Source organism: Micromonospora sp. DT62 (assembly GCF_049847285.1).
Lineage (GTDB): Bacteria > Actinomycetota > Actinomycetes > Mycobacteriales > Micromonosporaceae > Micromonospora > Micromonospora reichwaldensis.
Genome location: NZ_JBNCOB010000018.1, coordinates 61,711 through 118,393, shown reverse-complemented (window position 1 = coordinate 118,393; position 56,683 = coordinate 61,711). Strand labels below are relative to the sequence as shown.

54 protein-coding genes and 1 pseudogene (1 of these 55 cut by a window edge) are annotated in these 56,683 nt (G+C 73.8%); 34 read left to right on the top strand and 21 right to left on the bottom strand.

What is annotated here, in order from left to right:
• Nucleotides 1-242: the end of a hypothetical protein gene (locus ACPXCB_RS22640; protein ID WP_132237455.1), read on the top strand. Its footprint begins 331 nt before the window's first position; the window shows 242 of its 573 coding nt (coding positions 332-573); its start codon lies off the left edge, out of view; its stop codon occupies nt 240-242.
• Between the two features lie 82 nt (nt 243-324).
• Here ACPXCB_RS22640 and ACPXCB_RS22635 read toward each other — a convergent pair whose 3' ends face one another.
• Nucleotides 325-621, bottom strand: a complete 297-nt coding sequence (locus tag ACPXCB_RS22635) for a ferredoxin (protein ID WP_132237457.1) — start codon at nt 619-621, stop codon at nt 325-327.
• Between the two features lie 178 nt (nt 622-799).
• Here ACPXCB_RS22635 and arc point away from each other — a divergent pair, with 178 nt between their 5' ends.
• The 9 genes from arc (at nt 800) to ACPXCB_RS22590 (ending at nt 9,712) form a co-directional block, all read left to right on the top strand.
• Nucleotides 800-2,581, top strand: a complete 1,782-nt coding sequence (arc, locus tag ACPXCB_RS22630; RefSeq protein ID WP_425877547.1) for a proteasome ATPase — start codon at nt 800-802, stop codon at nt 2,579-2,581.
• A 165-nt stretch (nt 2,582-2,746) separates the two neighbouring features.
• A complete protein-coding gene (gene dop, locus ACPXCB_RS22625; RefSeq protein WP_151455852.1) occupies nt 2,747-4,264 on the top strand; it encodes a depupylase/deamidase Dop in 1,518 nt (505 codons plus the stop codon).
• A gap of 104 nt (nt 4,265-4,368) precedes the next feature.
• Nucleotides 4,369-4,584, top strand: coding sequence for a ubiquitin-like protein Pup (locus ACPXCB_RS22620; RefSeq protein WP_088993750.1), 216 nt, complete (start codon nt 4,369-4,371; stop codon nt 4,582-4,584).
• Nucleotides 4,585-4,832: 248 nt separating this feature from the next.
• The gene (locus tag ACPXCB_RS22615; RefSeq protein WP_425877546.1) at nt 4,833-5,291 is read left to right on the top strand and encodes an endonuclease VII domain-containing protein; all 459 of its coding nucleotides are present in this window, start codon (nt 4,833-4,835) and stop codon (nt 5,289-5,291) included.
• A complete protein-coding gene (gene prcB, locus ACPXCB_RS22610; RefSeq protein WP_192581475.1) occupies nt 5,210-6,049 on the top strand; it encodes a proteasome subunit beta in 840 nt (279 codons plus the stop codon). Before ACPXCB_RS22615 ends, prcB begins: the two co-directional genes overlap by 82 nt.
• 61 nt (nt 6,050-6,110) lie before the next feature.
• Nucleotides 6,111-6,932 (top strand): proteasome subunit alpha, encoded by an 822-nt coding sequence (prcA, locus tag ACPXCB_RS22605; RefSeq protein ID WP_425877545.1) that lies wholly within the window; start codon nt 6,111-6,113, stop codon nt 6,930-6,932.
• Between the two features lie 438 nt (nt 6,933-7,370).
• Nucleotides 7,371-8,729: a Pup--protein ligase gene (gene pafA, locus ACPXCB_RS22600; RefSeq protein WP_151455849.1), complete on the top strand. Its 1,359-nt coding sequence runs from the start codon at nt 7,371-7,373 to the stop codon at nt 8,727-8,729.
• A 70-nt stretch (nt 8,730-8,799) separates the two neighbouring features.
• Nucleotides 8,800-8,985 (top strand): hypothetical protein, encoded by a 186-nt coding sequence (locus ACPXCB_RS22595; RefSeq protein WP_311412756.1) that lies wholly within the window; start codon nt 8,800-8,802, stop codon nt 8,983-8,985.
• Between the two features lie 178 nt (nt 8,986-9,163).
• Nucleotides 9,164-9,712 carry a carboxymuconolactone decarboxylase family protein gene (locus ACPXCB_RS22590; RefSeq protein ID WP_327028278.1) on the top strand — a complete coding sequence of 183 codons (549 nt, stop codon included), beginning with the start codon at nt 9,164-9,166 and terminating at the stop codon, nt 9,710-9,712.
• Nucleotides 9,713-9,799: 87 nt separating this feature from the next.
• Here ACPXCB_RS22590 and ACPXCB_RS22585 read toward each other — a convergent pair whose 3' ends face one another.
• Both ACPXCB_RS22585 and ACPXCB_RS22580 read right to left on the bottom strand, forming a co-directional pair.
• A complete protein-coding gene (locus tag ACPXCB_RS22585) occupies nt 9,800-10,885 on the bottom strand; it encodes a DUF3866 family protein (RefSeq protein ID WP_425877544.1) in 1,086 nt (361 codons plus the stop codon).
• A 64-nt stretch (nt 10,886-10,949) separates the two neighbouring features.
• Complete coding sequence (locus tag ACPXCB_RS22580) at nt 10,950-11,906, bottom strand: cation diffusion facilitator family transporter (RefSeq protein WP_425855203.1); 957 nt, start codon at nt 11,904-11,906, stop codon at nt 10,950-10,952.
• Nucleotides 11,907-12,032: 126 nt separating this feature from the next.
• Here ACPXCB_RS22580 and ACPXCB_RS22575 point away from each other — a divergent pair, with 126 nt between their 5' ends.
• The 7 genes from ACPXCB_RS22575 (at nt 12,033) to ACPXCB_RS22545 (ending at nt 17,879) form a co-directional block, all read left to right on the top strand.
• Nucleotides 12,033-13,031, top strand: a complete 999-nt coding sequence (locus ACPXCB_RS22575) for a helix-turn-helix transcriptional regulator (protein ID WP_151455844.1) — start codon at nt 12,033-12,035, stop codon at nt 13,029-13,031.
• Complete coding sequence (locus tag ACPXCB_RS22570) at nt 13,028-14,092, top strand: helix-turn-helix transcriptional regulator (protein ID WP_311412750.1); 1,065 nt, start codon at nt 13,028-13,030, stop codon at nt 14,090-14,092. Before ACPXCB_RS22575 ends, ACPXCB_RS22570 begins: the two co-directional genes overlap by 4 nt.
• A gap of 10 nt (nt 14,093-14,102) precedes the next feature.
• Nucleotides 14,103-14,351: a DUF5320 domain-containing protein gene (locus ACPXCB_RS22565; RefSeq protein WP_151455842.1), complete on the top strand. Its 249-nt coding sequence runs from the start codon at nt 14,103-14,105 to the stop codon at nt 14,349-14,351.
• A 208-nt stretch (nt 14,352-14,559) separates the two neighbouring features.
• Nucleotides 14,560-14,886 (top strand): Sec-independent protein translocase subunit TatA, encoded by a 327-nt coding sequence (tatA, locus tag ACPXCB_RS22560; RefSeq protein ID WP_121398247.1) that lies wholly within the window; start codon nt 14,560-14,562, stop codon nt 14,884-14,886.
• Nucleotides 14,887-14,904: 18 nt separating this feature from the next.
• Nucleotides 14,905-15,858, top strand: coding sequence for a twin-arginine translocase subunit TatC (gene tatC / locus ACPXCB_RS22555; protein WP_327028281.1), 954 nt, complete (start codon nt 14,905-14,907; stop codon nt 15,856-15,858).
• A gap of 678 nt (nt 15,859-16,536) precedes the next feature.
• Nucleotides 16,537-17,142 carry a response regulator transcription factor gene (locus tag ACPXCB_RS22550; RefSeq protein WP_225852331.1) on the top strand — a complete coding sequence of 202 codons (606 nt, stop codon included), beginning with the start codon at nt 16,537-16,539 and terminating at the stop codon, nt 17,140-17,142.
• 158 nt (nt 17,143-17,300) lie between these two features.
• Entirely contained in the window at nt 17,301-17,879 is a 579-nt protein-coding gene (locus ACPXCB_RS22545) for a response regulator transcription factor (protein WP_151455839.1), read from the top strand.
• A gap of 24 nt (nt 17,880-17,903) precedes the next feature.
• On the opposite strand, the gene ACPXCB_RS22540 is transcribed toward ACPXCB_RS22545, so the two are convergent.
• From ACPXCB_RS22540 to lanKC, 5 genes are all read right to left on the bottom strand, one after another.
• Nucleotides 17,904-19,742, bottom strand: a complete 1,839-nt coding sequence (locus tag ACPXCB_RS22540) for an ATP-binding cassette domain-containing protein (protein WP_425877543.1) — start codon at nt 19,740-19,742, stop codon at nt 17,904-17,906.
• A complete protein-coding gene (locus ACPXCB_RS22535) occupies nt 19,739-21,469 on the bottom strand; it encodes an ATP-binding cassette domain-containing protein (protein ID WP_425877542.1) in 1,731 nt (576 codons plus the stop codon). The genes ACPXCB_RS22540 and ACPXCB_RS22535 overlap by 4 nt, the downstream gene beginning before the upstream one ends.
• A 73-nt stretch (nt 21,470-21,542) precedes the next feature.
• Nucleotides 21,543-21,671 (bottom strand): SapB/AmfS family lanthipeptide, encoded by a 129-nt coding sequence (locus ACPXCB_RS22530; RefSeq protein ID WP_132237491.1) that lies wholly within the window; start codon nt 21,669-21,671, stop codon nt 21,543-21,545.
• Between the two features lie 62 nt (nt 21,672-21,733).
• Complete coding sequence (locus ACPXCB_RS22525) at nt 21,734-21,853, bottom strand: SapB/AmfS family lanthipeptide (RefSeq protein WP_013734295.1); 120 nt, start codon at nt 21,851-21,853, stop codon at nt 21,734-21,736.
• Between the two features lie 6 nt (nt 21,854-21,859).
• Nucleotides 21,860-24,460, bottom strand: a complete 2,601-nt coding sequence (lanKC, locus tag ACPXCB_RS22520) for a class III lanthionine synthetase LanKC (protein ID WP_425877541.1) — start codon at nt 24,458-24,460, stop codon at nt 21,860-21,862.
• 245 nt (nt 24,461-24,705) lie between these two features.
• On the opposite strand from lanKC, the gene ACPXCB_RS22515 reads away from it, so the two are divergent.
• Nucleotides 24,706-25,638 carry a diacylglycerol kinase gene (locus ACPXCB_RS22515; RefSeq protein ID WP_425877540.1) on the top strand — a complete coding sequence of 311 codons (933 nt, stop codon included), beginning with the start codon at nt 24,706-24,708 and terminating at the stop codon, nt 25,636-25,638.
• Nucleotides 25,639-25,766: 128 nt separating this feature from the next.
• Here ACPXCB_RS22515 and ACPXCB_RS22510 read toward each other — a convergent pair whose 3' ends face one another.
• Both ACPXCB_RS22510 and ACPXCB_RS22505 read right to left on the bottom strand, forming a co-directional pair.
• The gene (locus ACPXCB_RS22510; protein WP_425877539.1) at nt 25,767-26,477 is read right to left on the bottom strand and encodes a TetR/AcrR family transcriptional regulator; all 711 of its coding nucleotides are present in this window, start codon (nt 26,475-26,477) and stop codon (nt 25,767-25,769) included.
• Nucleotides 26,478-26,537: 60 nt separating this feature from the next.
• On the bottom strand, nt 26,538-27,311 hold the full coding sequence (locus tag ACPXCB_RS22505) for an HAD family hydrolase (protein ID WP_425877538.1): 774 nt from the start codon (nt 27,309-27,311) through the stop codon (nt 26,538-26,540).
• Nucleotides 27,312-27,397: 86 nt separating this feature from the next.
• On the opposite strand from ACPXCB_RS22505, the gene ACPXCB_RS22500 reads away from it, so the two are divergent.
• Together ACPXCB_RS22500 and ACPXCB_RS22495 are read left to right on the top strand one after the other, a co-directional pair.
• Nucleotides 27,398-30,190: a DEAD/DEAH box helicase gene (locus tag ACPXCB_RS22500; RefSeq protein ID WP_425877537.1), complete on the top strand. Its 2,793-nt coding sequence runs from the start codon at nt 27,398-27,400 to the stop codon at nt 30,188-30,190.
• Nucleotides 30,191-30,365: 175 nt separating this feature from the next.
• Entirely contained in the window at nt 30,366-32,015 is a 1,650-nt protein-coding gene (locus ACPXCB_RS22495; protein WP_425877536.1) for an esterase/lipase family protein, read from the top strand.
• Nucleotides 32,016-32,023: 8 nt separating this feature from the next.
• Here ACPXCB_RS22495 and ACPXCB_RS22490 read toward each other — a convergent pair whose 3' ends face one another.
• The 3 genes from ACPXCB_RS22490 to ACPXCB_RS22480 form a co-directional block, all read right to left on the bottom strand.
• On the bottom strand, nt 32,024-32,485 hold the full coding sequence (locus ACPXCB_RS22490; RefSeq protein WP_425877535.1) for a DUF7144 family membrane protein: 462 nt from the start codon (nt 32,483-32,485) through the stop codon (nt 32,024-32,026).
• A gap of 203 nt (nt 32,486-32,688) precedes the next feature.
• Nucleotides 32,689-33,609 (bottom strand): 5'-3' exonuclease, encoded by a 921-nt coding sequence (locus ACPXCB_RS22485; protein ID WP_425877534.1) that lies wholly within the window; start codon nt 33,607-33,609, stop codon nt 32,689-32,691.
• Between the two features lie 52 nt (nt 33,610-33,661).
• Nucleotides 33,662-33,889, bottom strand: a complete 228-nt coding sequence (locus ACPXCB_RS22480) for a hypothetical protein (protein ID WP_425877533.1) — start codon at nt 33,887-33,889, stop codon at nt 33,662-33,664.
• A gap of 113 nt (nt 33,890-34,002) precedes the next feature.
• Here ACPXCB_RS22480 and ACPXCB_RS22475 point away from each other — a divergent pair, with 113 nt between their 5' ends.
• Nucleotides 34,003-35,079: a DUF4037 domain-containing protein gene (locus ACPXCB_RS22475; protein WP_425877532.1), complete on the top strand. Its 1,077-nt coding sequence runs from the start codon at nt 34,003-34,005 to the stop codon at nt 35,077-35,079.
• 135 nt (nt 35,080-35,214) lie between these two features.
• Here the strand turns inward: ACPXCB_RS22475 and ACPXCB_RS22470 are convergent, their stop codons facing one another.
• The 3 genes from ACPXCB_RS22470 to ACPXCB_RS22460 form a co-directional block, all read right to left on the bottom strand.
• Nucleotides 35,215-36,162, bottom strand: coding sequence for an alpha/beta fold hydrolase (locus ACPXCB_RS22470; RefSeq protein WP_425877531.1), 948 nt, complete (start codon nt 36,160-36,162; stop codon nt 35,215-35,217).
• On the bottom strand, nt 36,105-36,674 hold the full coding sequence (locus tag ACPXCB_RS22465; protein WP_425877530.1) for a TetR/AcrR family transcriptional regulator: 570 nt from the start codon (nt 36,672-36,674) through the stop codon (nt 36,105-36,107). Before ACPXCB_RS22465 ends, ACPXCB_RS22470 begins: the two co-directional genes overlap by 58 nt.
• A gap of 129 nt (nt 36,675-36,803) precedes the next feature.
• Nucleotides 36,804-38,183 (bottom strand): glycosyl hydrolase family 18 protein, encoded by a 1,380-nt coding sequence (locus ACPXCB_RS22460; protein ID WP_425877529.1) that lies wholly within the window; start codon nt 38,181-38,183, stop codon nt 36,804-36,806.
• 223 nt (nt 38,184-38,406) lie between these two features.
• On the opposite strand from ACPXCB_RS22460, the gene ACPXCB_RS22455 reads away from it, so the two are divergent.
• The 3 genes from ACPXCB_RS22455 (at nt 38,407) to ACPXCB_RS22445 (ending at nt 41,250) form a co-directional block, all read left to right on the top strand.
• A complete protein-coding gene (locus ACPXCB_RS22455) occupies nt 38,407-39,522 on the top strand; it encodes a M24 family metallopeptidase (RefSeq protein ID WP_327028294.1) in 1,116 nt (371 codons plus the stop codon).
• Entirely contained in the window at nt 39,519-40,661 is a 1,143-nt protein-coding gene (locus tag ACPXCB_RS22450; protein WP_425877528.1) for an acyl-CoA dehydrogenase family protein, read from the top strand. The genes ACPXCB_RS22455 and ACPXCB_RS22450 overlap by 4 nt, the downstream gene beginning before the upstream one ends.
• Before the next feature lie 82 nt (nt 40,662-40,743).
• Nucleotides 40,744-41,250 (top strand): Lrp/AsnC family transcriptional regulator, encoded by a 507-nt coding sequence (locus tag ACPXCB_RS22445; protein WP_151456848.1) that lies wholly within the window; start codon nt 40,744-40,746, stop codon nt 41,248-41,250.
• On the opposite strand, the gene ACPXCB_RS22440 is transcribed toward ACPXCB_RS22445, so the two are convergent.
• On the bottom strand, nt 41,180-41,791 hold the full coding sequence (locus ACPXCB_RS22440) for a histidine phosphatase family protein (protein WP_357579546.1): 612 nt from the start codon (nt 41,789-41,791) through the stop codon (nt 41,180-41,182). The two genes, ACPXCB_RS22445 and ACPXCB_RS22440, sit on opposite strands and share 71 nt — an antisense overlap.
• A 167-nt stretch (nt 41,792-41,958) precedes the next feature.
• Here ACPXCB_RS22440 and ACPXCB_RS22435 point away from each other — a divergent pair, with 167 nt between their 5' ends.
• The gene (locus ACPXCB_RS22435; RefSeq protein WP_425877527.1) at nt 41,959-42,153 is read left to right on the top strand and encodes a CsbD family protein; all 195 of its coding nucleotides are present in this window, start codon (nt 41,959-41,961) and stop codon (nt 42,151-42,153) included.
• A 123-nt stretch (nt 42,154-42,276) separates the two neighbouring features.
• On the opposite strand, the gene ACPXCB_RS22430 is transcribed toward ACPXCB_RS22435, so the two are convergent.
• On the bottom strand, nt 42,277-43,683 hold the full coding sequence (locus ACPXCB_RS22430) for a KamA family radical SAM protein (protein WP_425877526.1): 1,407 nt from the start codon (nt 43,681-43,683) through the stop codon (nt 42,277-42,279).
• 154 nt (nt 43,684-43,837) lie between these two features.
• Between ACPXCB_RS22430 and ACPXCB_RS22425 the strand changes: the two genes are divergently transcribed.
• From ACPXCB_RS22425 to ACPXCB_RS22385, 9 genes and pseudogenes are all read left to right on the top strand, one after another.
• Nucleotides 43,838-44,887, top strand: a complete 1,050-nt coding sequence (locus ACPXCB_RS22425) for a zinc-binding alcohol dehydrogenase (RefSeq protein WP_425877557.1) — start codon at nt 43,838-43,840, stop codon at nt 44,885-44,887.
• 5 nt (nt 44,888-44,892) lie between these two features.
• Entirely contained in the window at nt 44,893-46,461 is a 1,569-nt protein-coding gene (locus tag ACPXCB_RS22420; RefSeq protein ID WP_425877525.1) for an amidohydrolase, read from the top strand.
• A 58-nt stretch (nt 46,462-46,519) separates the two neighbouring features.
• Entirely contained in the window at nt 46,520-48,103 is a 1,584-nt protein-coding gene (locus ACPXCB_RS22415; RefSeq protein ID WP_425877524.1) for a lysine 5,6-aminomutase subunit alpha, read from the top strand.
• Complete coding sequence (locus tag ACPXCB_RS22410; RefSeq protein ID WP_425877523.1) at nt 48,100-48,876, top strand: OAM dimerization domain-containing protein; 777 nt, start codon at nt 48,100-48,102, stop codon at nt 48,874-48,876. Before ACPXCB_RS22415 ends, ACPXCB_RS22410 begins: the two co-directional genes overlap by 4 nt.
• Nucleotides 48,873-49,265, top strand: a complete 393-nt coding sequence (locus ACPXCB_RS22405; RefSeq protein WP_425877522.1) for a hotdog domain-containing protein — start codon at nt 48,873-48,875, stop codon at nt 49,263-49,265. The genes ACPXCB_RS22410 and ACPXCB_RS22405 overlap by 4 nt, the downstream gene beginning before the upstream one ends.
• Complete coding sequence (locus ACPXCB_RS22400) at nt 49,262-50,599, top strand: glutamate mutase L (RefSeq protein WP_425877521.1); 1,338 nt, start codon at nt 49,262-49,264, stop codon at nt 50,597-50,599. Before ACPXCB_RS22405 ends, ACPXCB_RS22400 begins: the two co-directional genes overlap by 4 nt.
• Nucleotides 50,600-51,202: 603 nt before the next feature.
• Nucleotides 51,203-52,734 (top strand): annotated as a pseudogene (lnt, locus tag ACPXCB_RS22395) (apolipoprotein N-acyltransferase); the annotation flags it as partial.
• An 8-nt stretch (nt 52,735-52,742) separates the two neighbouring features.
• Nucleotides 52,743-53,549 carry a polyprenol monophosphomannose synthase gene (locus tag ACPXCB_RS22390; protein ID WP_425877520.1) on the top strand — a complete coding sequence of 269 codons (807 nt, stop codon included), beginning with the start codon at nt 52,743-52,745 and terminating at the stop codon, nt 53,547-53,549.
• An 85-nt stretch (nt 53,550-53,634) separates the two neighbouring features.
• A complete protein-coding gene (locus ACPXCB_RS22385) occupies nt 53,635-54,153 on the top strand; it encodes an FxsA family protein (protein ID WP_425877519.1) in 519 nt (172 codons plus the stop codon).
• 63 nt (nt 54,154-54,216) lie between these two features.
• Here ACPXCB_RS22385 and ACPXCB_RS22380 read toward each other — a convergent pair whose 3' ends face one another.
• From ACPXCB_RS22380 to ACPXCB_RS22370, 3 genes are all read right to left on the bottom strand, one after another.
• A complete protein-coding gene (locus ACPXCB_RS22380) occupies nt 54,217-54,558 on the bottom strand; it encodes an RNA polymerase-binding protein RbpA (RefSeq protein WP_091636146.1) in 342 nt (113 codons plus the stop codon).
• 235 nt (nt 54,559-54,793) lie between these two features.
• The gene (locus tag ACPXCB_RS22375) at nt 54,794-55,384 is read right to left on the bottom strand and encodes a pyridoxamine 5'-phosphate oxidase family protein (protein WP_425877518.1); all 591 of its coding nucleotides are present in this window, start codon (nt 55,382-55,384) and stop codon (nt 54,794-54,796) included.
• Nucleotides 55,385-55,447: 63 nt separating this feature from the next.
• Nucleotides 55,448-56,539, bottom strand: a complete 1,092-nt coding sequence (locus ACPXCB_RS22370; protein ID WP_425877517.1) for a winged helix DNA-binding domain-containing protein — start codon at nt 56,537-56,539, stop codon at nt 55,448-55,450.
• Nucleotides 56,540-56,683 lie beyond the last annotated feature (144 nt).

The window sequence follows — 56,683 nt, the reverse complement described above, 5'->3', positions numbered from 1 at the left end:
TCGGCTGCCGGCGCCGGCTCACCCGCGCCGAGGACGGCGGGATCCGGGTCGACAGCATCGACGTCTACCTGCTGCTCACCTCGCTGGACGAGGCGCCGCCCAGTGACGAGGCGGTGGGCGCGCCCCGGCACGACGCGCTGCGCTTCGGCAAGACCCTCGACGACGGCGGCGCCGGACAGATCGCCCGCCTGGAGGAGTTCGCCCGCCTGGTCGCCTCGGTGGTCGGCCGCCCGATGCTCTGAGCCGTACGCCCGGGTGGGCCGCGCAGGCGGGGTTCCCGGACGTCTCGATCCTCCCGCGCGCTCGCGCGGGAGGGCCGGGCCGTCAGTCCTCCTCGGCCTCCGGGCCGGCCACCTCGACGCCGTCGCTGCCGCGCACCACGTGGATGCACTCGCCCGGGCACTCCTTCGCCGAGTCGATCACCTCGAGGCGCAGGTGCTCCGGCACGTCGACCCGGCTGCCCGGCGCCATCCGCAGCTCGCCGTCGGGGCCCTTGACGTACGCCAGCCCGTCGACGTCGAACTCGAAGACCTCGGGCGCGTACTGCACGCAGAGCCCGTCGCCCGTGCAGAGATCCTGGTCAACCCAGACCTGCAACTCGTCCGTCACGACCTGCGCCACGGCGCACCCCCCATGTTCTCCCGTCCCACGCCCCGACGGTACCCGAACGCCCGTACCGGCCCCCCCGGGCCACCCTTCGCGATCAAGGTTCGGTGACGAGCGCGTTGCGTGGGACCGAATCGGCCTCATAGCGGCTAGTGTTAGGGCAGAACGTTCAAGCCCCCCGGGGAGGTGGGACGTGGCACGCAGCGACGACGCGGACTCGCGCGCCGCACGGTGGGAGAAGGAGGCCCACGATCTCTCCACGCAGGTCGCGTTCCTTCAAGAGGAACTCGCTCTGGTGCGGCGCAAGTTGACCGAAAGCCCCCGACACGTCCGGCAGCTCGAAGAGCGGCTGGCGGCCACCCAGGCACAGTTGGCGCGGCTGACCGAGAACAACGACCGGCTCGTGAGCACTCTCAAGGAGGCTCGCGCGCAGATCGTGACGCTCAAGGAGGAGATCGACCGCCTCGCGCAACCGCCGAGTGGTTACGGCGTCTTCCTTGCGCGGCACGACGACGGCACGGTGGACGTCTTCACCGGCGGACGCAAGCTCCGGGTCGCCGTCTCGCCCTCGCTGGACGTCGCCGAGCTGCGGCGCGGCCAGGAGGTCCTGCTCAACGACGCGCTCAACATCGTCGACGCGTTCGGTTTCGAGCGGGTCGGCGAGGTGGCGATGCTCAAGGAGATCCTCGCGGGTCCCGACGGCGGCCCGGGCGACCGGGCCCTGGTGGTCTCGCACTCCGACGAGGAGCGCATCGTGCACCTCGCCGACACCCTGATCGGTTCGCCGATCCGGGCCGGCGACTCGCTCATGATCGAGCCCCGCTCGGCGTACGCGTACGAGCGGATCCCGAAGAGCGAGGTCGAGGAACTGGTCCTGGAGGAGGTGCCCGACGTCGACTACACCGACATCGGTGGCCTTCACTCGCAGATCGAGCAGATCCGCGACGCGGTGGAACTGCCCTTCCTGCACGCCGACCTGTTCCGCGAGCACCAGCTCCGCCCGCCGAAGGGCATCCTGCTCTACGGCCCGCCCGGCTGCGGCAAGACGCTGATCGCCAAGGCGGTGGCCAACTCGCTCGCGAAGAAGATCGCCGAGCGGGAGGGCAAGGAGAAGCACACCAGCTTCTTCCTCAACATCAAGGGCCCGGAGCTGCTCAACAAGTACGTCGGCGAGACCGAGCGGCACATCCGGCTGATCTTCCAGCGGGCCCGGGAGAAGGCCGGCGAGGGCACACCGGTCATCGTGTTCTTCGACGAAATGGACTCGATCTTCCGGACCCGGGGCTCCGGTGTCTCCTCCGACGTGGAGAACACCATCGTCCCGCAGCTGCTCAGCGAGATCGACGGCGTGGAGGGGCTGGAGAACGTCATCGTCATCGGCGCCTCCAACCGGGAAGACATGATCGACCCGGCGATCCTGCGACCTGGCCGGCTCGACGTGAAGATCAAGATCGAGCGGCCGGACGCCGAGGCGGCCAAGGACATCTTCACCAAGTACATCCTCGCCGGGCTGCCGCTGCACCCGGACGACCTGACCGAGCACGGCGGCGACCCCCAGGCCACCGTCGCGGCGATGATCGACGCGGTCGTGCTGCGGATGTACTCGGAGACCGAGGAGAACCGCTTCCTCGAGGTCACCTACGCCAACGGCGACAAGGAAGTCCTCTACTTCAAGGACTTCAACTCCGGCGCGATGATCCAGAACATCGTCGACCGGGGCAAGAAGATGGCCATCAAGGAGTTCCTCACCTCCGGACGCAAGGGCCTGCGCCTGCAGCACCTCCTCGACGCCTGCGTCGACGAGTTCCGGGAGAACGAGGACCTGCCCAACACCACCAACCCCGACGACTGGGCCCGGATCTCCGGCAAGAAGGGCGAGCGGATCGTCTACATCCGCACGCTCGTCTCCGGCGGCAAGGGCGCGGAGGCCGGCCGGTCCATCGAGACCGCCAGCAACACCGGCCAGTACCTCTGACGGACACCCGCACGGGGCCCGTGGCGCGACGCGCCACGGGCCCCGTCCCGTCCGTGCCCGCCTCTCGCGCCCGCCGCCCCGGTCCGCCGCGCCCCCATCCGCCGCGCGGCCGACTACGCTCGACGTGACGGGGGACCGGGTCGGGCGAGCGAAGCGGGTAGGTCGATGAGCGTAAGACGGATCATGGGCACCGAGGTCGAGTACGGCATCTCCGTTCCCGGCCAGGCCGGGGCCAACCCCATGGTCACCTCCTCCCAGGTGGTCAACGCCTACGGGGCGCGCCCGGAACTCAACCGGGGCGGCCGCGCCCGCTGGGACTACGAGGAGGAGTCGCCGCTGCGGGACGCGCGCGGCTTCACCTACTCGGGTGCCGCGTACGACCCGGCCGAGGCACTCGCCGACGAGGACCTCGGGCTGGCCAACGTGATACTCACCAACGGCGCACGGCTCTACGTCGACCACGCCCACCCGGAATACTCCACACCAGAGGTGACCAACCCGCTGGACGTGGTGCGCTGGGACAAGGCGGGGGAGCGGGTGATGGCCGAGGCGGCCCGGCGCGCCGCCACGATCCCCGGCACCCAGCCGATCCACCTCTACAAGAACAACACCGACAACAAGGGCGCCAGCTACGGCTCGCACGAGAACTACCTGATGCGCCGGCAGACGCCGTTCGCCGACATCGTCGCGTACCTGACACCGTTCTTCGTGACCCGGCAGATCGTCTGCGGCGCCGGCCGGGTCGGCATCGGCCAGGACGGCGGGCAGAGCGGCTTCCAGATCTCCCAGCGTGCGGACTTCTTCGAGGTCGAGGTCGGCCTGGAGACCACCCTCAAGCGGCCGATCATCAACACCCGCGACGAGCCGCACGCCGACGCCGACAAGTACCGCCGGCTGCACGTCATCATCGGCGACGCCAACCTGTCGGAGATCTCCACGTACCTCAAGGTCGGCACCACGGCGCTGATCCTCACGATGATCGAGGAGAAGGCGCTCGGCCCCGACCTCGGCATCGCCGACCCGGTCAGCGAGCTGCGCGCCGTCAGCCACGACCCGTCCCTGACGCACCGGATGCGGCTGCGCGACGGGCGGCGGCTGACGGCCCTGGACCTCCAGTGGGCCTACTACGAGCGGGTCCGGTCCTTCGTGGACGACCGCTACGGCACCGACGCCGACGAGCAGACCCTCGACGTGCTCGCCCGCTGGGAGCGCGTGCTGGACAGGCTGGGCCGTGACGTCATGCTCTGCGCCGACGAGCTGGACTGGGTGGCCAAGCTGCGGCTGCTGGAGGGCTACCGGGAGCGCGAGCAGCTCGGCTGGGGCTCGCACAAGCTCCAACTGGTCGACCTCCAGTACTCCGACGTCCGCCCGGAGAAGGGCCTCTACCACCGGCTGGTCTCCCGGGGCGCGATGAAGACGCTGCTCGACGACGAGCAGACGCGTACGGCGATGACCGAACCGCCGGAGGACACCCGGGCCTACTTCCGCGGCCGCTGCCTGGCCCAGTACGCCTCCGAGGTCGTCGCGGCCAGCTGGGACTCGGTCATCTTCGACGTCGGCCGGGAGTCGCTGGTGCGGGTGCCGATGATGGAGCCGGAGCGCGGCACCCGCAAGCACGTGGGGGCGCTCTTCGACCGCTGTGCGAGCGCCAAGGACCTGCTGGAGACCCTCACCGGCGGCTGACCGGGTCGACGATTGCCCGTCGGGTGCCGAACGCGGCGCGCGGCGGGCTTTTCGTCGCCTCCGCGAGGTAAGTTGATCGCAGGGCGATCGTGGAGGAGGCAGCAATGGCCACTCGTGACAGCGGCGGGCAGTCGCAGTCGGGCAAGTCGCGTCAGGGCGAGGAGATCGAGGACGTCACCACGGAGGCGAACCCGGAGGTCGCCGAGCGGCACGCCGAGATCACCGAGGACGTCGACGACCTGCTCGACGAGATCGACTCGGTCCTCGAGGAGAACGCCGAGGAGTTCGTCAGGGGCTACGTACAGAAAGGGGGTGAATAGGTTAAACCCGGCATTTCGGACATGTCTCGACAGTGGGATGACCGAAACGGTGAGCGTCTCTGCCGCGACTGCGGCGTGTGGAAGCCCTTAGCGGACTTCTGCGCCAACAGCAGGAGACCAGACGGTCGAGGCAGCTACTGCAAATCGTGCTTCAATGCGCGTTCGAGGGCCAGCTACGCGAAGCGCGTCCGGGAACGGGATGGGCGTGAGGTGCGTCAGTTACCGGCGGTGCCGGAGGGGTACCGCCGGTGTCCGGCGTGCGATGCGTCAGGGTGCTGGCGGACTTTCCCCGTAACCGATCCGGGCGGGGCGGCCACGGCCGATACTGCAAGCCCTGCCACAACGAGAAGGGCAGGGAGTCGCGGACGCGGCTCCACGGCGGCAGTCGCGAATACCACCTGCGGCGGCGCTACGGCATCGGTGAGGTTGAGTTCCAGGAGCTCCTGGCCGAGCAGGGCGGGGTGTGCGCGATCTGTGGCACACCGGATCCTGAACATGTCGACCACGATCATCGCACCGGGTGGGTGCGCGGGATATTGTGCTTCAACTGCAACGGTGGCCTTGGCCAGTTCCGTGACGATCGGTCGCGGCTGGCCGGGGCGATCACATATCTGAGAGGAACCACGTGGCAGCGGGTTTTGATCCATCCGGGCGTCTACCAGATGTGTTCACCAACGCGGGGACGTCCTCCTTCACCTCGTTCCTGAGCAAGGTGGCCCCCGAGATGTTGCCCGGCCGCCGGCCGCTGCCGCCGGGTATGGCCGCCGACATGGCGCCGCACGCGACCACCATCGTGGCCATCTCGGCCGCCGGCGGTGTCGTGATGGCCGGCGACCGGCGGGCCACCATGGGCAACCTGATCGCCCAGCGCGACATCGAGAAGGTCCACCCGGCCGACGCGTACTCCCTGGTCGGCATCGCCGGCACGGCGGGGATCGGCATCGAGCTGATGCGACTGTTCCAGGTGGAGCTGGAGCACTACGAGAAGATCGAGGGCGCGATGCTCTCGCTCGACGGCAAGGCCAACCGGCTCGCCTCCATGATCCGTGGCAACCTGGGCGCCGCGATGCAGGGTCTCGCGGTGATCCCGCTCTTCGCCGGCTACGACCTGGCCGCGAAGGACCCGGCGCGGGCGGGCCGCATCTTCAGCTTCGACGTCACCGGCGGCCCCTACGAGGAGACCGGCTACGACGCGATCGGCTCCGGCTCGCTCTTCGCCCGGTCGGCGCTGAAGAAGCGCTTCCAGCCGGGACTCTCCATCGACGAGGCGGTCCGGCTCGCGGTCGAGGCGCTCTACGACGCGGCCGACGACGACACCGCGACCGGCGGCCCGGACCTGATCCGGCGGATCTACCCGGTGGTGATGACGGCGACGGCGGAGGGCACCCACCGGCTCACCGACGAGGAGATGTCGGCGATCGCCGAGAGCGTGGTCTCCGGCCGGATGGAGAACCCGGGCGGTTGATCCGCTCCCGCCCGTACCAGTCAGCAGCCGTCAGCACAGCGCCCTAAGGAGAACCGCCGCCGTGGCCATGCAGTTCTACGCCTCGCCCGAGCAGATCATGCGCGACCGCTCCGAGCTGGCCCGCAAGGGCATCGCCCGGGGCCGCAGCGCGGTGGTCCTGAGCTACGAGGGCGGGGTGCTCTTCGTCGCCGAGAACCTCTCCAGCGCCCTGCACAAGGTCAGTGAGATCTACGACCGGATCGGCTTTGCCGCCGTCGGCCGCTACAACGAGTTCGAGAACCTGCGCCGTGCCGGCGTGCGGATGGCCGACCTGAACGGCCTCAGCTACGACCGGCGTGACGTCACCGGTCGGGCCCTGGCGAACGCCTTCGCGCAGACCCTGGGTGCCATCTTCACCGAGCAGTCAAAGCCGTTCGAGGTGGAGATCTGCGTGGCCGAGGTGGGCACCACCGCCGAGGACGACGAGCTCTACCGGCTCACCTACGACGGATCCGTCAACGACGAGCCGGGCCGGATGGCGATGGGCGGGCAGGCCGAGGCCATCACCGGCGTGCTGAAGTCCCACCACCGTCCGGACATGTCGCTGGGCGAGGCGGTCAAGGTCGCGGTGCAGGCCCTGAGCAGTGTCGGGGGAGAGGGCGGCGCCGCCCGGACCATCGCCGCCAACCAGTTGGAGGTGGCGATCCTGGACCGCCGCCGGGTGGGGCGGACGTTCCGCCGGATCACCGGGGCCGCGTTGACCGCGCTGCTCGACGGCGACAAGGCCGAGGAGCCGGTGTCGGCCCGCCCGGAGACGCCGACCTCGCCGACCGAGGAGGCGAAGAAGCCCACCACGTCGGCCGGCTCGGCGGACCTGGAGGGCCGGGACACCCCCGAGGCGTAGCGGGCACGTCGAGGCTGGGCGGTCGGGCGTGGACACGCCCGACCGCCCAGCCCGAGCCCGACGACGGCGCGCGGGTCGAGTGCGACCCGCGCCGTCGTGCAACCCCACCGCGCCCGCCACCCGCCGCACGCCGTTCTCGGGTATGCCAAGGGTCGCCCGCCGTTCCCGGGCGTCTCAGAGGCCTTCCGGCGCCGCCGTCCGGGACCTGCCCGCCCGTCGCGGATCCGTGGCGCGGAACGTCCAACCGGGACGCCCCGCGCCGAAGGGCGTCGGCGTCGCACCACACCCGGCCGGCCGGCGTACGGACGAGCGGCCGTGTCCGCCGCGCGCCCGCGGGGACCGGCGCTGCGGTGCCCGGGACCGACCGTCACCGATCCCGTGTGAGACCGGCACGGTGTGCGCTGCCCATCTGGGGCCTCGGGCGGCTAATGTCTCATCATGGAGCGGCGAATCTTCGGCCTCGAGACCGAGTACGGCGTCACCTGCACCTACCGCGGGCAGCGGCGGCTGTCCCCTGACGAGGTCGCCCGGTACCTCTTCCGCCGGGTGGTGTCGTGGGGCCGTTCGAGCAACGTTTTCCTGCGCAACGGCGCCCGGCTCTACCTGGACGTCGGCTCGCATCCGGAGTACGCCACCCCGGAGTGCGACTCGGTGGTGGACCTGGTCGCGCACGACCGGGCCGGCGAGCGGATCCTGGAGGGTCTGCTCGTCGACGCGGAGAAGCGGCTGCACGACGAGGGCATCGCGGGCGAGATCTACCTGTTCAAGAACAACACCGACTCGGCCGGCAACTCGTACGGCTGTCACGAGAACTACCTGGTGTCGCGGCACGGGGAGTTCGGCCGGTTGGCCGACGTGCTGATCCCGTTCCTGGTCACCCGGCAGTTGATCTGCGGGGCGGGCAAGGTGCTGCAGACGCCGCGCGGGGCGGTCTACTGCCTGTCGCAGCGGGCCGAGCACATCTGGGAGGGCGTCTCGTCGGCGACGACCCGGAGCCGGCCGATCATCAACACCCGCGACGAGCCGCACGCGGACGCGGAGCGCTACCGCCGGCTGCACGTCATCGTCGGCGACTCGAACATGAACGAGGTCACCACGCTGCTCAAGGTCGGCACCGCCGACATCGTGCTGCGGATGATCGAGGCCGGGGTGGTGATGCGTGACCTGACGCTGGAGAACCCGATCCGGGCCATCCGCGAGGTGTCGCACGACATCACCGGGCGCCGCAAGGTGCGGCTCTCCTCCGGCAAGGAGGTCAGCGCGCTGGAGATCCAGCAGGAATACCTGGCCAAGGCGACCGAGTTCGTGGAGCGGCGCGGCGGAGACCAGACCGCGAAGCGGGTGGTGGAGCTGTGGGGCCGGGTGCTGAGCGCGGTGGAGACCGGCGACCTGGAGCCGGTGTCCCGGGAGATCGACTGGGTGACCAAGCTGCGGTTGATCGAGCGCTACCAGCGCAAGCACGACTTGCCGCTGTCGCACCCGCGGGTGGCCCAGATGGACCTGGCCTACCACGACCTGCGCCGGGGCCGGGGCCTCTACGGGCTGCTGGAGAGGCGCGGCGAGGTGGACCGGGTGGCGACCGATCCGGAGATCTTCGAGGCCAAGGAGACCCCGCCACAGACGACCCGGGCCCGGCTGCGCGGGGAGTTCATCCGGCACGCCCAGGAGAAGCGGCGCGACTTCACCGTCGACTGGGTGCACCTCAAGCTCAACGACCAGGCGCAGCGCACGGTGCTCTGCAAGGACCCGTTCCGGGCGTACGACGAGCGGGTGGAACGGCTGATCGCCAGCATGTGACGGCAGCGGGCCGGCCCGGTGCGGTGGCGATCGCCGTCCGGGCCGGCCGGGCCGGTAGGCTGACCGCGCCATGACGACTTCCGAACCCCCCGAGCGCGGTCACCAGCGACAGAACTGGGCCGAGCGCCGCCGCGAGAAGATCCGCGCCGAGATCGAGCGCAACCGGCGCGGCGAGTACACGGTTCCCACCTGGGTGCTGGCGCTCGCGCTGGTGCTGATCGTGGGTGCCTGGCTCGCCCTCATCTTCCTGGTCTGATCCCGGCCGGCAACGTGGACGGGCGCCGCGGGCCGGGTCCGACACGGCACCCCGGCCGGGGCGACGCCGCATTCTGGAAGTTGTGCCGCTCCCGGCTGAGCTGGAACCGTCGTGCCCGTTCGGCATTGTCGGTGACGGGCCACGCGCGCTGCGTGGTCGCGGCAGGGAGGGTGACCGTATGGCACACATCGACCTCGGCCTCGACGAGCGGGAGCATCCGGGCATCAACGGCCCGCTGCGGTTCCGTCCCGAGACGGCCAAGCCGCTCGGCGAGCTGGCGGAGGCGCTGCTGCGCGCCCCGCACCCCACGCTGACGGCGGGGGAGCGGGAGCTGATCGCGGCGTACGTGTCGGGGCTCAACGACTGCAACTTCTGCTGTGCCTCGCACTCGGCGTTCGCGGCGGCGCAGCTGCCCTCGGGCATGCGGCTGGTGGAGCAGGTCCGTGCCGATCCGGCGGCCGCCGAGGTCAGCGAGAAGCTGCGGGCGTTGCTGGACATCGCCGGTGCCGTGCAGCGCAGTGGCCGGGAGGTGACGGCGGACCTGGTCAAGGTCGCCCGGGGCGCTGGCGCGACGGATCTGGAGATCCACGACACGGTCCTGATCGCGGCGGCGTTCTGCATGTTCAACCGGTACGTGGACGGGCTGGGCACGCTGGCCCCGGAGGACCCGGCGGTGTACGAGATGGCCGCCGAGCGCATCGTGCGGTACGGCTACGGGGCGAGCTGACCGATCACCACCGGGTCCCGGCACCTGCCGCTCGGGGGCGGGCGACCGCCGCACCCGCAGGCACCGGGGCCCGGTGGTGGCCGCGGGTCAGGACAGCAGGCGCGCGGCGTGCCGGCCGGCCGCGGCGGCGGCCAGGAAGTAGGCGTGGTCGGCGTCGAGGCCACGACCCATGGTGGACAGCGTCACCGGGGTGTCCCGCAGCGCGGCGTCCAGCCCGTCGGTCGGGACCCGGACGACGGTGTGCCGCGCCGTGAGGGGTACCAGCGCCGCGTCGACCTCGCCGGCCAGCGCCGGGGCCAGTCCGTCGGGCACGACCAGCTCGGCGGGGGCGAGGGCCACCCGGCCGTACGCGGTCAGGCTGTGGTGCGACACGCCCCGGTGGCGGGGCCGGGGGTCGGCGTCGGAGATCCGCAGCGACCCGATCGGACGCCCGCCCAGCGTGGCGACGGCGTTGACGGCCTCCCCGACGGCCACCCCGGAGAAGCCCCACCGGGTGCCGGTGCCCAGGTTGCCCGGTCCCTGGGCGACGATCGCCACGTCGGCGCGCAGCACGTGCCGGGCGGCCAGCAACCCGCTGTGCACGGTGCTCGCCTCCAGGTCCCCGCCGAACGCCTGGCCGACGGTGACCGTGCCGACGAGGTGGTCGCCCAGCGCGGCGAGGGTGCGGGAGAACCAGGCCGGCAGCGCCCCGCCGTCGGTCAGCAGGTAGGCGACCCGGGCGGCGGGGGCGTCGGCGTGGATGCCGGCCAGGACGGCCGGCAGCGCGGAGTGCAGGTCGGCGGTGACGACGGGCAGGCCGGCCAGGTCGTCGGCGGCCTCCATGACCTCCCGGTGCGGGGACGCCTCCTCGTCGACACCGAGCAGGATCGGCTGCAGCGGGGTGTAGCGGGCCTTGACGAGGTGCCCGGCGTCGCGGCTGTCGAGGGCCTGCGGCGGGTCCGGGGGCAGCCGGTCGGGCAGCGCCACGACCAGGGCGTATCCGCCGGTGCCGAGGCCCATCAGCAGCGCGCCGGCGTTGAGCAGCACCCGGTCGCCGGGCTCGGGCCGCCCGACGAGCGCGGGATAGGCCAGGGCGCGTACGGTGCCGCCGTCGGGCAGCTCGACGTCCAGTTCCACCGCCCCGGTCCACTGCCGCCGCAGCGCCGTCACCGTTCCCGACCGCCATCGCACCATGCCCGGCACGCTAGCGTCGCCACCCGCAGCGGGCGCGCCCGGGGCGGTGCGGCCGGTCGGCGGGTCAGCCGCCGGGGCCGTCGGGTTCCGGGGCGTCGCCGGTGCGGGTGGGGTCGAGGAAGACGTACCGGATCTGTGGGTAACGGGCGGTGAGCCGCCGCTCGGCCTGGTCGGCGGCGTCCTCGATGGTGGCGCCGCTCGCGTCGTCGTCGAAGTCCACCTTCGCGGCGACCAGGACGTCGCTCGGGCCGAGCTGCATCGTCAGCAGCGTGTCGATGCGCCGCACGGCGGGCAGGCCGGCCAGTTCCTCGGTGATCTCGCCGCGCAGTCGTTCCGGTACGGAGCGGCCGACCAGCAGCGAGATGTTGCTGTGCGCCAGGACGGCGGCCACCACGAGCAGCAGCACGCCGATCAGGATGGAGGCGGCGCCGTCCCAGAACTCGTCGCCGGTGAGCTGGGACAGGGCCACCCCGGCGGCGGCCAGCACCAGCCCGATCAGAGCGGCGCTGTCCTCCAGGAACACCGCCTTCAGGGGGGTGTCGGAGGTCAGGTGCAGGAACCGGCGCGGCGTGGTGCGCCAGCGCCGGGACTCGGCGCGGACCTGGTGCACGGCGCGGGCCAGCGAGACCGACTCGATGGCGAACGACACCGCCAGCACTATGTAGGTGACCAGGTACTCGCCGCTGTGCTTGTGCACCAGGATGGTGGTGACGCCGTGGGTGATCGCGAATCCGGCGCCGGCGACGAACGTGAACAGCGCCGCGAGGAACGCCCAGACGTAGCTCTCCTTGCCGTACCCGAAGGGGTGCCGGGCGTCGGCGGGCCGCGCCCCGCGGCGCAACGCGAGGTACAGCAGCACCTCGGTGGTGGTGTCGGCGACGGAGTGCACGGCCTCGGAGAGCATCGCCGCCGACCCGGAGATCACCCCGGCGATGAGCTTGGCCACCGCGATGGCGAGGTTGGCGGCCCCCGCCACCACGACGGTGGCGACGCTCTCGGTCCTGACCTCCGGCTGGGCCACCACGTCACTGTAGGGTCGTCGGTGGCCGGCCGCCCGGCGACCGGTGAACCGGCCGGGCGCGACGCGGGGCACGTCCTGCCCGCGTGGGTGCACGGGCGCGGCGGGTGGGCTGCTAGCGTCTACCGCGTGTCGCGGACCCGCACCGAACGCCTGGTCAACCTGGTTATCTGCCTGCTGTCCACGCGGCGGTTCCTGACCGCCGCGCAGATCGCCGCGACCGTGCCCGGCTACGAGCACGATCCGGATGACGCGCGTGACCACGAGGCCTTCCAGCGCAAGTTCGAGCGGGACAAGGCCGAGCTGCGCGAGCTGGGCGTGCCGCTGGAGACCGGGACGGCGAGCGTCTTCGACGCGGAGCCCGGCTACCGGATCGCCCACCGGGAGTACGCGCTGCCCGACATCCCGCTCGAACCGGACGAGGCCGCCGCGGTCGGCATCGCCGCCCGGCTGTGGCAGCACGCGGGCCTGGCCGCCGCCGCCTCCTCCGGGCTGGCGAAGCTGCGCGCCGCCGGCGTCGACGTGGACCCGCAGGCCACGCTGGGCCTGGAGCCGATGGTCACGGTGGACCCGGCGTTCGCGCCGCTCACCGCCGCGGCCCGGGACCGGCGCGAGGTCAGCTTCGACTACCGGGTGCCTGACCGCGACGACTCGACCCGCCGCCGCCTCCAGCCGTGGGGCGTGGTCTGCTGGCGGGGCCGCTGGTACGTGGTCGGGCACGACCTCGACCGCGAGGCGACCCGCTGCTTCCGGCTGTCCCGGGTGGTCGGCACGGTCCGGGCGACCGGCGCTCCCGGAGGCTACGAGCCACCGGCCGGGGTCGACCTGATCAGCCACGTGGCCCGCTGGTCGGGGCCGGCGGAACGCACCGGGCGGGCCACCGTGCTGGTCGCCGCCGGCCGCGCCGCCGGGCTGCGCCGCTGGGCCGTCGACGTCACCGCCTGCCCGGAGGGCGACCGGCTCGTCCTGCCCTACGCCGACGCGGACGTCCTCGCGGGCCAGCTCGTCGGCTACGGCCCGGACGTGCGGGTGCTCGATCCGCCGGAGGTGCGTGACGCGGTGATCCAGCGGCTCAAGGAGATCGCCGCCCGGCACGACGACCTCGCGGTCGCCGGGGGTGTCCGGTGACCCGGCCGGCCGCCCGGGGCGGCTCCCGCGCGTCGGCCGATCGGCTGGCCCGGCTGCTGAACCTGGTGCCCTACCTGCTGGCCCGACCCGGCATCGAGCTTGCCGAGGCGGCCGGGGACCTGGGCGTCACCGAGCGGCAGCTGCGCGAGGACCTGGAGCTGCTGTGGGTGTGCGGGTTGCCCGGTTACGGCCCCGGTGACCTGATCGACATGGCCTTCGACGGCGACCGGGTGACGATCACCTACGACGCCGGCATCGACCGGCCCCTGCGGCTCACCCCGGACGAGGCCCTCGCGTTGGTGGTGGCGCTGCGGATGCTCGCCGAGACGCCCGGGGTGACCAACCGGGAGGCCGTCGAGCGGGCCCTCGCGAAGATCGAGAATGCTGCCGGTGACCTGGTGGCGGCACCGGTCGAGGTCCGGCTGCCCGCCGACACCCGGCGGGTGGCGGAGCTGCGGACGGCCGTCGAGAGCGGCCGGGCGCTGCGCATCACCTACTACACGGCCGCCCGGGACGAGACCACCGACCGCGTCGTCGACCCGCTGCGGATGCTGATGGTCGGCGGGCGGGCCTACGTGGAGGCGTGGTGCCGCCGGGCGGAGGCGGTGCGGCTGTTCCGGGCCGACCGCATCGACGCCGTCGCCGAGTTGGAGGAGCGGGCGGTGGTGCCGCCGCAGGCCCGCCCGCACGACCTCACGGAGGGCGTGTTCCGCCCGTCGCCGGATCTGCCGCTGATCACCCTGCGGATCGGTCGGGGCGAGCGGTGGCTGACCGAGTACTACCCGTGCGAGCGGGTCGAGGCCGGCGGCGGCGACCAGTGGCTGGTGTCGCTGCGGGTCACCGACCTGGGCTGGGCCCGCCGGTTCGTGCTGGGCCTGGGCCCGGACGTGGCGGTGGTCGCCCCGGTCGAGCTGGCCGAGCAGGTACGGGCCGCGGCGGTCGCCGCCCTCGACGCGTACGCGTCGCCGGTGCCGGCCGCGCCACCCGTGCCCGTCGGCGGGCCGGACCCGGCGCGGGCGGTCTCCCCGGCCGACCCGGCGGTCACCGCGGGCACGCAGTAGGCTGACCGCCGTGGTGAAGTGGATCGTGCTCGCGGTGGTGCTGTTCGCGCTCGTCGTGTTCGCCCTGGCCCTGCGGCCGGTGCTGGCGCGGCTGCCCCGGCTGCGTCGCGCGGCCGTTGCCCTGCAACGCCGGGCGACCGAGGCGGAGTCGCTGCGGGAGACCGCCGAGACCCTCCAGGCACGGGCAGAGGCTCTCCAGGAGCAGCTCGACACCACCCAGCGGCGGCTGGCCGTGATCAAGGCGAAACGCGGCGGCTGATCGATCGGTGCCCGGTTCCTGCGCGTACCGCTCCGGTTCACGCAGGAACGATCCTGCGGCAGATGGTTGACGGGACGTCCCGCGTTGGTCAAGACTTCACCGGCCGGGACGAACCACCACCACCCGGCGGGGTGGCAGCGGCCGTTGACGGACGTACGATGGGCTGCGGTACACCCCTCACGACGACACAGAGCGACTGGAGCTTCCCATGGGTGCCCTCAAGCCGTGGCACATCGCCGTACTCGTGGTCGTGCTGATCCTGCTCTTCGGCGCGAAGCGGCTCCCTGACGCGGCCCGTTCGCTGGGCCGTTCGCTGCGGATCATCAAGGCCGAGACCAAGAGCCTGCACGACGACGACCGGGACCTCGCCGAGAAGGCCGACGCGCAGTCCGGCTACCAGCCGCTCCCGCCGCAGACCGTCCAGGGTCAGCCGTACGCGCCGCCGCCCGCCGGGCAGCAGCCGCACGTCGCCCCGCAGCAGCAGCCGTACGCACCCCCGGTCAACGACCCGGTGCAGCGCGTCCGCGACAACTGACCGAAGGGCCCGAGACCCGTGGCCTTCGCCCTCAAGAAGCGCGGTCCGAGCAACTTCGAGCGGGCCGCCGACGGCTCGATGACGCTCATCGAGCACATCCGCGAGCTGCGCAACCGGCTGTTCAAGGCGTCCCTGGCGATCCTGGTCGGCTTCGGATTCGGCATCTGGCTCGCCGGTCCGGTCCGGATTCTGCTCTCGAAGCCGTACTGCGACCTGCCGGCGTCGATCGATGTCGCTAGCGGCAAGTGCAAGTTCGTGCAGCTCGGTGTCGCGGACGTCTTCCTGCTCAACCTGAAGATCGGGCTCTGGGTGGGGTTGATCATCGCGGCCCCGATCTGGCTCTACCAGCTCTGGGCGTTCATCGCGCCCGGCCTGCACCGGAAAGAGCGGCGCTACGCCTACGTCTTCGCCGCGCTAGCCGCGCCGCTGTTCGCGGCGGGTGCCCTGCTGGCGTTCTTCGTCACGACCAAGGGCCTGGAGTTCCTGCTCAACATCTCCGGCGACGACATCGCCACGAACCTCGAGGTCACCCGCTACATCTCGTTCGTCACCAACCTGATCCTGCTGTTCGGAGTGGCGTTCGAGTTCCCGCTGCTGGTGTTGATGCTGAACTTCGTCGGCATCGCCAGCGCGAAGCGGCTGCTCAGTTGGTGGCGGATCGCGGTCTTTGTGTTCTTCGCGTTCTCCGCCGTGGTCACGCCGACCCCCGACCCGTTCGGGATGACCGCGTTGGCGCTCTGTCTCTGCGCGCTCTACTTCGCGGCGGTCGGCGTGGCGTTCCTCAACGACAAGCGCAGGGGACGTGGCAAGGAGGTCTACGCGGGCGTCGGCGACGACGAGGTGTCGCCGCTGGAGTTCGACCCCGAGCCGGTGGAGGCCGGGCAGCGGGTGGACGCCAGCGCGCCGATCACGGCCCCCGAGCCGGTCGCCGCGCCGGCGCCGATCGAGCGCCGCTACGACGACATGACCTGACCGGCCGGTCGTCCCCGACGACGAACGGACACAAGCCCTCCTTCACGGGGGGCTTGTGTCCGTTGCCGCCCCGGTGCGTACGGCACCACGGGCGGGCTCTCTAACGCACGGCGCGTCAGCCGTCAGCACCCAGTCGGCAATCCGTCACGAGGCATCCACGAGCTGCAATCGGGTAAGCAGATCTTTACGATGTGTCGACGTGTCCGACGAGGGAGGTCGCTGTCCAGTGCGTCGCCCGACGTTTGGTCGTCCACCCGTCCCCGGGCCGGAGGCCGCCTCCCCGCTGCGGCGGCCGAGGGTGCCCGTCGCCCGGCTCGTCGTGCGGCGGGGAGCCGCCGTCCCGGCCGCCACGCACGGCCGCGCCCCGGCGCCGCCCGGGCACCACGCCGTCCCGGCCCTTCCGGCGGGAGCCGACGGCGGGCCGCCTCCCGCGCCGTCCGCCCCGGGTGACCGGTCCCCCGGGGTGAGTGCCCGTCCCGGCTGAGTCCCGGCGGGCCCGCCCGCGCGCTCGTCCGGTCCCTCCGGCCGTTCCGCGCCGCGTCGGGCCACCCGGATGCCCCTGACCGTCGGTCGTCGTTGTCGCGCTTGATGATCCAGTCGTTCCGTCCGGCCGGCCTGCGTAGTCCCGTCAACGGGACCGCCCGCCGCCCCCGCACCCCCCAAGATCGGAGCTACCCGTTGATCCGCGTCGTCGTTGTCGAGGAGATGGGCCTGCTACGCACCGCGCTGTGCGCGGCACTGTCGAGCGAGGAGGAAATCGAGGTCGTCGCCGAGGTGACCGGGGTGGCGGAGCTGCCCGCCCTGGTGCGCCGGCTCCGGCCGGACGTGGTGCTGGTGGACCTGGCGCCGGACGCCCCGCATCCGGTCGAGGTCGTCGCCGAGATCACCGGGGCGATGCCCGACACCGCCGTGCTGGCCATGGGCCGCCGGTGGAGCCAGCGGATCGTCGGGGACCTGCTGGCCGCTGGCGTACGGGGCCTGGTGGGCAAGGACGCGTCCCTGGAGGCGCTCGTCGACGCCGTCCGGGAGCTCGCCGCCGGGGGGAAGGTCATCGACGCCGCCGCCGCCGTGACGGCGCTGCGCCCCGCGTCGAGCCCGCTGACGCGCCGGGAGGTGGAGGTGCTGCGGGTGGCCGCGGAGGGTCTGCCGCTGAAGGAGATCGCCCGCCGGCTCTACCTGGCGCACGGGACCGTACGCAACCACCTGTCGGCGATCATGCGCAAGACCGGTGCCCGCAACCGGATGGAGGCGGTGTGGCGCGCCCGCCGCGACGGCTGGATGTAGCGGGCCGGCCCCGCCCGCCCGGGCCGGGGCGGGCCAGCGCGGTCCCGCCCCTCGTCCGGCCTGGACAGTGGCGGGTCGCCCGCCGAGCGGAATCTGGCGGGACGTGTTTGAATTCTGACGGTCCGTGATCTGTCTGACGACGCTCCGGAGGGTCAACGGTGATCCGTACCCTGCTCGCTCTCGACGGCGCCCTGGTCCGTGGCGCCCTGTCGCTCGTGCTCGCCGCCGAGGCGGACATCAGCGTGGTGGCGGAACTGGACCGGGGCGACGCCCTGCCACCGGCGGTCCGGACGCAGCGTCCCGACGTGGCGGTCGTGGACCTCGACCTCATCGGCGACACGGGCGTGGCGGGGCACTGCCCGTTGCTGGTGCTCGCCGACCGTCGCCGGGCGCGCAGCCTGCACCGGGTCTTCGTGCCGGGGCGCACCGTCGGGATCCTCGGCGCCGACGTCTCCCCGCACCGGGTGCTGGACGGCATCCGGCGGCTGGCCCGCCGTGAGTCGGTGGTCGACGCCGACCTGGTGATGGCGGCACTGAGCCGGGACAGCCCGCTCACCTCGCGGGAGACGGAGATCCTCGACCTGACCGCGGCCGGGGCGCCGGTCGTGGAGGTCGCCCGGGCGCTCGGGCTCGCCCCGGGAACCGTGCGCAACCACCTCGGCCGGATCGCCCGCAAGGCGGGCGCGCGCACGAGGGTGGAGGCGGTGCGGGTCGCCCGCGAGGCCGGCTGGATCTGACGACGGGCGCCGGCCCCGGGACCGTCAGGGCCGGCCGAGCGGCACGCGGTCCGGCGGCGTCACGTCCTCCCAGTGCCCGACCAGCTCGCGGTAGGTGGTCGAGCGGGTCAGCAGGTCGTCATGGCTGCCGACGAGCGGCCGGTCGCCGTCGAACACCAGCACCCGCCGGGCCCGGGTCGCCGAGCTGATCCGGTGCGCGATGACCACCAGGGTGCCGCCCCGGCGGGCGAAGGCGTGCTCGACGGTCGCCTCCAGGGGCGGGTCCAGGTGACACGTCGCCTCGTCGAGGATCACCAGCGGTGCCGGGGCGAGGTAGGCCCGGACCGCCGCGACGAGCTGACGCTCCCCGGCGGAGAGGGCGGCGGGGTCCAGTTCGGCGTCCAGGCCACCGAGGCGGGCCACCAGGGGACCGGCGCCGAGGGTGCGCACGGCGGCCAGGACCGTCGCGTCGTCGGCGTCGGCGTGCAGGTAGCGGAGGTTGTCGCCGACGGAACCGGTGCGCACGTACGCCTCCTGCGGCACCAGCACCCGCAGCCGGGCCAGTGCCTCCGGCGGTGTGCCGTCAACGGGTACGCCGGCCAGGTGGACCGTGCCCGACTCCGGTGCGGCCAGCCCGGCGACCAGCGCGGCCAGGGTGGACTTGCCGGCGCCGCTCGGCCCCACCACGGCCAGATGGTCGCCGGCCGCCACCGTCAGGGTGAGGTCCGCCAGGACGGGGCGGGCGTGCGGGCCGTACCGGAAGGTCAGCCCCCGCAGCGCGACCGCCGGCGGGCCGCCGACGGCGGCGGCCCACGGCGCGGGGCCGGCGGCGGCCGGTGAAGGACCCGCCGGGCCGGCGGCGACCGGGGGCGCCGGGACGGCGGCGGGGCGGGACGGCGGGGCGGTGGGCGGCCGGAGGTCGGGCCCCGGGGGCGGGCTGGTGCGCAGGATGCGGCCCAGGGTGACGGCGTAGCGCAGGCCGCCGCCACCGACGCCCTGCACGACCGCGTGCAGGGCGGGTTGCAGCCCGGTGGTGACGTAGACCAGCGCGCCCAGTACGGCGCCGGCGCTCAGCCCCTGGCGGACCAGCCACGGCGCGGCCAGCACCAGCACCACCACGGGCAGCCAGCCGCCCAGGCCGAGGCTGAGGCTGCGCAGCGCCGCCATCCGGGCCAGCGTCCGCTCCGCGTCGGCCTGCGCCGTGACCCGCCGGTCCACGTCGGACACCACGCGCTCCTGCGCGCCGCAGGCGACGACGTCGCGGTGCCCGGCCAGCGCCGACGCCGCCGAGCGGCCGAGCCGCTCGCCGGCGGTCACCTGGGCGCGCTGGTGCGCCACCATGGCCGGCAGCGACGCCCCGAACACGGCCAGCCCCACCACCAGCGGGGCGGCCACCGCACCGGCCAGCGGCGGGGCCAGGGCGAGCAGGCCGAGCAGCGCCGCGCCGGCGGTGAACAGGAACCCGCGGACCACCAGCAGCAGCCCGCCGAAGGTGTCCCGGACCACCTCGACCTGGTGGGTCAGCCGGGCCACGGTGGCGCTGTCCGCCCGGCCGCCGGCCCGGGTGGCGTCGTGCAGGGCCCCCCGCACCACCCGGGCGGCCAACTCGTCGCGGAACGGTTCCACCACGGCCCCGAGGCTGCGGTACACCTGTCCGGTGGCCGCCGCGCCCACCAGCACGGCCGCGGCGAGCCCGGCCAGCCAGGCCAGGCCGGTGCCGAACTCACCGGCCAGGAATCCCCGGTCGACGGCGCGGGCCACGAGCACCCCGCCGAGCAGCGCCGGCAGGGCCTCCACGGCGGACCAGGTGGCCAGCCGGCCCAGGGCGCGCCGGCGGGCCCGCAGTGCCGCCCAGGTGCTGCGGCGTACGCCGGGGCCGCTCATCGGGCGTCTCCGCCGGGCGTGAAGACCGCCCGGTAGGCCGGGTCGGCCCAGAGCTGCCGGTGCGGCGCCACGGCCCGCAGCCGCCCGCCGTCGAGCCACGCCACCAGGTCGGCCGCCGCCGCCGTCGTCGCGCGGTGGGTCACCACGAGTCGGGTACGCCCGCCGGCGCCGGCCGCCACCGCCCGGGCGATCCGGTGTTCGGTGGCGGTGTCCAGGCTGGACGTGGCGTCGTCGAGGACGAGCAGCCGCTCGGCGGGGAACGCGCGGGCCAGTCCGAGGCGCTGCGCCTCGCCGCCGGAGAGCGGCGCGTCCGTCAACCGGGTGCGGAAGCCCTCGGGCAGCCGGGCGACGACGTCGGCGACCTGCGCCGCCCGCGCCGCGGCCAGCACCGCCGGGGTGGCCGGGGCGGTGCTGGCGGGCGGTCGCGCCGAGCCGGTGGGCAGCCCGAGCCCGATCGCGTCGTGCACCGTCTCGCCGACCAGCACGGGCCGGTCGAAGGCGTGGCCGACGGCCCGGCGCAGCGCGGACGGGTCGAGCCGGCGCAGCGGCACCCCGTCCAGCAGCACCTCGCCGGTCTCCGGGTCGTGCAGGCGGCCGGCCACCGCGGCGAGGGTCGATTTGCCGGCGCCGGAGCGGCCGACGACGGCCACCGTGGCGCCCGCCGGGACGGTCAGGTCGATCCCGTCGAGGACCACCCGCCCGTCCTCGGCGCGTACGCCCACCCCGCGCAGCCGCAGTTCCCCCCGGCCGGGCGGCAGCGGCTCGGTGCCGTCGGGGCGTACGGGGTGGGCCAGCGGCTCGGCGATCCGGCCGGCAGCCGCGCGGGCGCGGACGAGGCGGTTCAGGGTGGCCAGCACCGCGCCCAGTCCGGCGCCGAGGGCCGCGTACTGCACGGCGGCGACGAGTTGGCCGGGGCTGAGCCAGCCGACGGTCAGCGCGTACCCGCCGACGGCCACGACGGCGACCTGGAGCAGCGGCCCCACGGCGGCGGTGCGGGCGCTCGCCCTGGCCAGCAGCCGCCAGCTGAGCAGCCCGTACCCGCGCAGCTCCGGCAGGGCCGCGAGCACCCGGTCGCGTTCCCGGTCGACGGTCGCGGCGGCGGCGATGGTGCGGGCGCCGCCGAGGGCCTCCAGCAGGCGCCCGGCGATGTCCCCCAGCACCCGCTGGTAGCCGGCGACGGCGGCGGAGGCGTCGGTGACGAAGGCGCGCATGAGCAGCGTGAGCAGGGCCAGCCCGCCGAGGAGGGTGACGCCGAGCAGCGGTTCGAGCAGGGTGAGCGCCACGACGCTGCCGATCGGGGGGAGCAGCGCGACGACGCCGAGCACCACGGCGGTGCCGGCCTGCCCGGCCTCGGCGGCCTGCCCGGCGAGCCGACCGACCAGGTCGCCCACCGGGTGGCGGCGGACGGTGCGGACGTCGCAGGCGAACAGGTGCCGCAGCAGGCGCCGGCGCAGCCGCGCCGTGGCCCGGGCCGCGCCGTACCCGCTGGCCACGTCGGCGAGGATGTCGGTGACCATGAGGACGGCGATCAGGCCGCAGGCGGCGGCCGGCCACCGGACGCCGCCGTCGCCGCCGACGGCGGCGTCGACCGCGAGCCCGAGCGCGGCGGGCAGGGCGAGTTCGGCCACGGCGCCGGTGAGCGCGACCGCGCCGAGCAGGACCGTCCACCCGCCGCCGTCGCGGACCACGCGCCGCAGCAGCCGGTCGGAGCCGGTCGGCGTCCCCATGGCTTCTCCCGCGAAAAGACGTGCGGCCCTGGGCGGACACGGCGTCCGCCCAGGGCCTCGCGTGATGACCTGGTCAGTTGCAGGTCGTGACGGACAGCGAGCTGTCGCCGCAGAGCAGCAGGCTCGCGCGGCTGCCACCGCCGGTGCGGTCGGCGGGGGCCATCTCCATGCCCTGAAGGTCGAGAAGCGCCATGTCGATCATCTCCTTCTGTACTGGTCGGTCGGATGGTCCTGCGCTGGATGTCGCCCGTGCGGGCGTCCGGCTCAGTTGCAGGTCGTGACGGACAGCGAGCTGTCGCCGCAGAGCAACAGGCTCGCCCGGCTGCCACCGCCCGTGCGGTCGGCGGGGGCCATCTCGAGGCCCTGGAGGTCCAGAAGCGCCATGTCGTGTCACCTCCTTCCGTGCTGGTCGGATGGGTCGGTCGCCCTCGCCGAGGCGAGGGAGTCGGGGGCGCCCGCCAGGGGCGCGAGGAACGGCAGGCGCACCGGGGCGTCGGGCCGCGCGGCGGCCAGCGCCAGCAGCACGCCGGCGGTGCCGGTGCCGAGGTCCATGGACAGCCGCAGCAGCTGCTCGCCCGGGAAGGCGGTGCCGTCGCGGTGGGGCAGGGCGTGCCAGGCCAGCCGGGCCACCTGGGCGTCGCGTTCGCGGCAGAGCCCCGGATCGTCGGGGTACGCCGCCAGGTAGGCGATGATGCCGGCTCGTCCGGCGAAGAGGCCGGACTGCGCGTAGAACGGTGACCGGGCGGCGCGACGTACGCCGGCGCTGGCCTCGGCGAACCGCTCGTCGGCGCGGTGCCGCAGGTACTCGTCGAGCACCAGCCCGATGCCGACGCTGCCCTGACCGAGGTAGGGCATGGTGCGCCAGCCCTCGTTGACCTCCAGCGCGCCGTCGGGGCGTACCACGCAGCGGCGCAGGTCCTGGCGCAGGGCCGTGGCGGCGTGGTCCAGCAGGGACTGCTCGCCGGTCAGCTCGTGCAGCCGCACCAGCAGCAGCGCAGGCCCGGTGCGGCCGCGCAGCAGCCCGGCGTACGGGTTGCGCCCGCCGCTGATGTCCGGCCCCGGGTCGTCGGCGAGCTGGTCGACCACCCGCTCGGCGGCCCGCCAGGCCGCGTCGCGCAGGGCCGTCTCGCCGGTGCGTCCGGCCAGCTCGGCCAGGTTGAGCGCGATGCCGGCGAGGCCGCCCGAGAGGCTGTGGTCCAGGCCGTCCAGCGGCTGGCGCAGGCAGATGTCGAGCACGTCGAGGGCGTCCTGCCGGCGGCCGAGCGCCTCCAGGGCGTACGCGACGCCGTGCAGGCCGTCGTAGAAGCCGCACCGGGTACCGGAGGCGGGTGCCGTGGCGTGGCGCACCAGCCACTGTTCGTGTTCCGGCCACCGTCCGGCGCCGCTGACGTGCAGGGCGTAGAGGACGCCGGCGGCGCCGTGGGCGAGGTTGAGCCCGCCGCTGCGGAACTGCTCGATGTCGCCGGGGAAGAGCCGGTCGTCGCGGTCGGGTGTCGCGCTGGCGAGGATCGCCCGGGCGAGCCGGTCCCGGTGGGCCGGCTCGACGTCGACGGTGAGGTCGGGTGCCCCTCCGGCGTCCGCCGGGGCCGCGCCGGTGATCTCCCGTACGGCGTCGTCGAGGAGTTCCCTCGGCACCGGGAAGTGCGCGGCGATCACGTCGGCGAGGTGCGCGGCCTTGTCCGGCCCGAGCCGGACGAGCTGAGTCAGCGGCAGGAACAGCGCCAGCCGCAGGCAGGCCAGGGCGTACCGGTCGACGGCGGGACCGGTGCGGTCCCGGGGCGCGGCGAAGCCCTGGTTGCGTAGTCCCGGCCGACGGTGGCCGTCGATCGGCGCGGCGACCTCGAAGTCGACAAGCGCGATCCGGTCGTCCGGGCGGACCATGACGTTGAACAGGTGCAGGTCGCCGTAGACCAGGCCGCGGTCGTGGATCGCCCTGACGACCTCCTCGACCTGCCGGTGCACGTCCAGCGCCCAGCGGGTGTAGTCGGCGCGGTCGGCGTCCGTGGCGTCGGCGTCGATCAGCGGGTACCGGTCGACCAGGACCTTGTTCAGCGGGCGGCCCTCGATGAACTCCAGCGCGAGGAACCGGTGCTCGCCGAGGGCGAACTCGTCGTGCACCCGGGGCACCTGCGGCAGGTCGGCCAGCCGGCGCAGCGCGTCGGCCTCCCGGGCCAGGCGGGCGACCGCGTCGGCGCCGTCGGCGTCGAGACCGGCGTGCGGCCGGGCCTCCTTCAGCACCAGCTGGTCGTCGGTCCGCACGTCCCGGCCGACGTAGAGGCCGCCGCCGTTGGAGAAGTGGATGACCTTCTCGATCCGGTACGGCACCTCGTTCGTGCTGGTGGCGTTGCGGGCGGCCAGGTGCGGGCCGAGGAAGTCGGGCAGCGTCACCCAGGACGGCACGTGGAACACCGGGTCGCGGCGGTCGGGCACCAGCGTGCCCGTCTCGTCCTCGATCGCCGGGACCACCTGGCCGTCGGGGGAGTGGCAGTACCGCGCGGCGAAGCCGCCGTAGCGTACGTGCACCGGGCCGGCGCCGTAACGCAGGTCGCTGAGGATGTACGGGCCGGGCTCGCCGGCGAGCAGCTCGTCGAGCTCCTTGCAGACCAGCTCCAGCTCCGCGTCGTCGCGGGGGTACACGGTGACGAACTTGCCGCTGGCCGCCCGGGAGGCGTACTTGGAGTTGCGCAGCAGCAGGGTGCGCGGGCCGCGGAGGAACTTGAAGGACAGTGCGCGCGGGACGCAGTAGTCCCAGACGGCGTCCAGCACCCGCTCCGCGTTGTCCAGCGTCGCCGACACGTGGATCTTCCAGCCCTGCTGGGGCAGCGTGCCGCCCTTGGGGGCGTAGATCAGCCAGTCGTCGAGCGGCTCGGAGCGCCAGCCCTCGGGGACGGGCCGCTGCGCCGCCGCGAAGGTGGGCTGCTCGACCGCGCTGCCGAGGGAGTCGTAGAAGAGCCGGTCGGCGGCGCAGTAGCTGTCGTAGCGCTCGTCCACCCTGACCACTCCCTCCGCTGTTCGGTCGGTGCCTGCGTCGTTCGGCCGAAGTCATCGCCCTGCTGACGGATATGAGTCTGTCCGTTCGGGCCATGGCGCTTCCAGTGCGTTCAGTCATGACGACGAATGCGTGCCGCACGGGTCGGCCGTGACAAATGTCAGTCGCGCCCGAGGTGCGCGGTGCTCCGCCGGCGGGTCGCCGGCCGCACGGTGGGCGGTGCCCCCGCCCGTCCCGGGGCGGTACGGTGCTCGCCGTGACCGCAGACGATCACCCCTCCGCCAGCGTCGGGCCCGTCGCCGTGCTGACCAACCCGACCGCTGGCCGGGGTCGGCATCGAGGGCTGCTGCCGCAGGTCCTGCACCGGCTCGCGGCCGCTGGCCGGCCCGTACTCCCGCTGCATGTGGGTACCGCCGACGAGGCCGAGGCGGCCTGCCGTGCGGCGGTGCGCGACGGGGCGTCGGCCCTGGTCGCGGTCGGCGGCGACGGGACCGTGCACCGCGCGGTGCAGGCGGTCGCCGGGACGGGGATTCCGTTCGGCCCGGTGCCCGCCGGGACCGGCAACGACTTCGCCGCCGACACCGGGTTCCCGGCCGATCCGCTCGCCGCCGTCGACGTGATCGCGGCGGCGCTGCGCGACGGCCGCAGCCGCCCGGTGGACCTGGCCCGGATGACGGGGGCCGACGGCACGAGCCGGTGGTACGGGGCGGTGCTCGCGGCCGGCTTCGACGCGATCGTCAACGAGCGCGCCAACCGGATGCGCTGGCCGAGCGGTCCGCGCCGCTACGACCTGGCGATCCTGGTGGAACTGGCCCGGCTGCGCCCGCGCCGCTACACCCTGCGCCTCGACGGGGTGCCGCACGAGGTGGACGCCGTGCTGGTGGCGGTGGGCAACTGCGCCAGCTACGGCGGCGGCATGCGGATCTGTCCGGACGCGGACCCGACCGACGGCCTGCTCGACGTGGTGGTGGGCGGTCGGTTCCACCGGCGCACCCTGATGCGGGTCAAGCCGCGCATCTACCGGGGCACCCACGTGACGCACCCGCTGGTGCGCAGCTACCGCGCCCGCACGGTCGAGTTGAGCGCGGAGGGCATCACCACGTACGCCGACGGCGAGCGCGCCCTGGCCCTCCCCCTGACCGTCACGGCCACCCCCGCCGCCCTCCACCTCCTCCACTGACGCCCGCCCGCCCTCCCTCTCACCCCGCCCTCCCGGCGTCGATCATGCAGTCGTGGCGCCCCGCACAAGCCGTGTATGCGCGCAGAACCGGCACCAGAAGTGCATGATCGACCCGTCGAGGGCGTGGGTTAGCGGGTTGTGTGGGTGATGCGGTCGAGCCATTCGGTTAGCAGGGTGCGTTCGGCGGGGGTGAAATCCGTGGTGAGGGTGTCGAGGGCGGCGCGCAGCGCCACCGCGTGCCGGACCGGACGGTCCGCCCGGGAGGTGGCCCGGGCGGCGGGGGAGTCGGTGACCAGGGCGGCGAGCACCGCCTCCCGGGTCCGGGTCGACAGGGCCGGGTCGCGCCCCGGCGGCGGGGTCCGGATCAGGGTGAGGGTGACCCCGCACGCGGTGGCGTGCAGCATCTCGGTCGCCTGGTCGACGCTCGTGCGCAGTCGACCCGCCTCGGCCACCCGGTGCACGAGCTGGCGCAGGATGTCGGCCGCCACCCGGGCCGCGGTCGGGGTCTCGCCGGGGCGGGGGTCGCCGTACATGAGGGCGTGGAACGCCGGGTTGGCCACGCCGAAGCCGACGTGCAGGTCCCAGCCCCGGCGCAGGTCGTCGACCGGGTCGTCGGCGAGGTCCCCGGCCGCCTGGGCGTGCAGGTACGCGGCGAACCCGTAGCTGGCCGCCGCGTCCAGCAGGCCGCGCATGTCGCCGAACTGACGGTAGATGGTGGGCGCCTGCACCCCCGCGGCCCGGCTGACCGCGCGGGTGGAGACGGCCTCCCGGCCGCCCTCGGCGAGCAGCGCGGCGGCGGCCCGGACGATCCGGTCCCGGGGCGACGTCTCGGTGATCATGGCAGCGACGATAACGCCTTCGCGTTAGCGCCAGGTGTTAACGGTGCTGTCGGCGCGCCGTTAGCGATGCTGCTCGACGCCGGCCAGGTCCAGCACGGCGCCCAGCCCGTTGGTGCGACCCGCATCGGCGGCCGGCAGCACCAGCACCGCGCACCCGGCCGCGACGGCCCCCGCGTCGGCCGGGGTGTCGCCCACCATCAGCGTCCGCTCCGGATCGACGCCGAGCATCCCGCAGGCGCGCAGGAAGATCCCCGGGTCCGGCTTGCAGCGCCCCACCTCGTACGAGAGCACGAACGCGTCGACCAGCCCGGCCAGCCCCCAGGCCTCGAAGTGCGGCCGGATGTCGAAGCCGATGTTGCTGACGACGGCCACCCGGACGCCCCCGGCCCGCAGCGCGCCCAGGGTCGCCGCGGTGTCCGGGTAGGGCACCCAGCCCTCGGGCACCAGCACCCGCTCGTAGAGCGCCTCCGCGAAGCCCTCGATGCCCGCGTCCACGGTCTCGGCCAGCCCGGTGTAGGCGCCCCGGTGGGCGTGCGGGTAGAGGTCCCGGTCGGCCCAGAGCTCGGCCAGCCGGGGCGGCACCCGGGTCGGCAGCGGCCCGCCCGCCCGGCCGGCGGTCAGCAGCCGGTCGGCCAGCGCGGTGGCCCGCATCCGCTCCAGGGTCACCCCGCAGGCGGCGGCGGCCGCGAGCACCCAGTCCCGGGGCTCCTCCACCTGGGCCAGGGTGCCGTGGAAGTCGAGCAGGACCGCCTCCACCGGCCGGCGGGACGGACCCGGGCGGACGGCGTCGTCGGCGCCGCGCGGGGCGTGGGGCGGTTCGGCATGATCCGGCACGTCGTGCACCCTACCGACCGCCCCCGACCCCCCTGCCGGTTGGCCTTGTCCGGTGGCTGTCGGCGGCACGCATTAATCTTGGAGGCATGTCGAGCCCCGCCGAGCGGTACGCCGCGGCGCGCCGCCGGGCCGCGCAGGCCTCACAGTTCCCGGCACTGGACGAGTTCGCCCTCGATCTGGGGTTCGACCTCGACGACTTCCAGCGGGAGGCGTGCCAGGCTCTGGAACGGGGCAGCGGCGTCCTGGTCTGCGCCCCGACCGGCGCCGGCAAGACGGTGGTCGGCGAGTTCGCCGTACACCTGGCGCTGCGTGGCACGCCGACGCCCGCGGCCGGCGACGGGGCCCCGCCCCGCCGGCGCAAGTGCTTCTACACCACCCCGATCAAGGCACTCTCGAACCAGAAGTACCACGACCTGGTCGACCGCTACGGCGCCGAGCAGGTCGGGCTGCTCACCGGCGACAACGCCATCAACGGCGACGCCCCGGTGGTGGTGATGACCACCGAGGTGCTGCGCAACATGCTCTACGCCGGCTCGGCCACCCTCGACGGCCTGGCCTACGTGGTGATGGACGAGGTGCACTACCTCGCCGACCGGTTCCGCGGCGGGGTGTGGGAAGAGGTGATCATCCACCTGCCCGCCTCGGTCACCCTGGTCTCCCTGTCGGCCACCGTGTCCAACGCCGAGGAGTTCGCCGACTGGCTGGTCACCGTGCGCGGCGAGACGGCCGTGGTGGTCAGCGAGCACCGCCCGGTGCCGCTGTGGCAGCACATGCTGGTCGGCAAGCGGATGTTCGACCTGTTCCACGACGCCGACGCCGCCCGCAAGCACGACGTGCACCCCGAGCTGCTGCGCTACACCCGCGACACCATGCGCCGGCTGGAGCTCGGCGAGGGGCGCAGCGCCGGACCCGGCGGCGGCCGGCGCGGGCCCCGCTGGCGCGGCCCGATGCGCCCCGACATCGTCGACCGGCTCGACCGGGAGGGGCTGCTGCCGGCGATCCTGTTCATCTTCAGCCGCGCCGGCTGCGCCGCCGCCGTGCAGCAGTGCCTCGCCGCGGGCCTGCGGCTCACCTCCCCCGAGGAACGGGCCGAGATCCGCCGCGTCGTCGAGTCGCGGGTCACCGCCATCCCCGGCGAGGACCTGACCGTCCTCGGCTACTGGGAGTGGCTCGACGGCCTCGAACGCGGCCTGGCCGCCCACCACGCCGGCATGCTGCCGGTGTTCAAGGAGGTCGTCGAGGAGCTCTTCGTCCGGGGCCTGGTCAAGGCGGTCTTCGCCACCGAGACGCTGGCCCTGGGCATCAACATGCCGGCCCGCTGCGTCGTGCTGGAACGCCTGGTGAAGTACAACGGCGAGGCGCACGTCGACCTGACGCCGGGGGAGTACACCCAGCTCACGGGCCGTGCCGGCCGGCGGGGCATCGACGTCGAGGGGCACGCCGTCGTCGTCTGGTCCCCGGAGACCGACCCCCGGCACGTGGCCGGTCTCGCCTCCACCCGCACGTACCCGCTGCGGTCCAGCTTCCGGCCGTCGTACAACATGGCGGTCAACCTGGTCGGCACGGTCGGTGCCGACCCGGCCCGCGCGCTGCTGGAGTCCTCGTTCGCCCAGTTCCAGGCGGACCGCTCGGTGGTCGGCCTGGCCCGCCAGGTGCAGCGCAACACCGAGACCATCGAGGCGTACGGCGCGGAGGCGGCCTGCCACCACGGCGACTTCGACGAGTACTTCGCGCTGCGGGTGGCGATCGGCGAGCGGGAGCGGGCCATCGCGCGGCAGGGGCAGAGCCAGCGCAAGGCCGCCGCGGTGGCCTCGCTGGAGCGGCTGCGGATCGGCGACGTGATCCGGGTGCCGTCGGGCCGGCGGGCCGGCCTGGCCGTCGTGCTCGACCCGGCCACCGGCGGCTTCGGCGAGCCCCGGCCGCTGGTGCTGACCCAGGACCGCTGGGCGGGCCGGGTCAGCCCCGGGGACTTCACCACCCCCGCCGAGGTGCTGGCGCGCATCCGGGTGCCGAAGCACTTCAACCACCGGTCCCCGGCGGCCCGCCGCGATCTGGCCGCCGAGGTCAGCGGCACCGGGCTGGACCGGCACGCCGGCCGCCGGGGCGGCCGGTCCCGGCAGGCCGTCGGCGAGGACCACCAGCTCAGCCAGCTCCGCACCGAACTGCGCCGGCATCCCTGCCACGCCTGCCCGGACCGTGAGGAGCACGCCCGCTGGGCGGAGCGGCGCCGCCGCCTGGAGAACGACACCGAGGAGCTGCGGCAGCGGGTGGCCGGCCGGACCGGTTCGCTGGCCCGCACGTTCGACCGGATCGTGGCGCTACTCACCGCCCGGGGCTACCTGGCGCCCGACGGTGCGGTGACCGACGCCGGCCGGATGCTCGGCCGGATCTGGACCGAGGCGGACCTGCTGGTCGCCGAGTGCCTGCGGCGTGGGGTGTGGGACGGGCTCTCCCCGGCCGAACTGGCGGCGGCGGTCTCGGTGGTGGTCTTCGAGGCCCGCCGCGACGTCGACGAGCGGGCGTCGCTGCCGCGCGGCCCCGTGGCCGAGGCGGTCGACGAGACGCTCAAGCTGTGGAGCGAGATCGAGGCCGACGAGGCGGCCCGGGGCCTCACCGTCACCCGCGAGCCCGACCTCGGCTTCGCCTGGCCGGTCTACCGCTGGGCCCGGGGCGAGGCGCTCGCGAAGGTCCTCGGCAGCGGCCACGAGATCGACGGCGAGATGCCGGCCGGCGACTTCGTCCGCTGGGCGCGGCAGGTGGTCGACCTGCTCGGCCAGCTCGCCGACTCCGGCGGCGCCTCGGCGGAGCTCAGGTCCACCGCCCGGCAGGCGATCGGCGCCGTGAACCGGGGGGTGCTGGCCTACCACACCCCGGCCTGACCCACCCGCCGTGCGGCGCGTCGACCCGCCACCCCGATGAGCGCGCCGCCGCCGACCACGAGGTGATGTCGGCCGGATCGAGGTCGTGGGAGCGGTTGATTTTTGGCATGCGGCTCATCCGCCAGCCGGAACCAGGGAGAGTCGGCGCAGAGGCTCGCGTGTCGAAGGAGGACTCGTGCGACCGACCCACCGGCTGCTGGCGCTGCTCGGGCTCGCCGCGGCGGTGCCCCTCGCCGAGGCCGTCATCCTTGTCCGGATCCCGTTCCGCAATGCGGAGGGTCTGATACCACAAAGCTCTGCGGTCTGGCCGTACGACTCGTACCACGACATGCGCTGGCTACTGGTCTACCACAACTCCTGGCTGATGTTCGGGCTCCTCCTGCTGGGCGCGATCGTGCTGCGGGGGCTCTACTCCGCGGCCCTGGTCGGCCTGGCCTGGCCGGCAGGCGTACGGCGACCGTCGTACCGGGCGTTGGCGCGGCGCAACCTCGAAGTCGCGGCGTTCACGGCGGTCCTCGTCCTACCGTTCGCCGCGTATGCGGTCGCCGCGTCGGTGGTGTCGCTGTCCTGGTTCCTGTTCGCCTCGCTGGGCCCCATGATCATCCTCGCCCCCTTCCTGCAGCGGATGGCCGTGGGCCGGGGCCTGTGGCGGGGACTGCCTTCGGCCGAGCTCGTCGGCTGGTCGCTGCTCGACTTCGTGGTGATCTCGGTGGCCGGTGGCGCGGTGTGGCAGGTTCCCGCGCTGATGACGCCGCTCGTCGCCGCGGTCGCGGGCGCGGTCAACGGCCTGCTGTGGAACCTGACGGTGCGGGCGGCCGTGCTGCAGCCGCGGGTACGGTGGCGGCGGGTGCCGGTGGTGCCGATCGCTGTGGTGCTCGCGCTGGCCACTCCGCTGGTGTCGCAGGTGATCACCTCGCCCCGCCACGACAGGAACACCTTCGTCCCGCCAGCCCTCGACCGGCCGCTGCCCGCAAGGGTGCGCTACGCGGTGATCCTGCTGGCCGGGCACGAATCCGCGTACGACGGCCGCCCGTTGGGGGACCCGGCGGCCGAGTTGTTCTCATACGCTGGCCTGGACGCGGATGGCCGCCCGCTGCCGTACCGGCGGTATGACACCCACCGGTCGGTGAACTCCAGCGCCGAACTGCTCGCCGCGCAGGTGGACGCGCTGCATCGGCGGACCGGCAGGCCCATCGCCCTGGTCGGCCGAAGTGAGGGGGCGATGGTGGCCCGGCGCTACCTCGGCGATCGGCCGGACCCGCGGGTGCAGGCACTGGCGATGTTCAGCCCGCTGGTCCGCGCCGGACGCGCGTACTACCCACCCCCGGACGCCAGCACCGGCTGGGGTCTGGCCGCCGGCTGGCTGCTGCGGGGGATGTTCGCTGTCACGCAGGTGGGCAGGACAGCCGCCACCACGCCGGACGAGCCGTTCATCCGTTCACTGATGGACGAAGACGGGCCCTTCTTCCGCCTGCACATGATGTGTCCCGTCCCGGGGGTCCGGGCGATCGCCTTCCTGCCGACGGTCACCGCGTCCGAGGCGCCACCGGACCCGTACATCCGCATCCCGACGGTCGAGGCACCGTCCTTCCACGGGGGGCTCATCGGTCGCCCGGTCATCGAGGACCAGTTGATCAATTTTCTCGCCGGCGAGGATGTCAACGCCCGGCGCCGGGAGTACGGCCTCCTGGAGCGGCTGGGTGCGGCCTGGCACGCACCCAACCTGGCGCTGCGCATCAACCCGGTCTGGGAACCCACCGTGCCGTCCGGCACGCCGGCCTTCTCGACGGAACTCTACTGCCGTCCGCTGCGGCAACCAGACTGACAGCCAGTTCAGACCCGCGAAGCGGGGGTCCGGCTCGCCGCGCGCAGCTGCCCGGCGAGCAACCAGATGGCCACGGCGGCGAGCGTCGCCGTCATCCAGACCGCCAGCGGACGGTACGGCAGCAGCAGGATGCCGAGCCCGATGCCCACCGTTGCGGTGACGACCGCCGCGACGGTGGTGGCGCGCCGGTCGACGAGCACCGCCAGCCCGGCCACGGCGGTCGCCACCCCGCCGACCAGTCGGACCCAGCCCCAGCTGGTGATGTCGAGGTGGAACATCTCCGTGCTGGCGATGTCGACGTACGGCTCGAGCGGAACGATGGCGAGCCCGGTGAGGAAGTCGATCCCCCCCGCCGCGCCCAACAGCACCGCCGCCAGGTAGCGCCGGCTCCGTCGCTCGCTGTCCGGCCCGATGCAGTCCGGAGCTGGCCCGTCTCCCGGCACGCTTCCTCCGCCCGTCGTCTCCGCCACCGTGCAGCCCGTACCCGAGCCGCCGCAGGGGATTCCACCAGGCTATCGAGGCTCGCCCTGCCCCGCCGCCGGTAGCGGAGCCGGTTGGCTCAGGGGCGGACCGGGGAGTTCTCCGGGGCCTCGCGCCACTGGCCGCGACGCGCGGCGGTGAGTACCGCCACCCTGACCCGGCCCGCCGTGCGGGAGGGCCGCGCGGACGTGGGTCAGGCGCGCTGCGCGAGGGCGTCGACCAGGCGGCGTGCCGAGCCCGCGAGGTTCCACTCGCCGGCCAGCTCCAGCAGCCGGTCGGGGTCGGCGGGCGCGGTCGGCAACTCGGTGGCCAGCTCGGGCAGCGGCACGTCGAGGGCGACCCGGACCACCTGCGGCGCGACGGCCAGGTAGTCACGCGCGGCGGAGAGCTTGGTGCGCAGCCCGGGGGCGAAGCCGGAGTCGGGCTCGTCCAGGGCGGCCAGGATGCCCGCGATGTCGCCGTAGCGCTCGACGAGCCGGGCGGCCGTCTTCTCGCCCACGCCCGCCACCCCGGGCAGCCCGTCGCTGGGGTCGCCCCGCAGGGCGGCGAAGTCGGCGTAGCGGTCGGCCGGCACCCCGTAGCGGGCGCGCACCGCGGCGTCGTCGCAGTCGTCCAGCTTGGCCACGCCCCGCCCGACGTAGAGCAGCCGCACGGGGCGTGCGTCGTCGACGAGTTGGAACAGGTCCCGGTCGCCGGAGACCACCTCGACCGGCGCCGGCTGGGTCACCGAGAGGGTGCCGAGCACGTCGTCGGCCTCGTAGCCGGTCGCGCCGACGTGGGCGATCCCGACGGCGTCGAGCACCTCCAGGATCAGCGGGACCTGCGGGCTGAGCGTGTCGGGCACCACCTCGCCGCCCTCGGGGGCCACCCGGTGCGCCTTGTAGGACGGCAGCAGCGCCACCCGCCAGTCGGGCCGCCAGTCGTGGTCCATCGCGCAGACCATCCGGTCGGGCCGGCGGGTGCGGATCAGGCTCGCCAGCATGTCGAGGAAGCCACGCACCGCGTTGACGGGGCTGCCGTCGGCGGCCCGGGCCGCCGACTCGGGAATGCCGAAGTAGGCCCGGAAGTAGAGACTGGGCGCGTCGATGAGCAGGATCGGGGGTCGCTGTGCCACGCCCGACAGCCTGGCACACCCCACCGACGATCAGGGGGCGCGGCGCGGCGGGTCAGGGACGTTCGTGGTCGCGGTACAGCGTCTCGCGGCGGGCCACGTACTGCAGGCCGTAGCTGGCGAGCAGCAGCACGATCGCGACCGACACCTCGAGCCAGGCCGCCGTGCCGTGGGCGACGGTCACCCCGACGGCCAGCAGCACCAGACCCGCGACGGCGAGGATGCCCGCCCAGAGCAGCCGGCGGCGTCGGGTCGCGGCGCGCTCCCGGTCCGTCGCTGCCACGGCGGTCGGTCCTCTCCGTCGGCGACCCGTCCGCGCCCAGCCTATCGGCGCGTACGGCCGCCGGCGGCGGAACCGGGCTGCGGGCCCGCCGCTCCGCGCGCAGACTTGCCGGTGTGACGTTCGTTGCGGGCCTGATGCTCGGCCGCCGGTTCCACGACGAGGTGCTCGCCCCGATCCTGCGTCGACGCTTCCCCGACCTGCGGTACGCGGCCGGGCTGCTCGACGGCGGCTCGGAGCTGCTCGGCCTGGACACCCCGCGCTCCACCGACCACGACTGGGGGCCGCGCGGGCAGCTCTTCGTCGGCGCGGCCGACGCGGCCCGGATCCCGCACCTGCGCGCGGCGCTGGACGCCGACCTGCCGGCGGAGTTCCTCGGCTGGCCCACCCGATTCACCGGGGAGGGCCGGCTGGGGGTCGCCGACCGGGCGGGCAGCCGCCACGGCGTCACGATCGACGAGCCGGGCGGCTGGTGGCGCGAGCGGCTGGGCTTCGACCCCGCTGCCGGCGTCAGCACGGCGGACTGGCTGGCCACGCCGACGCAGCGGCTGGCCGAGGTGACCGGCGGCGAGGTGTTCCACGACGGCCTCGACGGCGCGCTGACCGGGGCCCGGGCGGCGCTGGCGTGGTACCCGGACGACGTGTGGCGGCACGTGCTCGCCGCCGCGTGGACCCGCGTCGCCCAGGCCGAACACCTGCCCGGCCGGTGCGCCGAGACCGGCGACGATCTCGGCAGCCGGGTGGTCACCGCCGGGCTGGCCCGGGACCTGATGCGGCTCGGCCTGCTGCTGCACCGCCGCTGGCCCCCGTACGACAAGTGGCTGGGCACGTTGTTCGCCCGGCTGCCCGACGCGGCGCCCCTGGTCGCGGCCCTGGCCGACGCGCTCGGCCCGGGCGACTGGCGCAGGCGGGAGGACGGGCTGGTCCGGGCGCTGGAGGCCCTCGCCGCCCGGACCGACGACACCGGCCTGGCGGCCCCGGTGCGCGCCCGGTCCCGGCCCTTCCACCGGCGGCCGTTCCTGGTCCTGGACGCCGGTCGGATCGCCGGCGCGCTGCGGGCCGCCATCACCGACCCGGTGCTGCGCGGGCGTCCGCCCCTCGGCGCGGTCGACCAGTACGTCGACAACGTGGACGTGTTGACCCACGCGCACCGGGTCCGCCGGCTCGCCGCCGCGCTGGACACGCCGGACTGAGGTGGCTCCGCCCGTGGCGGGCCCCCGGTGCCGGTGTGCCGACCCGGCCGGTGGCGGTATCCACCTGCCACATCGATCCACCTCCGACCAGCGGCGACAACCTCCCTGGCGAGCACAGGGCGGAACGCCCCGCGGTCAGTGTGCCGCGAGCAGCGCCCTGAACGCGCCGGCGAACTGGGCGGGGCGTTCGACGGGCCCGAGATGGCCGCCGGGAAACTCGGTCAGGGGAAGTCCGAGCCCGGTGGCGAGGGCGGCGGCGGCCCGGTAGGGAAGCTGGCCCCGGGAGTCGATGCCGGCGATGGGGACCAGGCGCGAACTCACCGCGCGGAGTGCGGCCAGGTCGACCTCACGGGTGGTGAACGGGATCAGGATGTGCTCCAGGAACAGCGGTTGGAAGTCGCCGAGCACAGTAAACAGCTCCAGTAGTTCCGGGGTGGGCGGTTCGGGCAGGGCCTCGGCGTAGCCGTCGAGCCAGTCGCCGAGGTGGCGCAGGTCCGGGGAGTTCGTGCTGGGCTCAGGGGCCGTCATGGTCTCCGCCATGAGCCGACCCGCTTCGTCCATCCCGTCGGTACGCGCAGCCATGCGGACCGCTTCGAGCGCGCTTCGGTGGCGTCTGGCGTCCGGCAGCAGGCCGAGCAGCGGGGGCTCGTGGACGACCGCGAGGCGGAGCCGGTCGGGGTGGCGGGCCAGCAGCTCAAGGGTGGTGATGGCGCTGGCGCTGAAGGCGAACACGGTCGGCGGCTCGTCGAAGAGCCTGTCGATCAGGCCGAGGGTGTCCTCGGCGTAGATGTTCGGGTGCTGGTCGCCGTGCTCGGTGCCCGGCGGCGCCGAGACCAGGCGGCTGGACATGGCGACGACGCGGTAGTGGTCGGCCAGGTGCGCGGCGAGCCCGTCGAGGACGCCGGCGTGGCCGGCGCCGCCGGGCAGGAGCAGCAGCGGGGGGCCGTTACCGCAGTCGCGGTAGTCGATGGGAGTGCCGTCGAGGGTGAGCGTTGCGGTGCGGATGGCTTTCTCCTGTCGGCTTTCTAGATCTTCGACCAGTTGGCCAGGGTGTGGTGGAGCGTGTCGACCGCCCGCCGCCATGAGGTGTCGACGCTGTGGTTGGCGGTGAAGCCGCCGGTGGCCTCCAGGTCGCTGAAGCCGTGCAGGGTGCTGCGCAGTAACCGGACCGCATCGGTGGCGTCGGGTTCCGAGAGGTCGTAGCCGCGCAGCAGCGCGTAGCAGACCTCGACGATGCGAGCCACCCCCGCCGATGCGGCGAGCCCTTCGGACGGCATCGGGTGCCGGGTGGCCGCATAGCGGCCCGGATGCCCGGTCGCCAGAGCCCGGTAGGTGTCGGCGAAGGCGACCAGGGCGTCGTGACGGGAGCGTCCCGCCACGGCCGAGCCCAGCGCGTCGGCCCATTCGTTGAGCGCGAGCAGCGCGACCCGCTCCCGCAGGTGGGCGAGGCCCCGGATGTGGGTGTAGAGGCTGGCGTCGCGGACGCCGAAGCGCTTCGCGAGCGCCGCCAGCGTCAGATTCTCGAAGCCGATCTCGTCGGCGAGGTCCGCGGCGGCGGACACCAGGGCGTCCGGAGTGATCCTCGCACGCGGCACAATGTTTCCTAATCTTCCTAGGGAATACCCTAATATACACAGGATCGGGTCGGGCGCGGCCGTTCCCCAGGGCCGGAAAACCGACGCGTGGGCCCCGCCCCGCCGAGGCGGTGACGGGGCCCGTGCCGCTCAGGCGGGCAGCCGCCAGACCTGGTTGGCGCCGCCGAAGCAGTCCCAGATCTGCAGCCGGGTGCCGTCGGCGGAGCTGTTGCCGGTGGCGTCGAGGCACCTGTTGGACGCCGGGTTGCGCAGCGTGCCGTTGGACTGGGCCTGCCAGACCTGCGCGCCGGTGCCGTTGCAGTCCCACAGCTGCACCTTGGCGCCGTTGGCGGTGGAGGCGCTGGTCACGTCGGCGCACTTGCCGAGGGCGCGCAGCGTGCCGTCGGTGCCCACCGTCCAGCTCTGGGCGTTGGTGCCGTTACACGCGTAGAGCTGCACGGCGGTGCCGTTGGCGGTGCCGGCGGCGGCCACGTCGACGCACTTGCCGCCGATGCCGGTGATCGGGCCGGTACGCCCGACGGGCGGCGGGGTGGTGCCGCCGGTGGCGGTGTCGTAGATGGCGCTGACCAGGGAGGTGGCGCCGGTGGTGTCCTGGCTCAGTTCCCAGTTCATCATGCCGCCGGCGTTGGCCATGGCCCACTGGGTCTTGCGCTTGACCGTCGGGATGCCGTTGTAGCACTGCTGGGTCCCGCCGACCGTGGTGCAGTCGCGGTTGGCGTTGGCCGGGTCCATGGCGACCAGTGCGACGTACGTGTGGTAGCCGGGTCGGCTGTAGAACGGCACGCCGAGTACCGCCTTGCGGGCGGGCAGGCCCCGGGACTTCCAGTAGTTGACGGCGTTGATCGACCAGTCGTAGTTGGCGTGCGGGCTGCCGCCGTCGTACGCCATGATGTTGAGCCAGTCCACGTGGCCGAACACGGCCGGCTGCACGCCCTCGGCGTACCAGCCCTCGGAGACGACGGCGGCGGTGAGCAGCTTGCCCCGGCTGTGCAGGGCGCCGGCCAGCTGCTGCATCAGCGCCGTGTAGTTGGTGGCCGAGGCGCCCGGGTCCGGGTACTCCCAGTCCATGTCGACGCCGTCGAGGTTGTACTGGTTGACGAAGTTGACGACGTTGTTGACGAACGTCGTGCGGCTGCCGGCGTTGGCGGCGAGCGCCTCGAAGGCGGAGTCGTCGCCGTTGTTCCAGCCGCCGATCGCGATCGACACCTTGACGTTGCTGGCGTGGCCGCGGGACACCAGCTGGGAGAGCTTGGCGGGGTTCTCCACCGGGCGGAGGCTGCCGTCGCCGTTGGGCAGCACGAACGCGTAGTTGACGTGGGTCAGCTTGGCGTACTGCACCGCGTTGACGTCGCCGGTCCAGGACGGCAGGTAGCCGACGCTGCGGAAGCCGTTGGGGAGCACGGCGGCCTGCGCGGGGGCGGGGGCCAGGGTGAGGGTGGTGGCGGCGGTGGCCAGGGTGAGCAGGCCGGCGGCGAGGGCCGACCTGAGGCGGGAGAGCGATGAGGGCATCGGGGGCCTTCCCGTGGGCGGGTCGTGGCGGCCGTGCCGCCCGCGTCGGCGGCGGGGCGCCGGGTGCGGGCGTACGGGTGGGGGACGGGGTGCACATCCTCGAGGCAGCCAAATCCTAAGGATTGTTAACTGTCGCGTCAACGATGATGTTCGATGGATACGGGCGCTGCCCACGACCTCGGGTGGGCTGGGTCCGGCCCCGAACGACCGTTAAGCTGAGCGCGTGGGATCCGACGAGCTGTATCCGCCACGGCGGCTGGACGATGCCCGGCGCGCCACCGCCGCCGCGGGCCTGGACGCGCTACTGCTGACCCCCGGCTCCGACCTGCGCTACCTGACCGGCTACGACGCCCACGAGGGGGAGCGGCTCACCTGCCTCGTGCTGCCCGCGCAGGGCGAGCCGACGCTGATCGTGCCCACCCTGGAACGGCCGGCCGCCGAGGCGTCCCCCGCCCCGGCCACCGGCGTACGCATCGTCGACCACGCCGACGGCACCGACCCGTACCCGCTGCTCGTCGCCGCGCTCGGCGGACCGGTGGCGACGGTCGGCCTGGCCGACCGGATGTGGGCCGAGCAGGTCCTGGCCCTGCGCGCGGCGCTGCCCGGCGCCACCCAGCGGCTGGCCTCCGAGGTGCTGTGCGAGATGCGCCTGCGCAAGTCCCCGGCCGAGGTCGCGGCGCTGGCCGAGGCGGGCGCGGCGATCGACGCCGTGCACGCGCGGATGGGCCAGTGGCTGCGGCCGGGACGCACCGAGGCGGAGGTGGGCGCCGACATCGCCGCGGCGATCCGGGCCACCGGCCACGTGAGCGTGGACTTCGTGATCGTCGCCGCCGGCCCGAACGCCGCCAGCCCGCACCACGGCACCTCCGACCGCCCCATCGGTGCCGGCGAGCCGGTCGTCGTGGACATCGGCGGGACGATGCCGTCGGGCTACCGCTCGGACTGCACCCGCACCTACGTCGCGGGCGCCCCGGCGCCGGCCGAGTTCGTCGACTACTACGCGGTCCTGCACGCCGCCCAGCGGGCCGCGGTGGCCGCGGTCCGCCCCGGGATCACCGCCGGGGACGTCGACGCGGCGGCCCGGGAGCCGATCGCGGCCGCCGGCTTCGGCGCGGCGTTCCTGCACCGGACCGGCCACGGCATCGGCCTGGACGGCCACGAGGAGCCCTACGTGGTGGCCGGCAACGCCCGCCCCCTGGAGCCGGGGATGGCGTTCTCCGTCGAACCGGGCATCTATCTGGCGGGCCGCCACGGCGCCCGCATCGAGGACATCGTCGTCTGCGCCACGGACGGCGTGCAACGGCTCAACACCACCCCCACGGAGCTCATCGCGCTATGACTGTCGACCGGATCCTCCCCACCGACGAGGCTCACGACCTGCTCGACCTCGCCACCGAACTCGCCGACCGGGAGCTCGCGCCGCGGGCCGCCGGGTTCGAGGAGCGCGCGGAGTTCCCTCGCGAGGTGCTGCGCACCCTCGGGCGGGCCGGCCTGCTCGGCCTGCCCTACGCCGAGGAGCACGGCGGCGCCGCCCAGCCCTACGAGGTCTACCTCCAGGTGCTGGAGATCCTGGCCAGCCGCTGGCTGGCGGTCGCCGAGGCGGTCAGCGTGCACACGCTGTCCTGCTACCCCCTGGCGCAGTTCGGGACGAACGAGCAGCGCAAGCTGCTGCCCGACATGATCGGCGGGGAGCTGCTCGGGGCGTACTGCCTGTCGGAGCCGCAGGGCGGGTCGGACGCCGCCGCGCTGACCACGAAGGCCGTGCGCGACGGCGACGACTACGTGGTCGACGGCACCAAGGCGTGGATCACCCACGCGCAGGTGGCGGACTTCTACAACATCTTCTGCCGCACCGGCGGGCCCGGCCCGAAGGGCATCTCCTGCCTGCTGGCCCACCGCGCGACGGCAGGCATCGCGCCGCAGGCGGCCGAGCGCACGATGGGGCTGCGCGCCTCCCCGGTGGCGCAGATCGCCTTCGACTCGGCCCGAGTGCCGGCCGAGCGGCTGATCGGCGGGGAGGGGGCGGGCTTCACCATCGCCATGTCCGCCCTCGACTCGGGACGCCTCGGCATCGCCGCCTGCGCGGTCGGGCTGGCCCAGGCGGCGCTGGACTACGCGGTCGGCTACGCCCGGGAGCGCCAGCAGTTCGGCAAGGCGATCATCGACTTCCAGGGACTGGGCTTCACGCTCGCCGACCTGGCCACCCAGATCTCCGCGGCCCGGGCGTTGATGCTGGCCGCGGCCCGGCTGCGCGATGCCGGCCGGCCGTACTCGATCGAGGCGGCGAAGGCGAAGCTCTTCGCCACCGACGTGGCGATGCGGGTGACCACCGACGCGGTGCAGGTGCTCGGCGGGGCCGGCTACGTGGCCGACCACCCGGTGGAGCGCTACATGCGCGAGGCCAAGGTGCTCCAGATCGTCGAGGGCACCAACCAGATCCAGCGGCTGGTCATCTCCCGGGCGCTGGCGAAGGGCTGACGGGCGTCGCCCCGCCGGCGCCGTGTCGCGCCGGCGGGCCGCCTCGTCGCCGCGACGCCGTTTTCCCGGTAGGTTGCACGCCGTGGAGGAGATCGACCGCGCCATCATCGCCGCGCTGACCGCTGACGGTCGGCTGTCGTACACCGATCTGGCGGAGCGGGTGGGCCTGTCGGTCTCCGCCGTGCACCAGCGGGTGCGCCGCCTGGAGCAGCGCGGCGTGATCAAGGGGTACGCCGCCCGGGTCTCCTTCGAGGCCCTGGACCTGCCGCTGACCGCGTTCGTGGCGATCCGGCCCTTCGACCCGTCGCAGCCCGACGACGCGCCGGAGCGGCTGGCCCACCTGCCCGAGATCGACTCGTGCTACTCGGTGGCGGGGGAGGACTTCTATCTCCTGCTGGTGCGCGTGGCCAGCCCGGCCGACCTGGAGCGGCTGCTCCAGGAGATCCGGACGGCGGCGAACGTGACCACCCGTACGACGGTGGTGCTGTCGACGCCGTACGAGAACCGGTCGCCGAAGATCAGTGCCGAGCCCCAGCTTCGGGTGCGCTCGCGGGGGTCGGGGGAACCGGCTGGTTCCAGCGCAGGATGACCCGCCGGCCGTGCTCGTGGCCGAGCACGCTGACCGTGGCGGTGTCCAGGCGCAGCAGCCCGCCGGCCGACGGGGGCAGGCCGACCCAGCGGGCGCCGAGCACGCGCAAGCTGTGGGCGTGCCCGACGAGGGCGACGGTGCCCCGGTCTAGCAGCGGATGGACCCGGGCGAGCACCCGGTCGAGGCGCTCGCCGACCTGGTTCGGGGACTCCCCACCGGGGCAGCCGTCGGCCCAGATGGACCAGTTCGGGTGGTCGTCGCGGATGTCGGCGGTGGTGCGCCCCTCGTACTCCCCGTAGTTCCACTCGGCCAGGTCGTCGAGCGTGCCGGTGACCGTGAGGCCGGCCAGGCGCGCGGTGTGCAGCGCTCGGGCGCGGGGGCTGGTCAGGACCGCGGCGCAGCGGCGGCCGGCGAGGAAGCGGCCGAGGGCGCGGGCCTGCCGCTCGCCGTCGGGGGTGAGCTGGAGGTCGGTGTACGAGGTGTGCCGGCGGCTGGCGCTCCAGGTGGTCTCGCCGTGCCGGATCAGCAGAAGCTCTCCCATCCGCCCAGTCAACCAGACGGCCTCTCCCCACCGTTCACCTAGTGTCCTAGGATGCCTTAGCGGGCGTGGCACCCGCCACGACGACAACACAGCGTTTCCGACGGCGTCATGAGGGCACCCGATCGGGCGAGGGCCGGGGGAGGCCCGGCCCGTGCTGAGGAGGCGACATGGGCTTCACCGGCAAGGCGAAGAACAAGGTCCAACAGGTGGCGGGTGCCGCCAGGAAACGACTCGGCGGCGCCACCCACAACGAGCGGATGCGCGGCGAGGGGGCCATGCAGCAGAGCGACGCGCGTGCCCGACAGGCCGGGGAGCATCTCACGGACGCCGGCCGGGACGTGAAGGACGCCTTCACCAGGTGACCCGAGTACGGCGGCGGCCCCGGCACACCCGCCGGGGCCGCCGGACCGGCGGTGCCGTCGTGGGCCGGAGACGCGTCACCCCCGGGCCGGTGGTCGGCTCCGGGGGTGACGGTGTGCTGGTGGTCAGTCGTTGCGGTGCTCAGCCCACCACTGCTGCCCGGTCTCGGGCAGGGTGTCGATCGGGTCGTAGTAGGCGTGGCGCTTGTTGAGCGCCTCGGCGTCGGCGGACTCGATGGAGGTGCGGTAGTTCTTCGTCCAGTACGAGATGCCGCGGTCGCGGTCGTACTCGGTGAGCATGTGCACCCAGCGCTTGCCGACGAAGGGCACGTCGCACACGATGCGCGGGGTGGCGTATCCGGGCAGGTAGCCCATGATGTCGTGCTGGAGCTGCTGGGCGTGCCAGACCGGGACCCGCCAGTGCTCGGCGTTGGGGATCATGTCGCACATGTAGAAGTAGTACGGCAGGATGCCCGCCTCGCCCTGGAGGGCGAAGCAGAGGTCGAGCAGGTCGGGGGCGGTGGCGTTGACGCCGCGCATGAGCACGCCCTGGTTGCGGACGTCGCGTACGCCGACGTCGAGGGCGGTCTGGGCGGCCCTGGCGACCAGCGGGGTGAGGGACTGGGCGTGGTTGACGTGGGTGTGGATGGCGAGGTTGACGCCGCGGCGGGCGGCGGTGCGGGCGACCCGTTCGAGGCCCTCGACGACGTCGGGCTGGAGCCAGTGCTGGGGCAGGCCCATGAGGGCCTTGGTGGCGAGCCGGATGTCGCGGATGGTCTCGATCTCCAGCAGCCGCATCAGGTAGGACTCGAGGTTCTTCCACGGGACGTTGGCCACGTCGCCGCCGGAGACGACGACGTCACGGACGCCGGGGTGGGCCTTGAGGTAGCCGATGTGGGCGTCGTAGCGGTCGACGGGCTTGAGGGTGAGCTTGAGCTTGTCGACGGCGGGGGTGGAGTTGCCGACGAGGTCCATGCGGGTGCAGTGCCCGCAGTACTGGGGGCAGGTGGAGAGCAGCTCGGCGAGGACCTTGGTGGGGTAGCGGTGGGTGAGGCCCTCGGCGACCCACATGTCGTGTTCGTGCAGGGAGTCGCGGCTGGCGTACGGGTGGGAGGGCCAGTCGGTGCGCCGGTCGGAGGCGACGGGGATCATGTAGCGCCGGACGGGGTCGGCGAGGAACGCCTCGGTGGTCATCGGCGCGAACGGGACCATGGTGTTGACCATCTGTGGCGGCACCAGCATGGACATGGTGGCCAGGGCCTTCTGGTCGGCCTCGAGGTCGGTGTAGAAGGTCTCGTCGACGGTGTCGCCGAGGACGGTGCGCAGCTGCTTGATGTTCTTGACGCAGTTGACGCGCTGCCACTGTGCGTTCTCCCACTGGTCGCGGGTGACGTGGCGCCAGCCGGGGAAGCGGGTCCAGTCGGGTTCGACGAGGGGTGCGCGGCGGTATTCGTAGGGCTGTCCGGCGGTGGGGACCGCGACCGGCGCGGGGCGGGTCGCAGGCGGGGTCTCTACCGGTTGGGTCTGGGTCACGGCCCCTCCTCGATGTGGTGCGGTTGATCAGCGACCCCGAAGGCTACTGGAAAATATTCGGTGAAGAAATTAGTCTGCCGTAAGTTTTCCCGCTACGCGAGCCCTGGTCGGGGCTTCGAGCGGCGTGACAGGGGAGGTCGGCGTGACGTCACCGGTGGGTCTGCACCGCGTTGTCGAACCGGCGGGGGTGCTGCCGCAGGCCGCGTGGCGGCTGGACGCGAGTCCGGAGATCGCGCCGAACGAGGTGCGGATCCGGGTGGAGCGGTTGAACCTGGACGCGGCGAGCTTCCGGCAGCTGTGGGAGAAGCACGGCGGGGACGGCGACGCGGTCCGCGCCGAGGTGCTGGAGATCGTGTCGACGCGCGGCAAGATGCAGAACCCGGTGACGGGGTCGGGCGGGATGCTGATCGGAACCGTGGAGGAGGCGGGGCGGCGGTCCCCGCTGGGGCTGCGGGCGGGGCAGCGGGTGGCGACCCTGGTGTCGCTGACGCTGACGCCGCTGACGATCCTCGACGGGCTGGCCCGCTGGGACGGGCGCAGCGAGCAGGTGCCGTGCGACGGGTACGCGATCCTGTTCGCCCGGTCGATCGCGGCGGTGCTGCCGGCGGATCTCGATCCGCAGCTGTCCCTGGCGGTGCTGGACGTGTGTGGGGCGCCGGCGCTGACAGCGCGGGTGGTGTCGCGGTACGTGGCGGAGCGGGAGCGGGCGGAGGACCCGACGCCGGTGCGGGTGGCGGTGATCGGTGGCGCGGGCAAGAGCGGCTCGCTGTCTCTGGCCGCGGCGCGGCGGGCGGGTGCCGCCCGTACGGTCGGGGTGGTGCCGGTCGTGGCGGAGCGTGACGCGCTGGCGGCGGTGGGTCTGGCGGACGTGGTGGCGTTGGCCGACGCCCGGGATCCGGTGGCGTTGTCGACGGCGGTGACGACGGCGTTGGGGGCGCCGGCGGACGTGACGGTGGTTTGCGTGGACGTGCCGGGGTGTGAGCACGGTGCGGTGCTGGCGACGGAGGACGGCGGCACGGTGGTGTTCTTCTCGATGGCGACGAGTTTCGCGGCGGCGGCGTTGGGGGCGGAGGGTCTGGCGGCGGACGTGACGATGCTGGTCGGCAACGGGTACGTGCCGGGGCATGCGGAGTTCGCGTTGGGTCTGTTGCGCTCGGAGTCGGGGGTGCGGGCGTTGTTCGAGGCGCGTCTGGCGGCAGACTGATGGTCATGACGAACCCCTCGACTCTGTACCGCGGCGGGACGCTGCACTGCCCGGCCGATCCGAGCGCGACGGCTCTGCTGGTCACCGATGGCCGGATCTCCTGGCTGGGGGTGGAGGCGGACGCGCCGGTCGCCGAGCGGGTGGTGGATCTGGACGGGGCGTTGGTGACGCCGGCGTTCGTGGACGCGCACGTGCACGCCACGGACACGGGGTTGGCGTTGTCGGGGCTGGATCTGTCGGCGGTGCGTTCGGCGGCGGAGTTGCTGGACGCGGTGGCGGGGTTCGCGGCGGGGTTGCCGTCGGACGCGGTGGTGCTGGGGCACGGCTGGGACGAGTCGAGTTGGCCGGTGCCGCGGTTGCCGGACGCGGCGATGTTGGACCGGGCGGCCGGGGGGCGGCGGCTGTATCTGTCGCAGGCGTCGATCCATTCGGCGTTGGTGTCGGCGGCGTTGCTGGCGGCGTGTCCGCAGGTGGTGTCGGCGGCGGGGTACGACGCGTCGGGGTGGTTGCGGCGGGACGCGCACCACGTGGTGCGGGCGGCGGCGTTCGCGTCGGTGACGCGGGCGCAGCGGGTGGCGGCGCAGCGGGCGGCGTTGGCGCACGCGGCGTCGCTGGGTATCGCGGCGGTGCACGAGTGCGGTGGCCCGGAGATCTCCGACGAGGAGGACTTCACGGGTCTGTTGGCGTTGTCGGGTGACGGCGTGGCGGAGGTGTACGGGTACTGGGGTGAGCTGTTGGGTGCGGCGCGGGCCCGGGAGTTGGGTGCGGTGGGGGCGGGGGGTGATCTGTTCGCCGATGGGGCGTTGGGGTCGCGTACGGCGCACGTGTCGCGTGACTACCTGGACGGTGAGGGGGGTTGCGGGCACGGTTACCTGAGTGCGGAGCAGGTGCGTGAGCATTTGTTGGACTGTGCGGCGCACGGTGTGCAGGGTGGGTTCCACGCGATCGGTGACGCGGCGATCTCGACGGTGTTGGAGGGTTTCGCGGGGGCGGCGGAGAAGTTGGGCACGGACCGGGTGCGGGCGGGTCGGCACCGCATCGAGCACGCGGAGGTCATGAACAAGCGGTTGATCGCCGGGTTCGTGGAGTACGGGATCGTGGCGAGCATGCAGCCGGCGTTCGACCGGTTGTGGGGTGGCGCGGGTCGGATGTACGAGTCGCGGCTGGGCCTGGAGCGGTCGTTGGAGTCGAATCCGATGGGTGCGATGCACGGTGTCGGGGTGGCGTTGGCGTTCGGGTCGGATTCGCCGGTGACGCCGCTGGATCCGTGGGGTTCGGTGCGGGCGGCGGTGTGGCACCACAGTCCGACGCAGCGGATGAGTGTGCGGTCGGCGTTCGCGGCGCACACCCGGGGCGGGTGGCGTGCGGTGCGGCTGGACAACGAGGGTGTGCTGGCGTTGGGGGCACCGGCGACGTTCGCGGTGTGGTCGACGCCGGCGGGGGTGGACCGGGGGTTGCCGGTGTTGTTGGCCGCGGACCCGGAGGCGCGTGGTCCGCAGGACCCGACGCCGCTGCCGGTGTGTCGGCGCACGGTGTTGCGCGGTGACGTGATCTACGAGGAAGGGTCTTCGTGAGCGAGCGAACCATCGGTACGGCGTGTGGCGCCGTCGCGGGGCAGGGTCGGGTGACGGTGTGACGGGCAAGCTTGATCTGGATCCGCGGCTGGTGGCGCGGGCGCGGGAGTTGGCGCGTCGTGCCGGGCAGCCGGTGGTGGATCTGGCGCGTAGCCACACGACGGTGTCGGTGGAGCGGGCGGTGTTGCGGCTGGCCGGGGTGGTCGGCGCGGATCCGGACGGTATTCCGTGGGTGAACCGGCTCGTGGACGCGGTGGTCGCGGACGTGGGGTTGGGGCATGGGGTGGCGTTGCCGGTGTTCGACGCGCTCGCCCGGGAGCAGCTTGGTGACGTGACGTTGCTGGCGCAGAAGGCGGCTGCCGGGTCGGTGCGGTTCGAGGTGCCGGCGGGGAAGGCGGCCACGGCGGCGCGGAAGGCGGCGCGGCGGGCGGTGGGTGCGGGCATCCGGGCGATCGACCGGCGGCGCGCGGAGCGCGACCGGTTGGTGAAGCGGTTCGGGGATCCGGCGCAGCGGCCGTGGATCTATCTGATCGTGGCGACGGGCGACATCTACGAGGACATTCCGCAGGCGCAGGCGGCGGCGCGGGCGGGTGCGGACGTGATCGCGGTGATCCGGTCGACGGGGCAGTCGTTGCTGGACTACGTGCCGGAGGGTGCGACGCGGGAGGGTTTCGCGGGCACGTACGCGACGCAGGAGAACTTCCGGTTGATGCGGGCGGCGTTGGACGAGTCGTCGAGGGAGTTGGGCCGCTACGTGCGGTTGACGAACTACGCGTCGGGTCTGTGCATGCCGGAGATGGCGACGTTGGCCGGCCTGGAGCGGCTGGACATGATGTTGAACGACTCGATGTACGGGATCCTGTTCCGGGACATCAACCCGATCCGCACGTTCGTGGACCAGCGGTTCTCGCGTCAGGTGCACGCGCGGGCGGGGATCATCATCAACACCGGTGAGGACAACTACCTGACCACGGCGGACGCGGTGGACGAGGCGCACACGGTGACGGTGTCGCAGCTGCTCAACGAGTTCTTCGCGCACGAGGCGGGGTTGGCGGACTGGCAGTTGGGGTTGGGGCACGCGTTCGAGATCAACCCGGATGTGCCGGAGTCGTTGCGGCTGGAGTTGGCGCACGCGTTGCTGGCGCGGGAGTTGTTCCCGGACGCGCCGTTGAAGTGGATGCCGCCGACGAAGCACATGACGGGTGACGTGTTCCGGGGGAACCTGCTGGACGGGTTCTTCAACCTGGTGGGCACGATGACCGGTCAGGGGATTCTGCTGGTGGGGATGATGACGGAGGCGGTGGTGACGCCGTGGTTGTCGGATCGGGACATCGCCCTGCAGAACGTGCGGTACGTGCTGGGTGCGGCCGGTGGGTTGCACGAGGACTTCGTGCCGGCGTCGGGCGGGTTCATCCAGCAGCGGGCGAACCGGGTGCTGGGTGAGGCGGTGGACCTGCTGGAGCGTATCGGTGAGCAGTCGCTGTTGACGGCGATCGCCGAGGGCACGTTCGGGATCATGAAGCGGCCGGCGGACCGGGGCAAGGGGCTGGCGGGGGTGGCCGCGCACGAGGCCGGCTACTTCAATCCGGCCACGGAGATCCTGGAGGCGCCGGTGGCGGGTGGAGAGGTGGCACGGGCGTGAGCGCCGTCGAGGCCGGCGGGGACGCCGGGAAGAAGATCGTCCGGCCGTACGGGGACACCACGGGCGACGGCATGGTGCAGGTGTCGTTCACGTTGCCGGTGCCGCACGACAAGCGGGCCGAGGGCGCGGCGGTGCAGCTGGCGAACAAGATGGGCATCGATCCGGCGATGCTGGTGCACGCCAAGCCGATGAGTGACGGGTTCACGTTCTTCGTGGTGTACGGGCGGGTGAACCATCTGGTGGACCTGTCGGCGGTGCAGGTGGTGGAGCGTGACTTCCCGCTGCTCAGCGCCAAGGAGGTCAACGCGGTGGTGAAGCGGCGGTTGCGGCGCAAGTTGTCGGTGGTGGGGGCGTGTATCGGCACGGACGCGCACACGGTCGGCATCGACGCGATCCTCAACGTCAAGGGCATCGCGGGGGAGAAGGGCCTGGAGTACTACCGGGAGTTGAAGGTCACGAACCTGGGTGCGCAGGTGAGCGTGCCGGAGTTGGTGGAGGCGGCGCGGGTGGAGCGCGCGGACGCGGTGCTGGTGTCGCAGGTGGTGACGCAGCGCGACGCGCATCTGCACAACACGCGGGAGATGTCGGCGGCGTTCCGGGAGGCGATGCCGGCGGGGCGCCGGCCGTTGCTGATCGTGGGTGGGCCGCGTTTCGACGAGTCGATGGCCGGCGAGTTGGGCGTGGATCGGATCTTCGGTCGGGGGACCACCCCGGGTGAGGTGGCGAGTTTCCTGGTGCACGCGTTGGTCACGGAGAAGAGGGCGAAGGCATGAGTGATTCCCGGGTGGGTCTGACGGTCGTGCACCGGCGGTACGTGCCGTATTCGCACGCCCACTACGCCGGCAACCTGGTCGACGGGGCGTACGCGCTGGGGTTGTTCGGGGACGTGGCCACGGAGGTGTGTATCCGCACCGACGGTGACGAGGGGTTGTTCGCGTCGTACTCGGACGTGCAGTTCCGGGCGGCGATGAGGGCGGGTGACGTGTTGGAGGTGACGGCGACGGTGACCCGGGTGGGTACGCGTAGCCGCACGATCGACTTCGTCGTGGCCGTGGTGTGCCGGGGGCGCCCGGATCGGGGTGAGTCGGCGGCGGAGGTGCTCGACGAGCCGATCGTGGCGGTCACCGCGACCGGCACGGTGGTCGTGCCGCCGGTGGCGTGAGGTACGCGGTCTGCGCCGACGTCGGGTCCACGTACACGAAGGTGGCGGTGGTGGACCTGGCCGCGGGCGCGTTGGTGGCGGGGGCGTCGGCGCCGACGACGGTGGGCACGGACGTGCTGCACGGCCTGGACGCGGCGGTGGCGGCGGCCACCGCCGGCCTGGCGGTGGGTGAGGTGCCGTGGTACGTGTGTTCGTCGGCCGGTGGTGGGTTGCGGTTGGCGGTCGTCGGCTACGAGCGTCTGGTGACCGCGCAGGCGGGCCGGCGGGTGGGTCTGTCGGCGGGCGCGAACGTGGTGCACGTGGCGGCGGGTCGGCTCGGTGCGGCGGACCTGACCGGGTTGCGGGCGGCCCGCCCGGACGTGGTGCTGCTGGTGGGTGGCACCGACGGTGGTGACGCCGAGACGTTGACGCACAACGCGACGCGGCTGGCGAGGGCCCGCTGGCGGGTGCCGGTGGTGTTGGCCGGCAACGCCGACGTCCGCGACGACCTGCACGCCGTGCTGGCGTCGGCGGGGGTGCCGGTGACGGTGGCCGACAACGTGCTGCCGCGCATCGGGGTGCTGGCGCCGGCGTCGGCGCGTTCGGCGATCCGGGAGGTGTTCCTGCGGCACGTGATCGGCGGGAAGCGGCTGTCGCGGGGGTCGCGGTTCGCGCGGCTGGTGCGGGCGGCCACCCCCGACGCGGTGCTGACCGGAGTGGAGGTGCTGGCCGACACCCTGGGTGGTGATCTGGTGGTGGTGGACGTGGGTGGCGCCACCACGGACGTGTATTCGGTGCTCACGCCGGACGAGCGGGCCACCGGGCCGGGGCGGGAGGTGGCGGGGTCGCTGTGGCGGGCCCGCACGGTCGAGGGGGACCTGGGCATGCGGTGGAGCGCGCCGGGGGTGGTGCGGGCGGCCGTCGAGGAGCGGCTGCTGACCGACGCGCAGGGCGACGACCTGGCGGCGGGGGCGGCGGTGCGCGCGGCTGATCCGGGGTTCCTGCCGGTGGGCGACGCGCAGCGTGCGGTGGACGCCCGGATCGCGGCCCTGGCGGCGACGGTGGCGTTGCGTCGGCACGCCCGGGGGGCGGCCACGGGTGAGCGGGCCGGGCGGGACCTGCGCGACGTGCGGCTGCTGGTGGGTTCCGGTGGGGTGCTGCGGCACGCCGCGTCGGCGGATGCGGCGGGTGTGCTGGGTGCGGTGCTGGCCGACCATGCCGGTGGGTGGCCGTTGCCGCGTGCGGCGCGGCCGGTCGTCGACGTCGACTACGTGCTGGCCGCCGGTGGGCTGCTGGCCGCCGAGCATCCGGCGGCGGCGGGGGCGTTGCTGCGCCGGCACCTCGCGACGGATTGAGACTCGCCGACGCGACACGCCGTGGTGCATCACACGACAGGCCCGGGTGGGTTGACAGCGGCGGGGGTCCACGCCGTACCGTCTTTGAGTCCTACTACGGGAAGCGGCTGTTGTTCGCTTCGTCCCTTCGTCCGCTGGCCGAGCGACATGTGAGCAGTGCGTCGCGGCGGCCAGGTCCAGCGGGCGGGGGTCGGCGGGGCGGCGCGAACCGGCCGCGGTTACCGGTGTACGGGCAGGGTGAGGTGCACGGCCAGTAGACAACGGCCAGGCGGGGGCAGCCAGTCCGCGTCGGGTCGGTCCGAAGGTCGGCGCAGCTCATTCTCGCCCCACCGGCCGGGAAGGGCCTGGGAGCATCGGGGCGCGGCGTGAGCCGCGCCCCGATTTGTGTTTGCGCCCCTGTGGGGGAGGAATCGCCCTTACGCGCCGCGACGGGGCGTCGGGTGCCGCGCCGGGCGGGGCGGGAACTCGTGGGCGGGTAGCCTTCGGCCCGTGATCGTGGGCAACGTGCCGGCGCCGGCCGGGGACAGCAGCCAGCCGGGCGCCGTGGGGGCGGGGACGCCCGGGGTGGCGCGGCGCGCGCTGCCGCTGCGGGTGGCCGTGCCGATGGCGGTGGTCGCCGGGTTGGCGTTGCTGGCGGCGTTCCCGCCGTACGGGCTGTGGCCGCTCGCGCCGCTGGGCGTGGCGTTGCTGGCGGCGGCGACGCACGGGCGTCGGGTACGCGCCGGCGCGGGGCTGGGTTTCCTGACCGGGGTGGCGTTGTTCGCGCCGCTGCTGAGCTGGACGAACCTGCACACCGGCTACCTGCCGTGGGTGTTGCTGTCGCTGTTGCAGGCCGGCTACCTGGCGCTGCTGGGCGCGGGGGGCGCGTACGTGTCGCCGCTGGTCGAGCGGGTGCGGTGGAGTTGGCCGTTGGTGACCGGTGTGTTGTGGGTGGGGCAGGAGGCGCTGCGCGACCGCACCCCGTTCGGCGGGTTCCCGTGGGGGCGGCTGGCGTTCAGTCAGGACGGCTCGCCGCTGCTGCGGCTGGCCGCGTGGGGTGGCGCGCCGCTGGTGACGTTCGCGGTGGCGCTGACGGGCGGGCTGCTGGTTGCGGCGCTGTGGCGGCCGTGGGGCGGGCGGCGGCGCTGGTGGGTGCCGGTGGCCGGGTTGGCCGCCGCGTCGGTCGCGGTGCCGGTGGTGGGGCTGCTGGTGCCGGTGTCGGGTGCGGGGGGCGGCGCCGCGGTGACGGTGGCGATCGTGCAGGGCAACGTGCCGCGGCTCGGGCTGGACTTCAACGCCCAGCGGCAGGCGGTGCTGAACAACCACGTCGACGCCACGATCGAGCTGGCCGGGCAGGTGTCCGCGGGCGTGCGGCCCCGCCCCGACCTGGTGGTGTGGCCGGAGAACTCCAGCGACATCGACCCGCTGCGCGACACCGACGCGGGGGCGCGCATCTCGCAGGCCGCCGATGCGGTCGGCGCCCCGATCCTGGTCGGTGCGGTGCTGCGCGGCCCCGGGGAGGGGCAGGTGCGCAACGCGGGGATCCTGTGGCGGCCCGGCAGCGGCCCGGACCTGGCGCAGCTGTACACGAAGCGGCACCCGGTGCCGTTCGCCGAGTACGTGCCGATGCGTGATCTCGCGCGGATGGTCAGCGAGCAGGTCGACCGGGTACGCGCCGACTTCGTGCCGGGCAGCGAGCCGGGGGTGCTGCGGACCGGGGCGGCGGTCCTCGGCGACGTGATCTGCTTCGAGGTCGCCTACGACGAGGTGGTGCGTGACACCGTCGTCGGCGGGGCGCAGCTGCTGGTGGTGCAGACCAACAACGCCACGTTCGACGTGGCCGAGGCGCGCCAGCAGTTGGCGATGGTGCGGCTGCGGGCGGTCGAGCACGGCCGGCCGGCGTTGATGGCATCCACGGTCGGGGTGTCCGGGTTCGTTGCCCCGGACGGGCGGGTAAGCGACGCCACCGGGTTCAACACCCGAGCGGTCGTGGTGCGGCAGCTGCGGCTGGACGACGGGCGCACCCTGGCCACCCGGGTCGGGTTGTGGCCGGAGGTGGCGCTGGCCACCCTGGCCGTGGCGGCCCTGGTCGGCGCGGGCGTGCTGCGCCGCCGGCTGCGCGCCGGGTGACATCAGCCGGTACGCCGGCGGAGGGGGAGCGACGGTGGGCGAGACGACCGGCACCCGGGCGGACACCGGTCATCCGGGGGTGGGTCGGGTGCTCGTGGTGATCCCGACCTACAACGAGGCCGACAACGTGGCGCGGATCGTGGCGCGGGTGCGTCGTGCCGCGCCGGCGGTGGAGATCCTGGTCGCCGACGACGGCAGCCCCGACGGCACCGGTGCGCTCGCCGACGCCCTGGCCGGCGCCGACCGCCGGGTGCACGTGCTGCACCGCGAGGGCAAGCAGGGTCTCGGCGCGGCCTACCTGGCGGGGTTCGCGTGGGCCCGCGAGCGTGGCTTCGACGCGGTGGTGGAGATGGACGCCGACGGTTCGCACGCCCCGGAGGACCTGCCCGCGTTGTTGTCCGCCGCCCGCGACGCCGACGTGGTGATCGGTTCCCGGTGGACCGCCGGGGCGCGGGTGGTGAACTGGCCGCTGCGGCGGCTGCTGTTGTCGCGCTGCGGCAACCTGTACGCGCGGCTGGTGCTGGGCATGCCGCTGTCCGACGCCACCGGCGGCTACCGGGTGTACCGGCTGGCGGCCCTGGACGAGTTCGACCTGGCGTCGGTCTGTTCGCAGGGGTACTCGTTCCAGGTGGAGTTGTCCCGGCTGGCGCACCGGTCCGGGGCGCGCATCGTGGAGGTGCCGATCACGTTCGCCGAGCGGGAGCGCGGCAGCAGCAAGATGAGTCCGCTGATCGTGGCGGAGGCGTTGTGGCGGATCACGGCGTGGGGGGTGCAGGACCGGCGGCTGGCGGTGCGGCGGGGCCTGCACGGCACCCCCACCGGTCAGGTGCGGTGGCCCTGAGCGGCGGCGTGTCATGCTGGATGGGGTGCCGGCGCCCGCGCGGGGTGGCCCCGCCGCAGGCGCCGCTGATGGCGAATGGGGTGAGATGCGCCGAGGACTGAGGTTTGTGCCGTTGGCCCTGTTGGCGGCGACGCTGCTGGAGCTGGTGGTGTTCGTTCTGGTGGGGCGGGCGATCGGGTTCGGCTCGGCGCTGCTGGTGGTGTTCGCGGTGTCGCTGCTGGGGCTGGTGCTGCTGCGTCGGGAGGGGATGCGCGCCTGGCGTGGCTTCAAGGCCTCCGCGCAGGCCGGTCAGCCGCCGGGCCGGCAGGTCACCGACGGTCTGGTGGGGCTGCTCGGGGCGCTGCTGCTGGCGATGCCGGGCCTGCTCAGTGGCCTGGTGGGGGTGTCGTTGCTGGTGCCGCCGGTGCGTCGGCTGGCCCGCAACGGGGTGCAGCGGGCCGCGGAGCGGCGGGTGTCGTCGATGGTCGCCGGTGACCTGTTCGGGCCGCGCCGGGTGCGGGTGCGCCGGGGTGCGCCGCAGCCGCAGCAGCCCGTTGCCGAGCCCACCGTCGTCGACGCAGGTCGCGCCATCGAGGGGGAGATCGTCGAGCCTGGCCGGAGCTGACCCGGACACGACGGCGCCCCGGGAGCGGATGCTCCCGGGGCGCCGTGGCGTCGACGGTGCGGCTCAGGCGCGGCCGCGGCGGGTGCGGACCTCCTGCAGCCGCTCGGCGAGGATGTCCTCCAGTTCGGCGATGGAACGCCGCTCCAGCAGCATGTCCCAGTGGGTGCGCGGCGGCTTGGCCTTCTTCTGCTCCGGCTCGTTGCCGTCGACCAGCCGGGCCACGCTGCCGTCGAACTTGCATTCCCAGGTCATGGGGACCTCGGCGTCGACGGCGAACGGAACCTCGAACTGGTGGCCCTTGGCGCAGAGGTACTCGCGGGTCTGACGCGGCGCGAGCTCCGTGTTGCGGTCGGATTCGTAGCTGACCGCGCCCAGACGGCTGCCCCGCAGCATACGCTCGCCCATGATCGACTTCCCCTCGTTCGTGGTGCTGGTCTTCTCGGTGTAACGGTCCGTTCCCGCCGGGCCATTCCCGCCCGGACGCCGGGCGAGCCTGCACAAGGGTAGCCGGCCACGCCAGCCGCCCGGCGGGGTCGCCCCGGGCCGGGTCGGGCGGGTGGAGGGTTTCCGCTGTGCCACCGGCGATGGTAGCCGCCCCGAAGCGGCGCAGGCCGCGCCGGCCGGTGACGCGCCGGCCGGCTCAGGTCGCCGGGGTCGGTGGCAGCGGCAGCGGCAGGCCCGGCAGCCCGTCGATGCTGCTGGCCACATGGTCCTTGCCGGCGAAGTAGTCGCTCAGCGACGCGTCGTCCTCCCGGGCGAACCGCCGGCTGTGCAGGTCGCGGTCGGCGTCGTAGGACATGAACGGCACCGCGTAGCCGCAGGTGTCGCGGATCAGTTCGGCGCGCACGACGATGATCGCCCGCAGGCCGTGGACGCTGGTGTCGATGTCCGGGAAGTGGCCCATCAGCTCCGCCCAGCGGGGGTCGTCGCGAAACACCGGCTCGCCGCGCCCGTGCACCCGCACGATGTTCGGCGGCCCGTCGAACGCGCACCACATGAGCGTGATCCGCCCGTTCTCCCGCAGGTGCGCGATCGTCTCGGCGTTGCTGCCGGCGAAGTCCAGGTACGCCACGGTGTGCGCGTCGACGACCGCCCACGAGCCACGCAGCCCCTTCGGGGACAGGTTGATGGTGCCGTCGCCCGACAGCGGCGCCGTGGCGGTGAAGAACAGCGGCTGGTCCTCGATGAAGCTGCGCAGCCGGCCCTCGATGCGCTCGGATGTCTTTCCCACCCCGGCATCATGGCCCGGCGGCGGGCCGCCCCGCTGCCCCGGGTCCGCTCGCGGGTGTGGTGCTCAGGGCGCGTCCGCGGCGACGCGTACGCGGTCGCTGTCGCAGAGCAACGACGCCACCGCCTGACCCTCCTCGGCCACGGCGGCGCGCTCGGCCCGGGAGAGGCGGCGCAGCGGGGCGACGGTCACGGTGTCGGCCGCGACGCTCCAGGTCGCGGCGACCCGACCGTCGACCAGGACGACGCGCTCGCCGGCGACCGACAGGCCACGGTGGGCGTCGTCGACGATGCGGCTGCGGTCGTCGTAGCCGAGCAGCGCGTTGTCGAACGCCGGCAGGAACCGCACCGGCGCGGGCGTGTCGGCGTCGGGGCGCGGCGCGTCGGGCAGGTCCCACAGCCGCCGCCCGCGCTCGTCGCGCAGGACGACCAGCTCCTCGCGGACCGCGGTCACCGCGGCCGGCAGGCCGGCGAGGCCACACCAGGCGCGCAGGTCGGCCGTCGAGGCCGGACCGAAAGCGGCCAGGTAGCGCCGCACGAGCGCCTCGCCGACCGGGTCGCCCCCGGGCGGGGCCGGCGGGTCGATCTCGCGGCCCAGCCAGGAGGAGAGCAGCACGTTGCGTACGCCCGCCGTCGTGCGCCACAGCCCGCGCGGCGGCAGCTGCACCACCGGGACGAGGGCGAGCAGCATCTCGCCCAGCGCCCTCGGTCCCGGTGCCGGCCACCGGTCGGCGAGCGCCCGCGCCAGCCCGGTCATCGAGCGGGGCTCGCCGTCGGCCAGCACCTCCCGGCCCGCCGTGGCGAGCTCGTCGAGGTCCACGCCGGCGAGTTCGCGGCGGTAGACCCCGAGTACCCGCTGGCGCAGCATGCCGGCGTGGCGGGCCCGCCACGCCAGTGCGTCGTCGGCGGTGACGAGGTGCACGGTGCGGCGCATGAGGTGCATCCGCACCACGCGCCGGCCGGTCAGCAGGTCCGACAGTGCCGCCGGGTCGAACCCGCGCACCCGGGACCAGAGCCCGACGAACGGCTCCTGTGGTTCCTGCGCCTGCAGGCCGCACAGGTGCGCGACGGCGTCGAGGACCGGCACGTCGGCGCGGTCGAGCAGCAGCTGCCGGGCCAGCGTGGCGCGGTTGAGCGCCCGGGTGTCGAGAACGGTCATCGGTGCACGTCTTCCCTGCGGATCGACGGGGCACGGGGCGGGGTCGGGCGGGGGCCCGCCCCGGGGCGGCCCCGCGGCCCCCCCCGGCCCCCCCCCCGGGGGACCGCGGCCCCCCCCCCCAAGGGCCCCCCCCCCCCCCCCCGG

Bases quoted from the DNA above. Each gene is read 5' to 3' on its own strand.
- dop (WP_151455852.1), top strand. From the start codon at position 2,747: ATGAGCGTAAGACGGATCATGGGCACCGAGGTCGAGTACGGCATCTCC.
- ACPXCB_RS22620 (WP_088993750.1), top strand. From the start codon at position 4,369: ATGGCCACTCGTGACAGCGGCGGGCAGTCGCAGTCGGGCAAGTCGCGT.
- pafA (WP_151455849.1), top strand. From the start codon at position 7,371: ATGGAGCGGCGAATCTTCGGCCTCGAGACCGAGTACGGCGTCACCTGC.
- ACPXCB_RS22595 (WP_311412756.1), top strand. From the start codon at position 8,800: ATGACGACTTCCGAACCCCCCGAGCGCGGTCACCAGCGACAGAACTGG.
- ACPXCB_RS22590 (WP_327028278.1), top strand. From the start codon at position 9,164: ATGGCACACATCGACCTCGGCCTCGACGAGCGGGAGCATCCGGGCATC.
- ACPXCB_RS22585 (WP_425877544.1), bottom strand. From the start codon at position 10,885: ATGGTGCGATGGCGGTCGGGAACGGTGACGGCGCTGCGGCGGCAGTGG.
- tatA (WP_121398247.1), top strand. From the start codon at position 14,560: ATGGGTGCCCTCAAGCCGTGGCACATCGCCGTACTCGTGGTCGTGCTG.
- ACPXCB_RS22540 (WP_425877543.1), bottom strand. From the start codon at position 19,742: ATGAGCGGCCCCGGCGTACGCCGCAGCACCTGGGCGGCACTGCGGGCC.
- ACPXCB_RS22535 (WP_425877542.1), bottom strand. From the start codon at position 21,469: ATGGGGACGCCGACCGGCTCCGACCGGCTGCTGCGGCGCGTGGTCCGC.
- ACPXCB_RS22530 (WP_132237491.1), bottom strand. From the start codon at position 21,671: ATGATCGACATGGCGCTTCTCGACCTTCAGGGCATGGAGATGGCCCCC.
- ACPXCB_RS22525 (WP_013734295.1), bottom strand. From the start codon at position 21,853: ATGGCGCTTCTGGACCTCCAGGGCCTCGAGATGGCCCCCGCCGACCGC.
- ACPXCB_RS22510 (WP_425877539.1), bottom strand. From the start codon at position 26,477: ATGATCACCGAGACGTCGCCCCGGGACCGGATCGTCCGGGCCGCCGCC.
- ACPXCB_RS22500 (WP_425877537.1), top strand. From the start codon at position 27,398: ATGTCGAGCCCCGCCGAGCGGTACGCCGCGGCGCGCCGCCGGGCCGCG.
- ACPXCB_RS22470 (WP_425877531.1), bottom strand. From the start codon at position 36,162: ATGGCGGCGGGCGGTCGACACGCTCCACCACACCCTGGCCAACTGGTC.
- ACPXCB_RS22460 (WP_425877529.1), bottom strand. From the start codon at position 38,183: ATGCCCTCATCGCTCTCCCGCCTCAGGTCGGCCCTCGCCGCCGGCCTG.
- ACPXCB_RS22450 (WP_425877528.1), top strand. From the start codon at position 39,519: ATGACTGTCGACCGGATCCTCCCCACCGACGAGGCTCACGACCTGCTC.
- ACPXCB_RS22440 (WP_357579546.1), bottom strand. From the start codon at position 41,791: ATGGGAGAGCTTCTGCTGATCCGGCACGGCGAGACCACCTGGAGCGCC.
- ACPXCB_RS22435 (WP_425877527.1), top strand. From the start codon at position 41,959: ATGGGCTTCACCGGCAAGGCGAAGAACAAGGTCCAACAGGTGGCGGGT.
- ACPXCB_RS22420 (WP_425877525.1), top strand. From the start codon at position 44,893: ATGACGAACCCCTCGACTCTGTACCGCGGCGGGACGCTGCACTGCCCG.
- ACPXCB_RS22405 (WP_425877522.1), top strand. From the start codon at position 48,873: ATGAGTGATTCCCGGGTGGGTCTGACGGTCGTGCACCGGCGGTACGTG.
- ACPXCB_RS22385 (WP_425877519.1), top strand. From the start codon at position 53,635: ATGCGCCGAGGACTGAGGTTTGTGCCGTTGGCCCTGTTGGCGGCGACG.
- ACPXCB_RS22380 (WP_091636146.1), bottom strand. From the start codon at position 54,558: ATGGGCGAGCGTATGCTGCGGGGCAGCCGTCTGGGCGCGGTCAGCTAC.
- ACPXCB_RS22370 (WP_425877517.1), bottom strand. From the start codon at position 56,539: ATGACCGTTCTCGACACCCGGGCGCTCAACCGCGCCACGCTGGCCCGG.